The organism is Micromonospora sp. R311, from assembly GCF_056780015.1.
In genome coordinates, this window is record NZ_JBSWCE010000021.1 from 57672 (window position 1) to 114378 (window position 56707).

The 56707-nt window shown below is 71.8% G+C and carries 52 protein-coding genes, 1 tRNA gene and 3 pseudogenes (2 of these 56 only partly in view); 20 read left to right on the plus strand and 36 right to left on the minus strand.

What is annotated here, in order from left to right; translation table 11 throughout:
- Positions 1–690 carry the 5' portion of a zinc-binding dehydrogenase gene (locus tag AC1WTP_RS19010; RefSeq protein WP_481650665.1) on the minus strand. The gene continues 315 nt to the left of window position 1, outside the view, so 690 of the gene's 1005 nt are visible here — the first part of the coding sequence; the start codon lies at positions 688–690; the stop codon falls past the left edge of the window.
- A 155-nt stretch (positions 691–845) separates the two neighbouring features.
- On the opposite strand from AC1WTP_RS19010, the gene AC1WTP_RS19015 reads away from it, so the two are divergent.
- The 3 genes from AC1WTP_RS19015 (at position 846) to AC1WTP_RS19025 (ending at position 2957) form a co-directional block, all read left to right on the plus strand.
- Positions 846–1565, plus strand: a complete 720-nt coding sequence (locus tag AC1WTP_RS19015; RefSeq protein ID WP_481650603.1) for a polyamine aminopropyltransferase — start codon at positions 846–848, stop codon at positions 1563–1565.
- A 95-nt stretch (positions 1566–1660) separates the two neighbouring features.
- Complete coding sequence (locus AC1WTP_RS19020) at positions 1661–1837, plus strand: hypothetical protein (protein WP_481650604.1); 177 nt, start codon at positions 1661–1663, stop codon at positions 1835–1837.
- 115 nt (positions 1838–1952) lie between these two features.
- Entirely contained in the window at positions 1953–2957 is a 1005-nt protein-coding gene (locus AC1WTP_RS19025) for a hypothetical protein (RefSeq protein ID WP_481650605.1), read from the plus strand.
- 40 nt (positions 2958–2997) lie between these two features.
- On the opposite strand, the gene AC1WTP_RS19030 is transcribed toward AC1WTP_RS19025, so the two are convergent.
- The 5 genes from AC1WTP_RS19030 to AC1WTP_RS19050 form a co-directional block, all read right to left on the minus strand.
- Positions 2998–4818 carry an acyl-CoA dehydrogenase gene (locus AC1WTP_RS19030; protein WP_481650606.1) on the minus strand — a complete coding sequence of 607 codons (1821 nt, stop codon included), beginning with the start codon at positions 4816–4818 and terminating at the stop codon, positions 2998–3000.
- A gap of 196 nt (positions 4819–5014) precedes the next feature.
- Positions 5015–6529 (minus strand): ATP-binding protein, encoded by a 1515-nt coding sequence (locus AC1WTP_RS19035; protein ID WP_481650607.1) that lies wholly within the window; start codon positions 6527–6529, stop codon positions 5015–5017.
- 80 nt (positions 6530–6609) lie between these two features.
- On the minus strand, positions 6610–7779 hold the full coding sequence (locus AC1WTP_RS19040; RefSeq protein ID WP_481650608.1) for an alanine--tRNA ligase-related protein: 1170 nt from the start codon (positions 7777–7779) through the stop codon (positions 6610–6612).
- Positions 7780–8048: 269 nt separating this feature from the next.
- Entirely contained in the window at positions 8049–9200 is a 1152-nt protein-coding gene (locus AC1WTP_RS19045) for a fatty acid desaturase family protein (protein WP_481650609.1), read from the minus strand.
- Positions 9201–9214: 14 nt separating this feature from the next.
- On the minus strand, positions 9215–10303 hold the full coding sequence (locus AC1WTP_RS19050; protein WP_481650610.1) for a ferredoxin reductase: 1089 nt from the start codon (positions 10301–10303) through the stop codon (positions 9215–9217).
- An 85-nt stretch (positions 10304–10388) separates the two neighbouring features.
- Between AC1WTP_RS19050 and AC1WTP_RS19055 the strand changes: the two genes are divergently transcribed.
- The 3 genes from AC1WTP_RS19055 to AC1WTP_RS19065 all read left to right on the plus strand — a co-directional run bounded on the left by AC1WTP_RS19055 (position 10389) and on the right by AC1WTP_RS19065 (position 13562).
- Positions 10389–11627 carry a PucR family transcriptional regulator gene (locus tag AC1WTP_RS19055; RefSeq protein WP_481650611.1) on the plus strand — a complete coding sequence of 413 codons (1239 nt, stop codon included), beginning with the start codon at positions 10389–10391 and terminating at the stop codon, positions 11625–11627.
- Between the two features lie 142 nt (positions 11628–11769).
- Entirely contained in the window at positions 11770–12702 is a 933-nt protein-coding gene (locus AC1WTP_RS19060) for an SDR family oxidoreductase (protein WP_481650612.1), read from the plus strand.
- 26 nt (positions 12703–12728) lie between these two features.
- A complete protein-coding gene (locus tag AC1WTP_RS19065) occupies positions 12729–13562 on the plus strand; it encodes a helix-turn-helix transcriptional regulator (protein ID WP_481650613.1) in 834 nt (277 codons plus the stop codon).
- Positions 13563–13588: 26 nt separating this feature from the next.
- Here the strand turns inward: AC1WTP_RS19065 and AC1WTP_RS19070 are convergent, their stop codons facing one another.
- The 10 genes from AC1WTP_RS19070 to AC1WTP_RS19115 form a co-directional block, all read right to left on the minus strand.
- Positions 13589–14392: a sugar phosphate isomerase/epimerase family protein gene (locus AC1WTP_RS19070; RefSeq protein ID WP_481650614.1), complete on the minus strand. Its 804-nt coding sequence runs from the start codon at positions 14390–14392 to the stop codon at positions 13589–13591.
- Entirely contained in the window at positions 14389–15540 is a 1152-nt protein-coding gene (locus AC1WTP_RS19075) for a DUF993 family protein (RefSeq protein WP_481650615.1), read from the minus strand. The genes AC1WTP_RS19070 and AC1WTP_RS19075 overlap by 4 nt, the downstream gene beginning before the upstream one ends.
- Before the next feature lie 67 nt (positions 15541–15607).
- Positions 15608–16774, minus strand: coding sequence for a Gfo/Idh/MocA family protein (locus tag AC1WTP_RS19080; RefSeq protein ID WP_481650616.1), 1167 nt, complete (start codon positions 16772–16774; stop codon positions 15608–15610).
- Between the two features lie 121 nt (positions 16775–16895).
- Positions 16896–18986, minus strand: a complete 2091-nt coding sequence (locus AC1WTP_RS19085) for a PQQ-dependent sugar dehydrogenase (RefSeq protein WP_481650617.1) — start codon at positions 18984–18986, stop codon at positions 16896–16898.
- Between the two features lie 37 nt (positions 18987–19023).
- Positions 19024–19980: a LamG-like jellyroll fold domain-containing protein gene (locus tag AC1WTP_RS19090; RefSeq protein ID WP_481650618.1), complete on the minus strand. Its 957-nt coding sequence runs from the start codon at positions 19978–19980 to the stop codon at positions 19024–19026.
- 101 nt (positions 19981–20081) lie between these two features.
- Complete coding sequence (locus AC1WTP_RS19095; protein WP_481650619.1) at positions 20082–20831, minus strand: ABC transporter ATP-binding protein; 750 nt, start codon at positions 20829–20831, stop codon at positions 20082–20084.
- Positions 20821–21561: an ABC transporter ATP-binding protein gene (locus AC1WTP_RS19100; RefSeq protein WP_481650620.1), complete on the minus strand. Its 741-nt coding sequence runs from the start codon at positions 21559–21561 to the stop codon at positions 20821–20823. The genes AC1WTP_RS19095 and AC1WTP_RS19100 overlap by 11 nt, the downstream gene beginning before the upstream one ends.
- A 133-nt stretch (positions 21562–21694) precedes the next feature.
- On the minus strand, positions 21695–22876 hold the full coding sequence (locus AC1WTP_RS19105) for a branched-chain amino acid ABC transporter permease (protein WP_481650621.1): 1182 nt from the start codon (positions 22874–22876) through the stop codon (positions 21695–21697).
- Positions 22860–23747, minus strand: a complete 888-nt coding sequence (locus AC1WTP_RS19110) for a branched-chain amino acid ABC transporter permease (protein WP_481650622.1) — start codon at positions 23745–23747, stop codon at positions 22860–22862. The genes AC1WTP_RS19105 and AC1WTP_RS19110 overlap by 17 nt, the downstream gene beginning before the upstream one ends.
- A gap of 6 nt (positions 23748–23753) precedes the next feature.
- The gene (locus tag AC1WTP_RS19115; RefSeq protein ID WP_481650623.1) at positions 23754–24860 is read right to left on the minus strand and encodes an amino acid ABC transporter substrate-binding protein; all 1107 of its coding nucleotides are present in this window, start codon (positions 24858–24860) and stop codon (positions 23754–23756) included.
- Positions 24861–25097: 237 nt separating this feature from the next.
- On the opposite strand from AC1WTP_RS19115, the gene AC1WTP_RS19120 reads away from it, so the two are divergent.
- Positions 25098–26132: a LacI family DNA-binding transcriptional regulator gene (locus AC1WTP_RS19120; RefSeq protein WP_481650624.1), complete on the plus strand. Its 1035-nt coding sequence runs from the start codon at positions 25098–25100 to the stop codon at positions 26130–26132.
- A 159-nt stretch (positions 26133–26291) separates the two neighbouring features.
- Here the strand turns inward: AC1WTP_RS19120 and AC1WTP_RS19125 are convergent, their stop codons facing one another.
- Positions 26292–27248 carry a sulfite exporter TauE/SafE family protein gene (locus tag AC1WTP_RS19125; RefSeq protein ID WP_481650625.1) on the minus strand — a complete coding sequence of 319 codons (957 nt, stop codon included), beginning with the start codon at positions 27246–27248 and terminating at the stop codon, positions 26292–26294.
- 281 nt (positions 27249–27529) lie between these two features.
- On the opposite strand from AC1WTP_RS19125, the gene AC1WTP_RS19130 reads away from it, so the two are divergent.
- Complete coding sequence (locus tag AC1WTP_RS19130; protein WP_481650626.1) at positions 27530–28642, plus strand: DNA glycosylase AlkZ-like family protein; 1113 nt, start codon at positions 27530–27532, stop codon at positions 28640–28642.
- 66 nt (positions 28643–28708) lie between these two features.
- On the opposite strand, the gene AC1WTP_RS19135 is transcribed toward AC1WTP_RS19130, so the two are convergent.
- The 3 genes from AC1WTP_RS19135 to AC1WTP_RS19145 all read right to left on the minus strand — a co-directional run bounded on the left by AC1WTP_RS19135 (position 28709) and on the right by AC1WTP_RS19145 (position 30922).
- Entirely contained in the window at positions 28709–29644 is a 936-nt protein-coding gene (locus tag AC1WTP_RS19135) for a MerR family transcriptional regulator (RefSeq protein WP_481650627.1), read from the minus strand.
- Positions 29645–29835: 191 nt separating this feature from the next.
- Positions 29836–30255, minus strand: coding sequence for a hypothetical protein (locus AC1WTP_RS19140; protein ID WP_481650628.1), 420 nt, complete (start codon positions 30253–30255; stop codon positions 29836–29838).
- A 175-nt stretch (positions 30256–30430) separates the two neighbouring features.
- Positions 30431–30922 carry a hypothetical protein gene (locus AC1WTP_RS19145; protein ID WP_481650629.1) on the minus strand — a complete coding sequence of 164 codons (492 nt, stop codon included), beginning with the start codon at positions 30920–30922 and terminating at the stop codon, positions 30431–30433.
- Positions 30923–31531: 609 nt separating this feature from the next.
- Here AC1WTP_RS19145 and AC1WTP_RS19150 point away from each other — a divergent pair.
- From AC1WTP_RS19150 to AC1WTP_RS19170, 5 genes are all read left to right on the plus strand, one after another.
- Positions 31532–32527, plus strand: coding sequence for a glycoside hydrolase family 11 protein (locus tag AC1WTP_RS19150; RefSeq protein ID WP_481650630.1), 996 nt, complete (start codon positions 31532–31534; stop codon positions 32525–32527).
- 386 nt (positions 32528–32913) lie between these two features.
- The gene (locus tag AC1WTP_RS19155) at positions 32914–33273 is read left to right on the plus strand and encodes a hypothetical protein (RefSeq protein ID WP_481650631.1); all 360 of its coding nucleotides are present in this window, start codon (positions 32914–32916) and stop codon (positions 33271–33273) included.
- Between the two features lie 11 nt (positions 33274–33284).
- Entirely contained in the window at positions 33285–34379 is a 1095-nt protein-coding gene (locus AC1WTP_RS19160; protein WP_481650632.1) for a WXG100 family type VII secretion target, read from the plus strand.
- Between the two features lie 6 nt (positions 34380–34385).
- Entirely contained in the window at positions 34386–34652 is a 267-nt protein-coding gene (locus AC1WTP_RS19165) for a hypothetical protein (RefSeq protein WP_481650633.1), read from the plus strand.
- A gap of 308 nt (positions 34653–34960) precedes the next feature.
- Positions 34961–35629 (plus strand): TOPRIM nucleotidyl transferase/hydrolase domain-containing protein, encoded by a 669-nt coding sequence (locus AC1WTP_RS19170; protein ID WP_481650634.1) that lies wholly within the window; start codon positions 34961–34963, stop codon positions 35627–35629.
- A gap of 165 nt (positions 35630–35794) precedes the next feature.
- Here AC1WTP_RS19170 and AC1WTP_RS19175 read toward each other — a convergent pair.
- Positions 35795–36529, minus strand: a pseudogene (locus AC1WTP_RS19175) (class I SAM-dependent methyltransferase); the annotation flags it as partial.
- A 377-nt stretch (positions 36530–36906) separates the two neighbouring features.
- Between AC1WTP_RS19175 and AC1WTP_RS19180 the strand changes: the two are divergent.
- Positions 36907–37248, plus strand: a complete 342-nt coding sequence (locus AC1WTP_RS19180; protein WP_481650635.1) for a hypothetical protein — start codon at positions 36907–36909, stop codon at positions 37246–37248.
- Between the two features lie 40 nt (positions 37249–37288).
- On the opposite strand, the gene AC1WTP_RS19185 is transcribed toward AC1WTP_RS19180, so the two are convergent.
- The 3 genes from AC1WTP_RS19185 to AC1WTP_RS19195 all read right to left on the minus strand — a co-directional run bounded on the left by AC1WTP_RS19185 (position 37289) and on the right by AC1WTP_RS19195 (position 38928).
- A complete protein-coding gene (locus AC1WTP_RS19185; protein ID WP_481650636.1) occupies positions 37289–37789 on the minus strand; it encodes a pyridoxamine 5'-phosphate oxidase family protein in 501 nt (166 codons plus the stop codon).
- A gap of 38 nt (positions 37790–37827) precedes the next feature.
- Positions 37828–38265 carry a VOC family protein gene (locus tag AC1WTP_RS19190; RefSeq protein WP_481650637.1) on the minus strand — a complete coding sequence of 146 codons (438 nt, stop codon included), beginning with the start codon at positions 38263–38265 and terminating at the stop codon, positions 37828–37830.
- 123 nt (positions 38266–38388) lie between these two features.
- Positions 38389–38928, minus strand: coding sequence for a cysteine dioxygenase family protein (locus tag AC1WTP_RS19195; RefSeq protein WP_481650638.1), 540 nt, complete (start codon positions 38926–38928; stop codon positions 38389–38391).
- Between the two features lie 106 nt (positions 38929–39034).
- Between AC1WTP_RS19195 and AC1WTP_RS19200 the strand changes: the two genes are divergently transcribed.
- Complete coding sequence (locus AC1WTP_RS19200) at positions 39035–39982, plus strand: LysR family transcriptional regulator (protein ID WP_481650639.1); 948 nt, start codon at positions 39035–39037, stop codon at positions 39980–39982.
- A gap of 544 nt (positions 39983–40526) precedes the next feature.
- The gene (locus tag AC1WTP_RS19205; protein WP_481650640.1) at positions 40527–41123 is read left to right on the plus strand and encodes a hypothetical protein; all 597 of its coding nucleotides are present in this window, start codon (positions 40527–40529) and stop codon (positions 41121–41123) included.
- 935 nt (positions 41124–42058) lie between these two features.
- On the opposite strand, the gene AC1WTP_RS19210 is transcribed toward AC1WTP_RS19205, so the two are convergent.
- Positions 42059–42379, minus strand: a complete 321-nt coding sequence (locus AC1WTP_RS19210) for a hypothetical protein (protein ID WP_481650641.1) — start codon at positions 42377–42379, stop codon at positions 42059–42061.
- Between the two features lie 762 nt (positions 42380–43141).
- On the opposite strand from AC1WTP_RS19210, the gene AC1WTP_RS19215 reads away from it, so the two are divergent.
- The 3 genes and pseudogenes from AC1WTP_RS19215 to AC1WTP_RS19225 all read left to right on the plus strand — a co-directional run bounded on the left by AC1WTP_RS19215 (position 43142) and on the right by AC1WTP_RS19225 (position 46355).
- On the plus strand, positions 43142–44884 hold the full coding sequence (locus tag AC1WTP_RS19215; protein ID WP_481650642.1) for a hypothetical protein: 1743 nt from the start codon (positions 43142–43144) through the stop codon (positions 44882–44884).
- Positions 44885–45068: 184 nt separating this feature from the next.
- Positions 45069–45232, plus strand: a pseudogene (locus tag AC1WTP_RS19220) (helix-turn-helix domain-containing protein).
- A pseudogene (locus AC1WTP_RS19225) lies at positions 45229–46355 on the plus strand (site-specific integrase). Before AC1WTP_RS19220 ends, AC1WTP_RS19225 begins: the two co-directional pseudogenes overlap by 4 nt.
- A 69-nt stretch (positions 46356–46424) precedes the next feature.
- Here AC1WTP_RS19225 and AC1WTP_RS19230 read toward each other — a convergent pair.
- The 9 genes from AC1WTP_RS19230 to ald form a co-directional block, all read right to left on the minus strand.
- Positions 46425–46498 (minus strand) — tRNA-Pro (locus AC1WTP_RS19230).
- Between the two features lie 178 nt (positions 46499–46676).
- Positions 46677–48080, minus strand: coding sequence for a ribosome biogenesis GTPase Der (der, locus tag AC1WTP_RS19235; RefSeq protein WP_481650643.1), 1404 nt, complete (start codon positions 48078–48080; stop codon positions 46677–46679).
- Positions 48077–48757, minus strand: a complete 681-nt coding sequence (gene cmk, locus AC1WTP_RS19240; protein ID WP_481650644.1) for a (d)CMP kinase — start codon at positions 48755–48757, stop codon at positions 48077–48079. Before cmk ends, der begins: the two co-directional genes overlap by 4 nt.
- 210 nt (positions 48758–48967) lie before the next feature.
- The gene (locus tag AC1WTP_RS19245; RefSeq protein WP_481650645.1) at positions 48968–49738 is read right to left on the minus strand and encodes a pseudouridine synthase; all 771 of its coding nucleotides are present in this window, start codon (positions 49736–49738) and stop codon (positions 48968–48970) included.
- Positions 49728–50654 carry an SMC-Scp complex subunit ScpB gene (gene scpB, locus AC1WTP_RS19250; protein WP_481650646.1) on the minus strand — a complete coding sequence of 309 codons (927 nt, stop codon included), beginning with the start codon at positions 50652–50654 and terminating at the stop codon, positions 49728–49730. Before scpB ends, AC1WTP_RS19245 begins: the two co-directional genes overlap by 11 nt.
- The gene (locus tag AC1WTP_RS19255) at positions 50651–51772 is read right to left on the minus strand and encodes a segregation and condensation protein A (protein ID WP_481650647.1); all 1122 of its coding nucleotides are present in this window, start codon (positions 51770–51772) and stop codon (positions 50651–50653) included. Before AC1WTP_RS19255 ends, scpB begins: the two co-directional genes overlap by 4 nt.
- A gap of 56 nt (positions 51773–51828) precedes the next feature.
- Positions 51829–52752: a ParA family protein gene (locus AC1WTP_RS19260; RefSeq protein WP_447139926.1), complete on the minus strand. Its 924-nt coding sequence runs from the start codon at positions 52750–52752 to the stop codon at positions 51829–51831.
- Positions 52753–52956: 204 nt separating this feature from the next.
- Positions 52957–53949 (minus strand): site-specific tyrosine recombinase XerD, encoded by a 993-nt coding sequence (locus AC1WTP_RS19265; RefSeq protein ID WP_481650666.1) that lies wholly within the window; start codon positions 53947–53949, stop codon positions 52957–52959.
- An 11-nt stretch (positions 53950–53960) separates the two neighbouring features.
- Complete coding sequence (gene ald / locus AC1WTP_RS19270) at positions 53961–55076, minus strand: alanine dehydrogenase (protein ID WP_447139927.1); 1116 nt, start codon at positions 55074–55076, stop codon at positions 53961–53963.
- A gap of 292 nt (positions 55077–55368) precedes the next feature.
- Between ald and AC1WTP_RS19275 the strand changes: the two genes are divergently transcribed.
- Entirely contained in the window at positions 55369–55626 is a 258-nt protein-coding gene (locus AC1WTP_RS19275; RefSeq protein ID WP_481650648.1) for a TM2 domain-containing protein, read from the plus strand.
- 103 nt (positions 55627–55729) lie between these two features.
- Here AC1WTP_RS19275 and AC1WTP_RS19280 read toward each other — a convergent pair whose 3' ends face one another.
- On the minus strand, positions 55730–56335 hold the full coding sequence (locus AC1WTP_RS19280) for an NUDIX domain-containing protein (RefSeq protein WP_447139928.1): 606 nt from the start codon (positions 56333–56335) through the stop codon (positions 55730–55732).
- 232 nt (positions 56336–56567) lie between these two features.
- Positions 56568–56707, minus strand: partial view of a CTP synthase gene (locus AC1WTP_RS19285; protein WP_481650649.1) — the 3' end only. 1603 nt of this gene lie beyond the right edge of the window; only the last 140 of its 1743 coding nucleotides appear in the window; its start codon lies beyond the right edge, outside the window — the gene reads right to left on this strand; its stop codon occupies positions 56568–56570.

A 56707-nucleotide genomic window follows, 5' to 3' on the forward strand; every position in this document is an offset into this window, starting at 1 on the left:
GAAGTCGAACGCCACGTCCAGCCCCCGGCCGTCGGTCAGCCCCAGCACGGTGTCCCGGAACGCGCTGTCGCCCGGGTCGAGCGCCGCGTCCGCGCCGAGGGTCAGCGCCCGCTCGCGGGCCGCCGCCAGCGGCTCCACCGCGATCACCGGGGCGGCGCCGACCAGCCGCAGGAGCTGCACGGCGTGCGCGCCCAGCCCGCCGACGCCCCAGACCGCGACCGCCTCACCGGGCCGGGTCCGCCCGGTGTCGGTCACCGCCGCCCAGGGCGTGGAGACCGCGTCGGGAATGATGCAGGCCTGTTCGAACGGCAGGTCGTCCGGGATCGGCACCACGGTCTCCTGGCTGGCCACCGCGTACTCGGCCCAGCCGCCGTCGTAGTCCACGCCCCGGGTGAACACGGTGCCGCGCCGGTCCCGCTCCCCCGCCTGGAGCAGCACCCGCTGGCCGGGCTGCCAGCCCTCGACGCCGTCGCCGAGCGCGTCGACCACGCCGGCCACCTCGTGGCCGAGGGTGACCACGTCACCGGGCAGGTAGAGCGGGGTGAGCGTGCCGTCGATCAGGTGCACGTCCGACAGGCACACCCCGGCCGCCGCCACCCTGACCCGCACCTGTCCGGGCCCCGGCTCGGGCACCGGCACCGTCTCCAGGCGCAGCGCCCGCTCCGCCAGGTGCAACCGTCCGGCCAGCATCTCCGCCACCGCGTACTCCCCTGTCCGGCGCCCGTCCGGGCGCCTCGGCCAGCCCGCATACCCGCCGGTGGCGGATGGATGCCCCCGCCCGGCGCGCGGGCCCTCCGCACGCCGGCCACCGGCGCCGGGCGCACCGGCGGGTAGCATCCAGGCCCGTGGGCGCGCGATTCGAGGAACTGGCCTGGCGGGAGACCCCGATCGGCGCCATCAGCCTGCGCCGGCGCCGCGACCCCTTCCTCGACACCGAGGTGTACGAGGTCAAGCTCGACGACGAGTTCCTGATGTCCAGCCTCTTCCCGGTCGCCGAGATCGAGCTGGCCCGGCTGGGCCTTTCCGCGCTCGCCGACCCGGCCCTCGACGTGGTCGTCGGCGGCCTCGGCCTCGGCTACACCGCCCGCACCGCGCTGGCCGACGAACGCGTCCGCTCACTGGTCGTGGTGGAGGCGATCGAGGACGTCATCGACTGGCACCGGCGCGGGCTGCTGCCCTTCGCCGCCGGGTTGGCCACCGATCCGCGGACCCGGTTCGTGCAGGCGGACTTCTTCGCCACGGTCGCCGACGGCACCGGCTTCGACCCGGACGCCCCCGGGCGACGGTTCCACGCCGTGCTGCTGGACGTCGACCACTCCCCGCGCCAGGTGCTGCACCCGAGCCACGCCCCCTTCTACACCCCGGACGGGCTGCGCCGGCTCGCCGCGCACCTGCACCCGGACGGGGTGTTCGCGCTCTGGTCGGACGACCCGCCCGACGCCGACTTCGAGGCGGTCCTGGCCGAGGTGTTCAGCACCACGCGGGCGCACGTCGTGCCGTTTCCCAACCCGCTGACCGGCGGCGAGTCGGCCAACACCGTCTACGTCGCGCAGACGCCGGCCTGACCGCCCCGTTCCCCAGCTCAGGCATGGTGCGGACCGAACCGGGAAGGCCGCCGGCGGAACCGCCCGCGACGGGTGGTCGGCACGGGAGGTGGGACATGCGGGCCATGCTCTGGGTCGTCGGCGTCGTCGCCGGCGCGCTCGTCCTGCTCGGGCTGCTCCTCGAGGCGGTCCAGTGGCTGGCGATCATCGGGGTGATCGCGCTGGTCGTGGTCGTCGTCCTCGCCGTGGTCAAGGGCCGGCAGGCGGTGCACCGCTCCGGCGCCCGCCGCTGAGGGCGTAACCCAGCTACGGTCGCCGATCCGACAGCGCTGCAACCTCCCTACGCCGTCACGCGTCCTGCCGTGTGTCAACGCCCGGACATCCGGGCCACACACGGGGGAGGAACCCATGACCACCGTTTCCCGACGCCGGATCCTGGCCGGTGTCGCCGCCGGCCTGATGACCGCCTCGCTCGGCGTCGCCGCGACGCCCGGCGTGGCCACCGCGGCCGAGCAGAACATCCGCCTCTGCGCCATGCGGCCGCTGCCGTTCCCGGCCGACTCGTTCCGGGCGACGGCCGACGCGGTCGACCCGACCGGCCGGTTCATCGCCGGTTCCGGCGGGCGGCGCACCGCCGACGGCGGCAGCGAGCCGCTGCTGCTGGTCTGGGACGGGGGTCGGCTGACCACGGTCGGGGCGCCGCTCGCCGCGGAGGTCGCGGACGTCAACGCCGACGGCGTGGTGATCGGCAACGGCTGGGTGAACGGCGTGAGCCAGCCATGGCGGTACCGCGCCGGCCAGCTCGAGCCCCTGCCCGTCGGCACGTTCAGCTACGTCGGCGTCGCCGCGATCAACGGAGGCGGAGACCTGGTCGGCTCGGGCTACGACTCGAACGACGAGCAGGTGGCGCTGCTCTGGCCGGCCAGCCGACCGGGAACTGTCGAGGTGCTGGACGTGCCGGCCAACGCGATCGCGCAGGACATCACCGAGGACGGCACCATCGTCGGCTCGGCTGGCTCCTTCACCGAGCCCACCGGCTGGGTGCGCACTCCGGCCGGCGAGGTCCGGCCGCTGACCGTCCGGGGTGCGACCGGTTCGCAGGTCGACGCGGCCAGTGGCCGGTACGTGATCGGCCGGGTCGACCTCGGCGAGCCGAACCAGGGGAAGGTCCGGTGGGACCTGGTCAGCGGCAGCAGCGTGAGCCTCGACTCGCGGTTCACCTGGCTGAACGACGTCAACCGGCACGGTGTGGCCGTCGGCGGGGACCGGATCAGCCGGGGTGCCGGCTCGGTGGTGCTGCCGGGCGGCGGCACCGGCATCGCCATCGGGGCCCGCGCGATCGCCGACGACGGCACCGTCGTCGGGTTCCACAACGACACCCGGGTCAGCCCGGTCCGCTGGACCGGCTGCTGACCGGCCGCCGGTTCGGGCCGGGCCGCGGGCTGGGGCGAGGTCAGAACCACTCGTCGCGCATCTCCAGCGTGGTGCGGTCCAGGCTCTCCAGGAGATCGAACCGGGGGCCGGTGCGGGGCAGCTCGTAGCGGAAGAAGTACCGCGCCGCCTGCCGCTTGCCGGCGTAGAAGGCCATCTCGTCCCCGGAGTCGGCCGGGTCGGCCGCGGCCTCGACGGCGAGCAGCTGTTCGAGCCACATCCACGCGATCACGACATGGCCGACCGCCTCCAGGTAGACGCTGGCGTTGGCCAGCGCCAGCTCGGGGTCGTCCCGCTCCCACAACCGCCGGGTGACCAGGGTGACCCGGTCCAGCGCGCCGCCGAGGCGGGCGGCCAGCTCGGCCGCCTCGCCCTCGGCCTTCCAGGCCCGGCTCACCGTGGCGCGGATGGTCTCGACCAGCAGCGCCAGCCCCGCCCCGTCCCGCATGGTCACCTTGCGGCCGAGCAGGTCCAGCGCCTGGATGCCGTGGGTGCCCTCGTGGATCGGGTTGAGCCGGTTGTCCCGCCAGTGCTGTTCCACGTCGTAGTCGCGGGTGTAGCCGGAGCCGCCGTGCACCTGGATGGCCAGGTCGTTGGCGGCCAGGCACCACTGCGACGGCCAGCTCTTGGTGATCGGGGTGAGCACGTCCAGCAGCAGGCGGGCCCGGTCGCGGTCGGCCTCGGCCGGTGCGGTCTTCTGCTCGTCGAGCAGCCGGCCGCAGTAGAGCACCAGCGCGAGCGCGCCCTCCACGTAGCTCTTCTGCGCCAGCAGCATCCGCTTGACGTCGGCGTGGGCGACGATCGGCACCTGCGGCGTGGTCGGGTCCTTGTCGACCACCGGGCGGCCCTGCGGCCGCTGCCGGGCGTACGCCACGGACTTCAGGTAGCCGGTGTAGCCGAGCGCCGTGGCGCCGGCGCCCACCCCGATGCGCGCCTCGTTCATCATGTGGAACATCTGCGCCAGACCCTGGTGCGGCTCGCCGACCAGGTAGCCCACCGCACCGGGGCGCCCGCCCGGCCGGTGCACCCCCTCGCCGAAGTTGAGCAGCGTGTTGGTGGTGCCCCGGTAGCCCATCTTGTGGTTGAGGCCGACCAGCACCACGTCGTTGCGGGCACCCAGCGCCCCGTGGTCGTCGACGAGCACCTTGGGCACGATGAACAGCGAGATCCCCCTGACCCCGGGCGGACCGCCCGGGATCCGGGCCAGCACCAGGTGCACGATGTTCTCGGCGAGTTCGTGCTCCCCGCCGGAGATCCACATCTTGGTGCCCCGCAGCCGGTACGTCCCGTCGTCCTGCGGCTCTGCCCGGGTGGTGATGTCCGCCAGCGAGCTGCCGGCCTGCGGCTCGGACAGGCACATGGTGCCGAAGAACCGGCCCTGCACCATCGGCCGGACCCAGGTGTCGATCTGCGCCTGGCTGCCGTGCGCCAGCAGCAGGTTGGCGTTGCCGAGGGTGAGGAACGGGTACGCCGAGGTGGCCACGTTGGCGGCCTGGAACCAGGCGAAGCAGGCCGCCGAGACGGCGTGCGGCAGCTGCATGCCGCCGATCGAGGAGTCCAGGCTGGCGGCCAGCAGCCCGGTCTCGGCGAACACGTCCAGGGCCGCCTTGACCTGGGGGATCAGCCGCACCCGGTGCCCGTCGAAGGTGGGCTCGGTGAGATCGGCGGCGCGGTTGTGCGGCGCGAACCGTTCGGCGGCCACCTGCTCGGCGAGTTCCAGCACGGCGTCGAAGGTCTCCCGCGAGTGCTCGGCGTAGCGGGGCCGTTCGGTCAACCGCACCACGTCCAGCCACTCGTGCAGCAGGAAGCGCAGGTCACGGCGGGAGAGCAGGGTGGACGTCACGGGTCTCCTTCTTCCTCGGCGGGCCGGACGTGCGGCACCGCGACCCGGTCCCGGACGACCTCCCGCCGCTCATCCTGGCTGATCGGGCCGCCCGACGCACCAACCGCGCACCCCCGCCGCGGCGCGCCGCGGCGGAGCGTCGCTCGGCGGCGCCGAGCCGGAGGGGCCCGGCCGGTCGGCGGGGCCGGGCGGGCCGTCAGCCGCGGCGCAGGCCGGCGAGGCCCTCGCGCAGGTCGTGCTGGCTGATCGGGCCGACCGGCGCCGCGCCGGTGGCCTCGCGCATCGCCTTGGCCAGCTGCACCCGGCGCAGCACCTCGCGGAGGTCCGCGCCGGTGAGCCCCGGGCTGAGCGCGGCCAGCTCGGCCGGGTCGACGTCCTCGGCGAACATCCGGAAGTCCGGCCGCTCGTGCCGGGCGATCAGCTCGCGGACCATCTTGGCGATGATCTCGGCCCGGCCGGCCTCGTCGGGCGGCGGGATGGAGAGCTTCACGTCGAACCGGCCGGACCGGATCAGCGAGGCGTCCACGCGCTGCGGGAAGTTGGTGGTGGCCACCACGATGACGTTCGGATTCTCCTCGATCAGCGTGTTCATCTCCTGCTTGAAGATGCCCGCCACCGCGTTGACCGCCTGGCTCGCCGCGTCCCCGCCGGCGCGCGCGTAGCTGATGATGCTGTCGAACTCGTCGAACAGCAGCACGGTGGGCTCGCGGTAGCGGCGCGCCTCCCGGAAGATCTGCTTGATGTTGCGCTCGGAGCCGCCGAGCCACTTGTCCAGGATCTCCGGGGTGCGAATCTCCCGGAAGTCCGCGCCGATCTCGTTGGCCAGCGCCCGGGCCAGCATGGTCTTGCCGGTGCCGGGTGGCCCGTACATCAGGATGCCCTGCGGCCGGCGGGCGCCCCAGCGCGCCATGACCTGCGGATGGCGGAACGAGATCGCGATCTCCCGGAACTGCGCGACCACCTCGGCGAGCCCGCCGACCTGATCGAGGGTGACCGCCTCGCTGCGCGCCGCCGGCCGGGCCGGCGCCGGCGCCGCCGGCCGCCGCAGGACGTACGCCCGGCCGCGCAGCGCCCGCGGCTCGGGGCCGTCGCCGGCCAGTTCCCGGACCACCTGGAGCAGCAGCCCGACCAGAGCCCGCAGGTGCGCGGGCGTGACCGCGTCGGCGGGCACTCCGGCCCGAACGGTGACCGCCTGGCCGCCGGTCGCCGGCGCCGCGGCGATCTCCGGGCGCAGGCCGATCGCTTCGGCCTGCGCCAGCACCTCGGCGCCCGCCGGGTCGGCCGGGTGCGGCCGGTCGGCCACCGCGGTCGCGCGCGGGCCGTCGAGGCCGAGCCGGCGGGACGCCTCGGCCGCCACCCGGCCCGCCCGGGCGGCGAGCGGCCCGGCCGTGGGCCCGACAGCCGCCAACCGCCGGACCAGCAGCACCCCGGCCGGGCCGGCGACGCCGAGGGCGAGCCAGCGCAGCGGCCCCTCCACCAGCCGCTCGGCGGCGACCGTGCGGATCTCCGCTGTCATCAGACAGCTCCCGCCGTCGGGACGCAGGGTGAGCCGGACGTCGGTCACCGGGGCGGGCAACAGCCCCCGGAACCGCAGCTCGACGGGACCGGTGCGGGCCGAGGCCAGCAGCCCGGCCGGGTCGACGATGACGACCCGGGCGCCGAAGCGCTCGACGGTCTCCTCGTCCGGTCGGAGATGGTGCTCTTCCGGCATGCTCCCCGCCCCTCGGCGCGACGGCATCGACCAGGCAAAGTGTGACAGGCACCTCCCGGCCCCGCCACCGGCCGGCCCCGTCAGCCGACCTCGACCAGGTGGTCGACCAGGTCACGGGGCAGCCCGTGGGTGTCGTGCAGCCAGCGGTAGTCCTCACCGGTGAGCGGCCCGCGGGAGCGCCGCCGGGTGACCACCGGCCGCCCCCGGCGCAGCAGCCCGCGGAACCGGCGCTCCTCGTCGCCGAGCACGTCGCGCAGCTCGCCGACGTCCGTCCGCTGCCCGAACCGGTCGAGGGTGTGCCGCATCGGCTCGGTCGGCAGGTCCGACAGGCTGCGCGACGGGTCGTCCCGCCACAGGGTGGTGAGGACCCGGCGGATCAGCCGGCGCAGCACGTAGCCGCGGCCGGTGTTCGACGGGCGCACACCGTCGCCGACGACGACCACGCCGGAGCGGAGGTGGTCGCAGACCCGGCGCAGGGAAACCTCGTCCAGCCGCCACAGGTCGCCGACGCCGCGCACCCACGGCCGGAAGCCCTCGCCCTCGAAGACCGACCCGAGGCCGCCCAGCACCATCTCCAGCCGCTCCAGCCCCATCCCGGTGTCGACGTTGGGCTGCCGCAGCGGCTCCAGCCGGCCGTCGTCGCGCCGGTGGTAGCGCATCTGGACGTGGTTCCACACCTCCATCCACCGCTCGTCGGTGCCCGGGGTGCCCCGGGGCGGGCCGTCCCCGGTCCACACGAAGATCTCCGAGTCCGGTCCGCACGGCCCGGTCGGGCCGTTGGACCACCAGTTGTCCTCCCGGGTCAGCTCCACCGGTACGCCGAGCTCCGTCCAGGTCTCCAGCGAGATCCGGTCCGGCCCGAGCTGGTCGTCGCCGCCGAACACGGTCACGTGCAGCCGGTCGCGCTCCACGCCGAAGCCGTCGCGCAGCAGCTCGTACCCCCAGCGCAGGCTCTGCGAGACGTCGTAGTCGCCGAGCGACCACGAGCCGAGCATCTCGAACACGGTCAGGTGGGTACGGTCGCCGACCTCGTCCAGGTCGGTGGTGCGCAGGCAGCGCTGGACGTTCACCAGCCGGCGGCCGAGCGGGTGGGGCCGGCCCTGAAGATGGGGCGTCAGCGGGTGCATCCCGGAGGTGGTGAAGAGAACCGGGTCACCCGGCGGCGGGATGAGCGAGCTGTCGGGCACCGGCAGGTGGCCGCGCTCGCGGTAGAAGTCGAGGAAGGTCCGGACGATCTGGTCGCGGGTCATGGCGGTGGCCTTTCGGGTCGTTGGTGACCGGAAAGGGCCGCGGGCGCGGGACGGGTGCCCTGACACGAAGACGCCGGCGGACCGTTTCCGGTCGCCGGCGAAGGGGTCGGGAGATCAGGCGGCGGCGACCGACGAGCTGGCAGCTCGTGCGGCCGCGGCGATGCTTCGGCGCCTGGACTCCATGCCCCCGACTGTACCCGTCCCCGCCGCCGTCGCCCAGCGGGTTCGCCGGCGCCGCCGCCCGGCTGCGGACGGCGGCGCGGGGCCGGTCAGCCGCCCAGGGACGGGGCGAGGGTGCGGGTCGGCCGGTCGTCGGCCGGACGCGGGTCGGCCGGGGTCCGGTTGGGCAGCGAGAGCCGGAAGACCTTGTGCCAGGCGGAGAAGACCTGCCGGGGCAGCGACCCGGTGGTGTAGGTGAGCCCGTACCGGGCGAAGAGCGCCCGCACCTCGGGCGCGATCTCCTGGTAGCGGTTGCTCGGCAGGTCCGGGAAGAGGTGGTGCTCGATCTGGAAGGAGAGGTTGCCGGTCATCAGGTGCAGCAGCCGGCTGCCGCTGATGTTGGCCGACCCGAGCATCTGCCGCAGGTACCACTCGCCGCGGGTCTCCCCCTCGATGGACCGCTTCTCGAAGGTCTCCACGCCCTCCGGGAAGTGGCCGCACATGATCACCGAGTGGCTCCACAGGTTACGGATCAGGTTGGCGGTGAAGGTCGCGGCCAGGGTGCTGAGGAACGAGGGGCCGGAGAGCAGCGGGTGCAGCACGTAGTCCTTCAGCACCTGCCGGCGGATCTTGCGGAGCACCGCCTTGGCCCGGGCCCGGAACTGCGGGTCCCGGCGCCGCCCCCGCTGCAGGTTCTTGCCCAGTTCCAGGTCGTACGCGGCGATGCCGTATTCGAAGAAGCAGGCGTTGATGAAGTTCCACAGCGGCTGGCCGAGGTGCATCGGGTGCCACGGCTGGTCCTCGTCGACCCGCATGATGCCGTAGCCGAGGTCGTTGTCCTTGCCGACCACGTTCGTGTACCGGTGGTGCAGCTCGTTGTGCGAGTGCTTCCACTGGTCCGCCGGCGAGACGTGGTCCCACTCCCAGGTGGTCGAGTGGATCTTCGGGTCACGCATCCAGTCCCACTGGCCGTGCAGGACGTTGTGCCCGATCTCCATGTTCTCCAGGATCTTGGCCACCGCGAGACCGGCCGTGCCGACCACCCAGGCCGGCGGGAAGAGCGAGAACAGCAGCACCGCCCGGCTGCCCAGCTCCAGCCGGCGCTGGGTGCTGATGACCTTGCGGATGTACGCGGCGTCCCGCTCGCCCCGGCTGGCCACCACCCGGTCCCGGATCGCGTCCAGTTCCCGGCCGATGGCCTCGATGTCCTCGGCCGTCAGGTGCGCGATCGGGTTGTCGGGCTTCTTCTGGATCACGGTCACGTCGGGGTCTCCGATCAGAGGTCGAGGTCGCAGGCGCCGGCCGCGGCCGACACGCAGGTCTGCACGAGGACGCCGTCGCCGGGCACGGCGGTGGTGAGCTGGCCGTTGCGCAGGTCGCGCACCGCGCCCTGGCGCAGCGGGAGGACGCAGCCGAAGCAGATGCCCATCCGGCAACCCGAGGGCATCAGCACCCCGGCCCGCTCGCCGACGTCGAGGATGGGGGTGGCGCCGTCGGCCTCGACGGTCACCGCCGCCCGGGTGAAGGTGACCGTGCCGCCCTCGCCCGGTGTGACGACGGTCGGCCGGAACCGCTCGGTGTGCAGCCGGTCGGCGCGCCCGCGCGCCGACCAGTGCTCCTCGGCCGCGTCGAGCAGGCCGACCGGCCCGCAGGCCCAGGTCTCGCGGTCCAGGTGGTCGGGCACCAGGGCGTCGAGGTCGGCGACGTCCAGCAGGCCGTCGGTGTCGGTGTGCCGTTCCACCAACCGGATCGCCCCGTCGGCGGCGAGCCGGCGCAGCTCCGCGCCGAAGATCACGTCGGCCGCCCCGGGCGCGGAGTGCACCACGACCACGTCCGTGCCGGCGAGCCCGCCCGCGCGCAGCATCCCCATCACCGGGGTGATCCCGCTGCCGGCGGTCAGGAAGAGGACCCGGGCCGGGGTGGGGTCCGGAAGGACGAAGTCACCCTGGGCCTGGTCGAGCTGCACGATCGTGCCGGGCCGCAGCCGGCGGACCAGGTGGTTGCTGACCAGCCCGTCGGGGATGGCCTTGACGGTCACGGTGATCGGCTCGGCGCGCCGGCCCGGCGCCGAGGTGACCGAGTAGGCCCGCCACTGGCGTACGCCGTCGACGTCGACGCCGAGCCGGACGTACTGGCCGGGGAGGTGCCCGCGCCAGCCGCGGCCGGGCCGGATCACCAGCGTCGCCGCGTCCGGGGTCTCCGGGCGCACGGCGAGGATCCGGCCGCGCAGGTCGGCCGAGCGCAGCGGAGCGACGAGGTCGAGGTAGTCCTCGGGCAGCAGCGGGGTGGTGACCGCGGCGGCCAGCCGGCGCAGCCCGCCCCGGACGGACCGTTTCGCCCGGGGGGCGGGGAGAGTCGTGGTCATGCCTCGATGGTCGCGGCGTCCTGGCATAAAATCTTGGCCTGGGAAGGTGAAGCGGTCCGGCTATCTTGTGCGGGGAGAACAAAACGTGGCGGAGCGCAGCGGGGCGACCCACCGTGCGGCGCGGCTGGAACTCGACGAGCGGGTGGCCGGCGCGCTACGCGACCGGCTGCCGCTGCTCGCCGAGCGCACGGTGAGCGCGATCACCGCCGAGGTGCCCAGCTACTCCGGCACCCTCACCGGCCAGATGCGCGACAAGATCGCCAACGCGGTGCAGATCGCGCTCGGCACGTTCCTCCAGTTGATCGAGCGGCCGCAGGCCGGCGACCCGAGCACCCCGCTGGTCCCGGCGCTGGAGGCCGCGTACGCGCTGGGCAGTGGCGAGGCGCGCTCCGGCCGGAGCATGGACGCGCTGCTGGCCGCCTACCGGGTGGGCGCCCGGGTCTCCTGGCGGGAGATGTCCGCCACCACCGTCGAGGGCGGGCTCGCCGCCGCCACCGTGGCCGAGTTCGCCGAGCTGATGTTCGCCTACATCGACGAGCTCTCCGCCGCCAGCGTCGCCGGTCACGCCGACGAGCTGGCCAGCGTCGGGCGGGCCCGGCGGCGCAACCTGGAGCGGCTGACCCAGCAGCTGCTCACCGGCGAGGCGGAGGAGGTGCTGCTGCGCAGCGCCGAGCGGGCGGACTGGCCGCCGCCGCAGACCCTCACCGTCGTCCTGCTGCCGCGGGCCAACCTGCGCGCGGCGCTGGCGCTGCTCGACGAGCACACGCTGGAGGGCGGGGAGGACCTGCCCGCGGCGGAGCCGGGCGCGGAGATCGCCGTGCTGCTCGTCCCGGACGCGCACGGCGACCGGCGCCGGCAGCTCGCCCGGGTGCTGCACGGCCGGCGGGCGGTGCTCGGCCCGGCCCGCCCCTGGACCCGGGTGGCGTACGCCTACCAGCGGGCCCTGCGGGCGCTCGCGCTCGGCATCGCGCACCCGGCCGACGGCGCCCCGCTGGACACCGAGCGACACCTGGCCGAGCTGCTGCTCGGCACGGACCCGGAGGCGCTGGCCGACCTGCGGACCCGGGCGCTGGCGCCGCTGGCCGGGCTGCCGCCGGCCACCGCGGACCGGCTCGCCGAGACGCTGCGCTCCTGGCTGCTGCACCAGGGCCGGCGCGACGACGTGGCGGCCGACCTCTTCGTCCATCCGCAGACCGTGCGCTACCGGATGGGCAAGCTGCGGGAGTTGTACGGGGACCGGCTCACCGACCCGGCCAGCGTCCTCGACCTCACGGTGGCCCTGGCGTTCCGGCCGCCGGCCGGGCCCGGCGCGGACGCGCTTTGATCCCCGGATCGGGCTGCCGGGGCGACCTCGCCGCTCATCCTGGTACCGGCGATCCCTGGACCGGCCTTCTCTGGATGCCGCCCGCGGCGGACGCGATCGTTGGCCGCGGCCCAGAGGAACACCACCGACCAGGGAGTTTGTTGTGCGTGACGTGCAGGTACCCGATCTGACCGGAAGGCTCGCCGTGGTGACCGGCGCCAGCGACGGGCTCGGCCTCGGCCTGGCCGTACGCCTCGCCCGCGCCGGCGCCGACCTCGTGCTGCCGGTGCGCAACCCGGCCAAGGGCGCCGCGGCGGTCGACCGCATCCGCGCGGCGGCGCCGCGCGCCGTGGTCTCCACCCGGCAGCTCGACCTCGCCTCGCTCGACTCGGTCTCGGCGCTCGCCGACTCGCTGCACCGCGACGGCCGGCCGATCGAGTTCCTGATCAACAACGCCGGCGTGATGGCGCCCGCCACCCGGCACACCACCGCCGACGGCTTCGAGCTCCAGTTCGGCACCAACCACCTCGGCCACCTGGCGCTCACCGGGCGGCTGCTGCCCCTGCTGCGGGCCGGCCGGGCCCGGGTCACCACCATGTCCAGCAGCGCCGCCCGCTCCGGCCGGCTCGACTGGGACGACCTGCAGAGCGAACGGCGCTACTCGCCGGTGCGCGCGTACGGCGCCTCGAAGCTGGCCAACCTGCTGTTCAGCCTGGAACTGCACCGGCGCAGCACGGCGGGCGGCTGGGGCCTCACCAGCAACGTCGCCCACCCCGGCACCACCCTGACCAACCTCTACGCCGCCGGCCCGAACCTCGGGCGCGACCGGCGGTCCCCATACGAGTCGATCATGAAGCGCCTCGCCCGGTGGGGGCTGCTGGTGCAGTCGGTCGACGCCGGCCTGCTGCCCGCCCTGCACGCCGCCACCAGCCCGCAGGCACAGGGTGGCCGCTTCTACGGGCCGGACGGTCTCGGCCAGTTCACCGGCGGTCCGATCGAGCTGGCCGTCTACCGGGCGGCCCGCGACACCGAGGCGGCGGCCCGGCTCTGGGCCGTCTCGGAACGGCTCACCGGCGTCACGTTCCCCGCCCCGTGAGCCACGATCACCAGAAAGGAGCGCCGATGGACCGGGCGCAACTCGCCGGCTTCCTGCGCACCCGACGCGCGGCGCTGCAACCCGAGGACGTCGGGCTGCCCCGCGGGCCGCGGCGCCGCACCGGGGGGCTGCGCCGGGAGGAGGTGGCCGCGCTGAGCGACATGTCCACCGACTACTACACCCGGCTAGAGCAGCGACGCGGCCCCCACCCGTCGGAACAGATGCTGGCCGCGCTCGCCCGCGGCCTGCGCCTGACCCTGGCCGAACGCGACCACCTGTTCCGCCTCGCCGGCTACGCCACCCCGCACCGTGCCCTGCGCGCCGACCACGTCAACCCCGGGATGATGCGCATCCTCGACCGCCTGCAGGACACCCCGGCCCAGGTGGTGAACCAGGTCGGGGAGACCCTCGCGCAGACCGGGCCGGTGATCGCGCTGCTCGGCGACGCGAGCCGGCACACCGGGCTGGCCCGCAGCGCGCACTACCGCTGGTTCACCGATCCGGCGGCCCGGCTGGTCCACCCCGCCGAGGACCATGCCGCCCACAGCCGGCTGGTCGCGGCGCACCTGCACGGCGCGTACACCCGAGACGGCCGGGGTTCCCGGGCGGCCGCCGTCGTCGACGCGTTGCTGGCCGGCAGCGACGAGTTCGCCGAGCTGTGGCGGGAACATCCGGTGCAGGGCGCGTACTGCCCGCCGAAGCGGTTCCTGCACCCCGAGGTCGGCCCGCTCGAGCTGCACTGCCAGACCCTGGTGGACCCGGACCAGTCGCAGACCCTGCTGGTCTACACCGCCGAGCCGGGCAGCGACAGCGACGAGAAGCTGCGCCTGCTCTCGGTCCTCGGTGGCCAGCGCTTCTGACGGCGCCGCCGGTGGCCCGCGCCCGCTCAGGCCACGTGCTCCAGGTAACCGGCGATCGCCTCGTCCAGCACCGCCCGACCCGGCCGGGACCACACCTCCTCGGCGAAGACCTCCACCTCGATCGGGCCGGTGTAGCCGGCGGCGTCGACCGCCGCCCGGAAGCGGCGCAGCTCCACGCAGCCGGCGCCGGGCAGGCCCCGGCCGAGCAGCACCCCGGCCGGCAGCGGCGTCACCCAGTCGGCGACCTGGAAACAGGCGATCCGCTCCGCCCGCCCGGCCCGGGCGATCTGCGCCCACACCTGGTCGTCCCACCACAGGTGGTAGGTGTCCACCACCACGCCCACCGCCTCCGGCGGGTACGGCTCGGCCAGGTCCAGCGCCTGGCCGAGGCTGGCGACCACGCACCGGTCCGAGCAGAACATCGGGTGCAGCGGCTCGACCGCGAGCCGCACCCCCGCGGCCAGCGCGTGCGGCACCAGCGCGCCGATCGCCTCGCCGACGTGCGCCCGGGCGGCGTCGAGGTCCCGGCTGCCGGCCGGCAGCCCGCCGGAGACCAGCACCAGCACCGGCGCGCCGACCGCGGCCGCCTCGTCGATCGCCCGCCGGTTCTCGTCGAACCAGCCGGGCGCGTCGAAGAAGCCACCGCGGCACAGCGACGTGACGGCGAGACCGGCGTCCCGGACCAGGGCGGCGGTCGCCTCGACGCCGTGCGCGGCCAGGTCCTCGCGCCACAGCCCGACGCTCCCGACGCCGGCGTCCACGCAGCCGGCGACCAGGTCCGGCAGCGGCCAGCGGCGGGTGGTGGCCGAGTTCAGCGCGAACCGCTTCACTGCGCCACCCCCACGGTGGTCAGGAACGCCCGCGCGCGGTGGGCGGCCAGTTCCGCGTCGGGCAGCAGGCCGGCGGCGTCGGCGAGCCGGAGCAGCCGCGCCAGGTGCGCCGATGACCGGCCCGACTGCAGGCCGCCGACCATCGTGAAGTGGTCCTGGTGGCCGGCCAGCCAGGCGAGGAAGACGATGCCGGTCTTGTAGTAGAAGGTGGGCGCCCCGAACAGGTGCCGCGCCAGCGGCAGCGTCGGCGCGAGCAGCCGGTCGTACCGGGCCGGGTCGCCGCCGTCGAGGGCGCGCAGCGCGGCGGCGGCCGGCGGCGCGATGGCGGCCAGCACGCCGAGCAGCGCGTCGGAGTGGCCCTCGCCGTCGCCCCGGATCAGCGCCGGGTAGTTGAAGTCGTCGCCGGTGTAGAGCCGCACCCCGGCCGGCAGGCGGCGGCGCAGCGCCACCTCGAAGTCCTCGTCGAGCAGCGACAGCTTGATCCCGTCGACCCGGCCGGGGTGGCCGGCGATCAGCGCCACCACGGTGTCCGCGGCCCGCGCCGGGTCGGCGTCGCCCCAGTAGCCGGCCAGTGCCGGGTCGAACGCCGGGCCCAGCCAGTGCAGCACGACCGGGTCGTCCGCCTCGTCGATCAGCCGGCCGTAGACGTCGAGGTAGTCCGCCGCGGAGCGGGCCGCGACGGCGAGGTGCCGACTGCACATCAGCACCGGCCGGGCCCCGGCCTCCTGCACGTCGGCGAGCTGCTCGGCGTACGCCTTGCGGATCTCGTCGAGGGTGGCCGGCCCGGCCGGCAGCTGGTCGGTGGCCACCCCGGCGCAGATCGCGCCGCCCTCCGCCCGGGCCGCCGCCGCGGAGCGGCGCACCAGCTCGCGCGCCGTCGGGTAGTCCAGCCCCATGCCCCGCTGGGCGGTGTCCATCGCCTCGGCCACCCCGAAGCCGTACGACCAGAGGTGGCGGCGGAACGCCAGCGTCGCCTCCCAGTCGACGGCGGCGGGCGCGCCCGGCACGTTCTCGGCCCGCGGGTCGGCGACCACGTGCGCGGCGGCGTACGCCACCCGGCTGGTGAACGCCGCGCCCGGGTTGGCGTGCTCGCCCCCGGCGCCGGAGAGGGTGTACGCCCCGTCGGGCAGCCGCACCGTGGCGCTCATGCCGGCACTCCGCTTCGCTCCGCGCCGCCATGAGGCACCTTCGCGCTGAGCCCGATGATTCGCTCGCTCATGCCGGCTCCCCGCCGGTCAGCTCCGGGATCTCCACCCGCCGCCCCTCCCGCGCGGACAGCAGGCCCAGCTCGGCCAGCTGCACGCCGCGCGCGCCGGACCACAGGTCCCAGGTGTACGGGGCGTCCTCGGCGACGTGCCGCAGGAACATCTCCCACTGCGCCTTGAACCCGTTGTCGTACACCTCGTTGTCCGGCACCTCCTGCCACTGCGACCGGAAATCGTCGGTGGACGGCAGGTCCGGGTTCCAGACCGGCTTCGGGGTGCTGGCCCGGTGCTGCACCCGGCAGCGGCGCAGCCCGGCCACGGCGCTGCCCTCGGTGCCGTCGACCTGGAACTCGACCAGCTCGTCACGGTTGACCCGGACCGCCCAGGACGAGTTGATCTGCGCGACGACGCCGCCGTCGAGTTCGAGAATGGCGTACGCGGCGTCGTCGGCGGTGGCGTCGTAGGGCTGGCCGTCCTCGTCCCAGCGGCGCGGGATATGGGTGGTGACGTGCGCGGTGACCGCCCGCACCGACCCGAAGACCTGCTCCAGCACGTAGTGCCAGTGCGGGAACATGTCGACCACGATGCCGCCGCCGTCGGCGGCCCGGTAGTTCCAGCTCGGGCGCTGCGCGGCCTGCCAGTCGCCCTCGAAGACCCAGTAGCCGAACTCGCCGCGCACCGACAGGATCCGGCCGAAGAACCCGCCGCGCACCAGCCGGTCCAGCTTGCGCAGGCCGGGCAGGAAGAGCTTGTCCTGCACCACGCCGTGCCGCACGCCGGCCGCGTCGGCGGCCCGGGCCAGTTCGACGGCGCCGTGCAGGGTGGTGGCCAGCGGCTTCTCGGTGTAGATGTGCTTGCCGGCCTCGATGGCCAGGCCGATCGCCTTCTCCCGCTCGCTGGTCACCTGGGCGTCGAAGTAGATCGAGGTGTCCGGGCGGGCGAGCGCCGCGGCGAGGTCGGTGGTCCAGTCGGTCAGCCCGTGCCGGCCCGCGACGTCGCGCAGCTTGGCCTCGTTGCGGCCGACCAGCACGAGTTCCGGCCACAGCCGCCCGCCGCCGCGCAGCGGGACGCCGCCCTGCTCGCGGATCGCCAGCAGGGACCGCACCAGATGCTGCCGGTATCCCATCCGCCCGGTCACGCCGTTCATGACGATCCCTATCGGGATACGTGCCGTCATCGCCTCGCCCTCCAGGTAAGCGCGGTTCTCGCCGCACCCGGCCGGCTGGCCGGGTGCCGCACCTCGGGGTGCGTCGGCGGGGTACGGCGGCCACGTCGCCGCCGCACCCCGCCGGCGCGGGTCAGGCCGGCGTGCCGGTCACCGTGAGGTGACGCAGCCGGCCGACGTTGTCGAAGGAGCCGAAGCCGACCCGTCCGGAGCCGAACGTGGTGTCCTTCGCGGTCATCAGCGGGTCCCTGTGCCCGTCCACGTAGACCGCGATCTCCCCGGTGGCCGGCAGGTGCTTCACCCGCACCTTGTGCCACTCGGCGTCGGTGATCGCCGGGTTGGCGCCGCGGGACCGCCCGTTCCACTGGTGGTCGATCCGTTCCCGGTCGGCGTTGTTGACCTTGAAGATGCCGTTGTGCGGGTAGATCGTGTTGTCGGTGGAGAGGTGGGCGTAGTAGAACTCGGTGTCCGAGCGCCAGCCGAAGACGATGATGACGTCCCGGTTGGTCACCTCCACCGGCGTGTCGAGCCGTACCCGGGCCTCGACCTCGACCGACGACCAGGCCGGCCCGGCGGTCAGCACCGCGTACTCGAACGGCCGGCGCGGTCCGGGCCGGCTGACGCCCGCCTCGGCGAGGATCACCTCGTCCTTGGTGAACTGCCACTTCGACGGGGTCACCGGCGCCCAGTTCGCCGCGCCGGCGGTCTTCCGCAGCCGGGTGTCACCGACGTCGCCGCCGGCGAAGACCCGGGTGCCGGTGACCTTCCAGACCTTGCCGTTGGCCTTGGCCAGGATGTAGAGCTCGCCCGCGGCGTCGGTGCCGAAGCGCAGGTCGACCCGGTTGCGGTCACCCGGCGCACCGGGGCCGGAGAGGTCCTGCATCCGCACCGGGTTGCCGGCGGTGTCGAACAGCGCGAGCCGGTGGATCGGAGCGAGACCCTCACCGCGGCGCATCTGGTGCGCCTCGGTGTAGAGCACCCGGCCGTCGACCAGGTCGCCGAAGACGTACTTGCCACGCAGCGCGGGCAGCTCGCGGCCCCGGTAGACGAACCCGCCGGCCACCGCGACCCCGACGTCGGAGGTGCAGTTCCAGCCGGGCGCGGGGTCGTGGTCGTACGCCGCGACCGGGTACGTGTAGCCGTAGCTCGCGTCGTCGGCGGGCAGCGGCAGGAGCTTGTTGCACGGGTTGGTGGTCGTCTTGTCGAAGACGTAGGCCCCCTCGCGCTCGCTCCAGCCGAAGTTGTCCCCGGCGCGCACCTCGTAGATCGCCTCGACGGCGTGCTCGCCGATGTGCCCCAGGTACATCCGGCCGGTGGCCCGGTCCCAGCTGAACCGGTGCGGGTCGCGGAAGCCGACCGCGTAGATCTCGCCGAGCGCGCCGGCCCGGCCGACGAACGGGTTCTCCGCCGGGATGCCGTACTGGCCGTTGGCGGAGTCACCGCCCCGCGGGTCGATCCGCAGCAGCTTGCCGTGCGGCATGGCCAGGTTCTGCGGATCGGTGTTGCGCACGCCCAGGCCGCCGTCGCCGACGGCCAGGTACAGCAGCCCGTAGTCGCTGTCGCCCGGCTTCGCCGTGGGGTTGAAGTTGATCTCCTGGATGCCGTGGATCTGCCCGCCGAACCCGATCCGCAGGATTTCCCGCCGGCTGCCGGCGAAGGTGTCGGCGGCCGGGTCGGTCGCCGTCCACTCGGTGATGACCCCGTGGAACAGGGTGTTGGCCTGGGCGTGGTCCGGGACCTCGGTGGTGGCCGACGCCTGTTCGGTGTGGATGGTGTAGAACCGGCCGTTGCTGCCGAACTCCGGGTGGAAGGCGACGTACCCGAAGCCCTGGCCGAGGCCGCGGCCGGAGAAGAACTGCGGGGCGAACGTCCTGGCGACGTCGAGGTAGACGTGCGGCACGCCGTCCTCGACCAGGTAGAGCAGACCGTTGAGGTCGGGCACCGCGCGGCGGCCGGAGCCGTCGGGCAGTTCCATGATGGTGTTGATCCGCGCGGTCCGCATCAGCCGCTGGTCGGTCGGCGCGGGGGTGGGGAACGACTGCGGGAAGCTGGCGTACTCGGACAGGACCAGCCCGAGCCGGGACTGGGTGGGCATCTCGGGTACCGGATCGTGGACCGGGTCGGCCGCCCGGGCGGGCGCGGCGACCAGGGTGGACAGGACCAGGGCGGCGGCCGTGAGCCCGGCCGTCACTGTGGATCTGCGGATGCTGCCGATACTGCGCACGCGTATCTCCTTCTCGGTGGGGTCGTGCCGAGGGTGGTCAGCGGGCCAGGTAGCGGTACTGCTTCTCGACGTCGCGGGCGGAGACCGCGGTGTCGAGGAACATCAGGGCGTCCATGCGGCAGTCGCACGGGTTGCGCTCGAGGGTGTCCTGCGGGAAGCTCCCGCCGATCTTGATGCCCCGGGGGTCGGAGGCGGTGGTGAGGTGCGGGCCCGGTCCCGACACGAGCCACGGATCGTCGGTGCGGGTGTAGAAGCCGTCCAGCGGCTGGCCGTTGCGGTAGAGCGCCATCGTTCCGGTGCCGAAGTCGAAGGTGGCCGCGAGGTGCACCCACTCCCCCTTCGGCAGCAGGGTGCGCCAGTCCCCGCTGGCGGCGAACGTCTGCGAGTTGCCGCCGTCGAGGCGCCGGCCGAGGGCGACCAGCCGCAGTTCGCCGTTGACGTCGATGAGTTCCAGCAGCGCCCGGACGCCGTGGCCGTCGGAGTCGCCGGTCAGCACGCCGGCCAGGCCGATGGCGTTGAACCGGTCGTCCGGGTTCGGGGTGGTGGAGTTGGGCAGCGGGCTGTCCATCTCCAGCTTGAACCAGCCCATCACTGTGGTGCCGGCGACGGCGCTGAACGGGCGCAGGGTGCGTACGCCGCTGGCCGAGAAGATGCCGGCCTTCCAGTCGTCGTTGCCGGCCTGGGCGGGGTTGACCTGCCGGGTCTGCAGGGCTCTGCCGCTGCCGGGGTAGGCGCGGTCGGGCACCCGCATGGCGGCGCCGCCGTTGACCAGTTCGATCTCGGTGCCGGAGCGGCCCTGGTCGCGCTCCAGCGCGACGTCGCCGGTCACCGGGTGGTCGAAGTCGTAGTAGGCGACCAGGTGGTCGCGCAGGGTGGGGTGGACGTCGCGGGGGCGGTTCCGGTCCGCCTGGGCCGGCTCGGTCGCGGCGCCGGCCATGACACCGACCGCCAGCAGGGCGGCGGTGACAACGGCGGCGCGTCTGGCTCTGGTCATCGCGTACACCTCTTCTCGTGTCCGCGTGACACGCAACCGCTTTCGTAAGCGCTTACGTGTCGCGCCCGGATCATCTGGTCGTGCCGTCTGTCGCGGGTCGGTCAGCGTTTGGGCGAGGCCGCCGGCTCGGCGGGGCGCCCGCCGAGATACAGCTCGCCCAGTTGGGGGTCGGCCAGCAGCTGCGCCGCCGGCCCGGAGATGTGCACGCGCCCGAGGTCGAGCACGCAGCCGAGGTCGGCGGTCTCCAGCGCCCGCCGGGCGTTCTGCTCCACCAGCAGCACCGCCGTGCCGGCGTCGCGCATCCGGACCACCTGTTCGAACACGGTGCTGGTCGCCTTCGGGTCCAGCCCCATGGACGGCTCGTCGAGCAGCACCACCTTGGGGTCCACCATCAGCGAGCGGGCGAACTCCACCTGCTTCTGCTGGCCGCCGGAGAGCAGCCCGGCGAGCGCGTTCCAGCGCTGCGCCACCACCGGGAACAGCTCCTTGACGAACGCGGTCCGCTCGGCGATCTGCGCCTTGTCCCGCATCGTGTAGCCGCCGAGCAGCACGTTCTCCGCCACGGTCATCTCCCGGAACACGCTGTGCCCCTGCAGGACGTGCGCCACCCCGGAGGCCAGCATCCGCTGCGGACCCTGACCGGTCACGTCCACCCCGCCCACCAGGATCCGCCCGGAGCGCGGCTTGAGCAGGCCGCTGGCGACCTTGAGCACGGTGGACTTGCCGGCGCCGTTGGGGCCGACCAGGCAGACGATCGTGCCGGCGGGCACCGAGACGGTGAGGCCGCGCAGCACCGGCGCCGCGCGCCCGTACCCGGCGTGGACGTCGACGAGTTCGATTTCAGACGCCAAGGTAAGCCCCCAGGACACGTTCGTCGGAGCGGATCAGCGACGGCGGGCCCTCCGCGATCGGGCGCCCGCGGTCGAACACCACGATGTGGTCGCTGACGCTCATCACCAGGTCCATGTTGTGCTCGACGATCACGAAGGTCCGTCCCTCGGCGTTGAGCTCGCGCACCAGGGAACCGATCCGGTCCAGCAGCGCCGGGTTGACCCCGCCGGCCGGCTCGTCGAGCAGCACGGTCTCCGGGTCGCTCATCAGCACCCCGGCGAGCTCCAGCAGCTTCTGCTGGCCCCAGGACATGTTGCGCGCCTCGGAGTCGGCGAGGTGCTCGATGCCCAGCCGGGTGAGCCAGCCCCGGGCCCGGTCCACCTCCGCGCGGGTGTGCGCGCCGCGCAGCTGGCCGGCCAGGCCGGCCGGGCGCACCGCCGCGAGCACGTTGTCCAGCGCCGACATCCGGGGGAACACCCGGCACAGCTGGAAGGTGCGGCCGATGCCGGCGCGGGCGATGGCGTGCGGCGCCCGGCGGGTGATGTCCCGCCCCCGGTAGGTCGTCCGCCCGCCGTCCGGCCGGATCATCCCGGTGACACAGTTGAAGAACGTCGTCTTGCCCGACCCGTTCGGCCCGATCAGCGCGTTGACCTGGCCGTGCCGGAACGCGACCGTGGCGCCGTCGAGCGCCACCACGCCGCCGAACGCCTTGGTCAGACCCTCGGTCGCCAGGCTCGCCACCTCACTCATGCCAGCATGAGGCACCACCGCACTGCGCCGATGATTCGCTCGCTGACGCTCGCTCATGCCGGCACTCCGCTTCGCTGCGTGCCAGCATGAGGCACCACCGCACTGCGCCGATGATTCGCTCGCTGACGCTCGCTCATGCCCGTTCCTCCGTCGTCTGCGCACCACCGCCGGCGGGGACCGCGGCGGCGTCGACCGGTTCCCGCGCGCCCGCCGCCGGGCCGCCCGTCGTACGCTCGTCGCGCAGCTGGGCGGCGGTGACCTCGCGGATGGAACTCTGCGCCGTCCCGGACAGCCGGCTGGCCAGCGCGCCGATCGCCGGCAACACGCCGTCGGGCATGAAGAGCACGACCAGCGCGAGCAGCAGCCCGGTGGCGACCAGGTGCAGCGGCGTGTTGCCGAACTCCACCTTGAAATACTCCAGCGCGACGCCGACCACGAGGGCGCCGACCAGCGGGCCGAACAGGTGCCGGACCCCGCCGAGCAGCGCCATCAGCACCAGGTAGGAGCCGGTCAGGATGGAGAACTGGAAGACCGGGTCCAGGTCGCCGAACCAGAGCGCGTAGAGCCCGCCGGCCAGCGCGGTGAACCCGGCCGAGACGACGAACACCACGAGCTTGTAGGCGAACGTCGGGGTGCCCAGCGCCTCCGCCTTGTCCTCGTCCTCCCGGATCGCCTTGAGCCCCAGGCCGAACCGCGAGCGGTCGATCAGCCACCAGGCCAGCAGCGCGAGCCCGAGCAGGCCGGCGAAGAGGAAATAGAACACCCGGTGGTGCTCCGGGCGCAGCAACCCGGGGAACGGCCGCGGCACCACCAGGCCCCGCGAGCCGCCGGTGAGCGAGGCCCAGCTCTGGAAGACCAGCAGCAGGATCAGCACCAGGGCGATCGAGACGATGACGAACGAGGCGCCGCGCACCCGCAGCGCCGCGTAGCCGATCGGCACGGCGAGCGCGGCGACCAGCAGCGCCGCGACGACCAGCGCCACGAAGCTGGGCAGTCCGGCCTTGGTGACCAGCAGCGCCGTGCCGTAGCCGCCGAGGCCGGCCAGCGCGCCGTGGCCGAGGGAGATGTAGCCGGTGAACCCGCCGACGAAGTTCCACGACGTGGAGAGCACGGCGTAGTTCAGCACCACCACGCCCGCCGAGAGGATGTACGGGTTCGGTGCCAGCGACGGGAACGACAGCACCGCGGCGGCGAGCACCAGGATCGCGACCACCTGGGCGATCCGGCCGACCCGCCGGTGCGCCGGGGTGCTGGGCGGCGTGGTGGCGCCCGACGCGGCGGCCGGGGCGGCGGTCGGGTCAGAAGCGCTGGGCAAGGCGACCTCCGAAGAATCCCTGTGGCCGGAACGCCAGCGTGGCGAACAGGGCGAGGTAGAAGATCGTCTGCGCCCAGGTGGTGCCGAGCGGGATCTGCAGCAGGCTCTGCGCCATCCCGAGCACCATGGCGGCCATCGCGGCGCCGGGCACACTGCCGAGGCCGCCGACCACGATGATGGCCATCAACGGGCCGATCCAGTGCCAGTGCAGCGACGGATAGATGGTGGTGTCGAGGGCGAGGGCGGTGCCGCCGACGGCGGCGGTGGCCAGGCCGAGGCCGAAGCCGTACCCGGCCACCCGCTCGGTCTCGATGCCGACCAGCCGGGCCGCGTCGCGGTGCTGGATGGTGGCGCGCAAAGCCCAGCCGAACGTCGTCTTCTTCATCAGCAGGTAGAGGGTCAGCAGCGCCACGACGGCGAGCCCGAACGCGATCAGCTTCACCACCGCGATGCGGGCGCCGAAGAGGCCGAAGCTGGCCGAGCCGTAGCCGAGCTGGATGCGCCGCTGGGTGCCGGTGAAGGCGTAGCCGAGCAGCCCCTCGATGGTGACCGCGATGGCGAACGTCAGCAGCACCGACATCATGGTCAGCGTCGCCGCGCGCAGCCGGGCCAGCAGCAGCCGTTGCAGCAGCACGCCGGCGCCGAAGAAGAGCGGCACGGTGACGACCATGGACAGCAGCGGGTCGACCCCCAGCCGGGCGTGCGACCACCAGGCCAGGTACGCGGCCAGGATGAGGAACGCCGAGTGGGCGATCATCACCACCCGCATGATGCCGAAGTAGAGGGTCAGGCCGGCCGCCAGGAGGGCGTAGAGCCCTCCCAGCAGCAGACCCAGGATGACGCTCTGGAAGAGCAGCGCACCGGAGGGCATCGCCGCCTACCAGGCCGGCTTCGGGTAGACGAGGTCGGCCTCCTTGGCGTCGGCCGGGAGCACGATCTGGATCTCGCCGCCCACCCACTGCTGGATCATGTGGGCGCCCTTCGGCTTGCCGGTCTCGTCCCAGGACAGCGGCCCGACGACCGTCTCCACCGTGTTCCCGCGTACCCAGTCGACCAGCTTCTGCTGGCACTCGCCCTGCTCGGCGCAGCCCACCGCCGTCACCGCCGCCGCGACGACCTGACCGGTCGTGTACGCGTTGGCCTCGTCCTCCTCGGGCGGCGTGCCGAACTGCGCGGTGTACTTCTCGACGAACTCCTTGTTGCTCGGGTAGGGCGCCTTCTGGGTGTAGCCGGTGGGCGAGAGGATCCCCTCGGTCTTGTTGCCGATGGCCGCGGCGAACTCCGGGTTCGTCGGGGCGGTGGAGAACGCGGCCAGCTTCGGCTGGTACTTCAACTGTTGGAGGGCGACGATCAGGTTCACGCCGTCCTGGTACTGCGAGCCGCCCACCACGATGTCGGCCCGGGAGGCCGCGATCTTCGCGGCGATGCTGCCGAAGTCGGTGGTGTTCGGCGGGTAGACCTCGTCGACGACCGTCCGGATGCCGGCCGCCTCCAGCTTCGCCTTGAGCCCGTACGCCGTCCCCTGCGCGAACGGGTCGTCCATGGCCGCGTACGCCGCGGTCTTCGGCCGCTGGTCGGCCGGCAGTGCCAGCAGGTAGTCGGCCAGGTGGTTGTAGTGGTCGTTGGCCACCGCCGGGGCGGCGTAGAACAGGTTCTTGAAGCCCTGCTCGAAGACCTCCTTCGCCGCGCCGGCCGGCTCGACGAAGAGCATGCCGTACTCCTCGGCCACCCGGGCCGCGGGCACCACGAGGCGGGTCGAGAACGGTCCCACCACGAGGTCGACCTGGTCGGAACCGATGAGCTGCTCGTAGTCGGCGACCACCCGGTCGGCGTTGGACTGGTCGTCGAGGATCTTCAACTCGACCTTGCGGCCGAGCAGACCCCCCTTGTCGTTCGTGATCTTCGCCCAGGCCTCGTACCCGCGCTGCACGCCCTTGCCCGGCTCGGAGAAGTCTCCGGTCAGCGGGAGGGAGATGCCGACCACGATCGGATCGTCGCTTCCGGCGGATTCCCCGCCGCCGTCACCACTGCAAGCCGCCAGCGCGAGCGTCATCGTCGCGCCGATGGCCGTCATCCATCGGATTCGCCTGTATCGGTTCGTCATCCCGCAACGCTCCTTTGCCCGGGACGGAAGCGCTTACGAAAGCGCTTTCGTAGCCTAGGCTGTGTCCTACGCCACTGGCAATACCGTCATTGCATCGATGTTTCCGGGGAGTTGCGGATGCCCAAGCCTGGCCCGAGGCTGCGCCTCGTCGACGTCGCCGAACGCGCCGGCGTCTCGCTGGCCACCGCCTCCCGCGCCCTCTCCGGCCGGGAGGGCGTCAGCGAGGAGGTCGCCCGCCGGGTCCGGCAGGTCTCCCGCGAGCTCGGCTACGTCGCCAACCCGTACGCCCGCACGCTCGCCGGCGGCGCCAGCTCCACAGTGGGCCTGGTGGTGCACCAGGTGGACGACCCGTACTTCTCCGAGATCGCCGGCGGGGTCATCCAGGTCGCCGCCGAGGAGGGGCTGCTCGTGCAGATCTGCCACTCCGGCCGCGACCCCGACAACGAGCTGCAGCAGTTGCGCCACCTCATCGCCCAGCGCGTGGGCATCATCCTGGTCGCCGGCTCCGGCTACAACGACCCCCGGATCGAGGCCGAGGCGCGCGCCGAGCTGTCGGAGTTCCAGCACGGCGGCGGCCGGGTCGCCGTCATCGGCCGGCACGCCCTGGGCGTCGACGCCGTGCTGCCGGACAACTCCGCCGGCGGCCGGGCGCTCGCCGAGCACCTGCTGGAGCTCGGCCACCGGCGGATCGCGGTCGCCGCCGGCACCGCGGCGTTGACCACCGTCGCCGACCGGCTCGCCGGCGTCGCCGCCGCGCTGAGCCGGCACGGGCTCACCCTGGACGACCTGCCCGTCGTCCACTGCGACTTCACCCGCGACGGTGGCCGCTCGGCCGCCGAGCAGATCCTGCGCGACCACCCGGAGACCACCGCGATCATCGCGCTGAACGACGCGATGGCGATCGGCGTGCTGTCCACGCTGCGCGCGCACCGCGTCCCGGTGCCCGAGCGGATGTCGGTCGTCGGCTTCGACGACGTCTCGGTGGCCGCCGACCTCGCGCCCAGCCTCACCACCATCCGGCTGCCGATGACCGACATGGGCCGGATGGCGCTGGGCCTGGCGCTCAAGCCCCGCGCGGCCCGCCCGCGCCGCCGGTCCACCGGCCACTCCCTGGTGGTACGCGACTCCACCGGCCCCGCCCCCCGCGCCTGACCCCTCCGTCGATCATGAAGGTGTTGTCGGTGACGCCGGCGTGTCGCGCCAACACCTTCATGATCGACGGGAATGCCGGCGGTGGTTTGTCGGGGTGTGCCGATCGGCCCCGCCGGGGTGGGGCCGATCGGGTCGTGCGGGGTGTGGTCGCCGGTGGGGTCAGGCGGTCGGGGCGACGGCCTTCCCGTCCGGCTCGGTACTGCCGGCCACCGCGGCCGCCCCGGCTTCGGCGATGATGCGCCGTTCCTGCTCCCGGTTGGCCAGATACTGCCGGGCGGAGTAGACCATGGCCGCTGCCCAGACCAGGTAGATGACGGCGTAGACGGTGTAGCGGACGCCGTCGGACGCGTCGATCACGTCGCTGCGCAGCAGGGTTCGGGCGTTGGTCAGGATGATGATGCCGCCGACGGCCGAGCCGAGCACCCGCGGCGGGATGTGCCGGACCAGCCAGGCGGCGATCGGCGCGGCGACGATGCCGCCGGCGAGCAGGGCCCCGACCCAGGCGTAGTTCACGCCCTCGGAGCCGATGCCGATGATGAAGCCGATGCTCGCCGCGACGGCGACGAGGAACTCACTGGTGTCGATCGAGCCGATCGTCCTGCGCGGCTCCAGGCGGCCGCTGGCCAGGATGGCGGGCGTGCCGACCGGGCCCCAGCCTCCGCCGCCGGTGGAGTCGACGAACCCGGCGACCACGCCGAGCGGGGAGAGGAACCGCTTGCGCAGCGGCTTGCCCAGGTTGCCCTTGGGCAGACCCAGGGCGGTGAACCGGATGAGGATGTAGATGCCGAGCGCGAGCAGGATGAGCGACATCAGCGGCGCGGCGGTCCCGGTCGACAGGCCGGACAGGAACGTGGCGCCCGCGAAGGCGCCGATGGCGCCGGGTATGCCGATCCTCCAGACCACCCTCCAGTCGACGTTGCCGAACCGCCAGTGCGAGGCGCCGGAGACCAGCGTGGTGCCGATCTCGGCCAGGTGCACGGTGGCCGACGCGGCGGCCGGGTTGGTGCCGATGGCCAGCAGCAGCGTCGTGGAGGTGACGCCGTAGGCCATGCCGAGACTGCCGTCGACGAGCTGGGCGCCGAGGCCGACGAGCGCGAGCAGGATGAGTTTTCGCATGTCAACCGCCAGTGAGGGTGAGGTCGGGAGATGGCCGGTCGATCGAGCGGCGCGGCCGCCGCCGGCCGGATTCTCGATATTTCCTAGTGGTTAGGTGGAGAATAGGAGTCGGGATGGCCCGCGACAAGCCCGCTTCCCACGTGCTGGTCACCGCCGAACCGATCCGGGCCCCGCGCCGGCCGGCGCCGCGCTGGTCTCCCGTCGCAATCCGCTGCACAACGGGCTGAGGTTCACCGCGCACGGGGAGGCGCGGCTGCGGCCCCGTCGCCTAGCCTCGACCCGTGGCCGTCCACGAGCTGTCCCGCGGCGACGCGCGCCGCATCGCCGTGCGGGCGCAACTGCTGGACGGTCCGCGGCCGAGCGACCTGCTCGACGTGGTGCGTCACCTGACGCTCCTCCAGATCGACCCGACCGCCGCCGTCGCACCGAGCGCCGACCTCGTGGCGTGGAGCCGACTCGGGCCGTCGTACTCGCCGGCCCGGTTGCAGGCGGCCCTGGCCGACCGCACCCTGCTCGAACTTCGGGCGATGATCCGGCCCAGCGAAGACCTGGCCCTCTACCGCGCGGAGATGGCCGAGTGGCCCGGGCGCGGCGAGCTGCGCGACTGGCAGCGGCACAACCGCGACTGGGTACGGGCCAACGACGCGTGCCGGCGGGACATCCTCGAGCGGCTCGCCACCGAGGGCCCCCTGCCGTCGCGCGAGATCCCGGACACCTGCGCGGTGCCCTGGGCGTCGACCGGGTGGACCCACCATCGCAACGTCAGCCAGCTGCTGGAGTTCATGGTGCGGCGCGGCGAGGTCGCCATCGCCGGACGCCGGGGTCGGGACCGGCTGTGGGACCTCGCCACCCGGGTCTACCCCGCCGCCCCGGCGGTCCCGGTGGACGAGGCGCGTCGCGTGCGCGACCGACGACGGCTGCGCGCGCTCGGCATCGCCCGCGCCCAGGGGCCGGAGTGCCCGGTCGAGCCGATGGACGTGGGCGTGGCGGGCGAGCCGGCCGTGGTCGAGGGCGTCAACGGCCTGTGGCGGGTCGACCCCAGCTATCTGGGTCGACCGTTCTCGGGGCGGGCGGCCCTGTTGTCACCGTTCGACCGGCTGATCCATGACCGCAAGCGCACCGTCGAGCTCTTCGGGTTCGACTACCAGCTGGAGATGTACAAGCCGGTGGCCGGGCGCCGCCGGGGCTACTACGCGCTGCCGATCCTGTACGGCGACCGGCTGGTCGGCAAGCTCGCCGCCGCCGCCGACCGCAAGGCCGGCGTACTCCGGGTCGACGCGATCCACGAGGACGTTCCCTTCGACCAGGCCACGACCGCCGCGGTGCACGCCGAGATCAAGGATCTGGCCGACTGGCTTGAGCTGGACCTCACGCTGCCCGGCCGGCCGCGGTAGCCGCCGAGGCCGGTGTGCTGCGGCGGAACAGGTCAGCAGGGCCCGGACGCGCCGGTGCGGAACGGGTCAGCCGGGCATCCGGGCGCGCAGGGCCCGAACGCACCAGTCGAGCACCGGCACCAGGGTTTCGCCGGTCACCGGCCAGCCGTTGATCACCGACAGCAAGTGCAGGTACCGCTCCCGGCGCGGGTCGCTCGCGGACTCCAGCCGAGCCACCAACCGGCGCCGAAGCTCGACGTCGTCGGGACGACCGCAGAGCCGCGCATACTCACCCATCACCGCCGCGACGACGGGGTCGGCCCGGCGGGAAACCGGATCGACGCCCGCTGTCACCGCTGGCCCGGCCTGGTCACGCGCCACCGCGACCGCGTCCCGGCGTACGCCCGTCGCGTCGCCGCGGTCGGCGGCGTGCTGCTCCACCACGCGCCGCATGCTGGCGCGGAAGCCGGGGTCCTGGGACAGCTCGGCCAGCTCCACCCACGCCTCGACCTGCTCCGCCGCCGGGTTGTCGGGCAGCTCGGGGGTCATCGAGCGGATGATGCCGGCGAACGCCGGGTCGGCGTCCAGCCCGCCGAAGGCGGCGTCGAGGAACTCACCGATCAGGCGCCGCCGTTCGTCCGCCGAGAGCTTGGCCAGCTTGTGCATGAGGTCCAACTCCTCCGGGGTGGACCCGCGCTGGGCGACCACCGTCAGGACCGCACGCCGCAACCGCAGTGTCCGGATCTGCACCGCCAGCGCCTCGGCGTGCGCCGCGGCGACCTCGGGCAGCGAGACCTCCCGGTCCACGACCTTCCGGATCGTGGCAAGGTCCAGACCCAGCTCGCGCAGCGTGCGCACCAGGTCCAACCGGGCGACGGCGTCGGGGCCGTAGCGGCGGTAGCCCGTCGGGCCACGGTCGGTCGGCGGCACGATCCCCCGGTCGGAGTAGAACCGGATGGCCTTGACCGTCAGGCCCGTCCGCCGGGCCAGATCACCGATCGAGTAGCGCGTGTCGCCGTTCATGCCCTCACCCTCACGCCTCCCCTTGCGGGAGACTCAACCCACTCCCCGGCCGGCAGCCACTTTCCGGAGCGTCCCGGGCCTCAGGCCGCATGTGAGCCGATCCTGATCGCTCAGGGCCTGCGCATAGGCCACGGAGGGCAGCGCCGTAGCCATCGGCCAGGGCCACCAGCGCCGCGTCGGATGCGCCCCGATCAATCCCCGTCAGTGCCTCTGTCGGGCCGTCGTACGAACCGGGCCAACCGCTCCCCCGCCCTGAGGTCCTCCCGCCGGTAGCGGTAGACGAGCCCCGTCACGACCTCGACGGAGGCCGCCGCGACGACACAGGGAAGGGCTCCGCCACCCGCACCGGCTTCAACGTCGAACGCCACGACCAGCGGCGGTTCCGCTCCGACGTAACGACGCACGGTCTCGCACTCGTCAAAGGTCGGCGCGCGGAACCGCGGATGGGAGAACCGGGTCGGACAGGCCAGGTAGTCGACGTCGGTGAAGTCCAGTTCCAAGCCGTGGTGGTAGGTCAGGTCGTAGCCGGCGGCGATGCGCAGTTCCGACCCGTTCCACCGGTCCACCTCCCAGTCCCACCAGGAACCCTCGGGCAGCTGCACGACCGTCACGTCACGATGATCCCATCGACCGTGGCCCCGACCGTCCTCGTCGAGACACGGGACGTTCACCAGTCGTCGCGCTGCCACCGCCCGCGAAAGCCGATCGCCGCTGTCACCGGGGCCAGGAAGGTGGCATCCGCGGTGACAGCGGCGATGACGGCGAGTCGACGGCAGAACGGCGCCGTCAGAAGTTGACGTTGACTCCGGCGGTCTTGCAGGCGGCGGTGATGTCCGCGCCGGCCTTCTCGAAGACCGGGTTGTCGGCGGCGGTGGCCGGGTCCGCGGCCGCCGCCGCCTTGGAAGCCTCCGCGCCGAACTGCTTCAACGCGGCAGCCACCTTGCTGTCGCCCCCGTCGGAGGCCAACGAGGTCACCTTCTGGTCCAGATCGGTCAGGATCTGCTTGAACACTGCCGGCGACGGGTTGCCGGACTGCATGGCGGCGACGAGCTCCGCCTTCATCTCGTCCCCGACCTTCTTCGCGGACTCGCAGAGCTCCTTGTCGCTCTTGCCACCCGTCGCAGCCGACGAGGCCGGCGCAGAGGAGGTGGCGGTCGAGGAGGGTGCCGCGGAGGCGGACGGCGCGGCCGTGGTCGCGGTGTCCTCCCCGCCACACGCGGCGAGCGCCATCAGGGAGGCACAGATCAAGACAGTAGAGGTAGCACGAAAACGCTTCACGGGCGCGCACGCTAGCCGATGTCCATGTTTTGATCAACTCCGAACCCGTGGGTCCGGAGCTTGCGAGCGGCGTCCCACCCTCGCCCTGCCTCCTCGCCGTACCGGCCATCCGCACCGCCGACGGGGAGCGACGGAGCCAACAGCCGACAGCGGCCTGACCAGGCCGACGGTCAACGAAGCTCCCACGATCATCATCTTCATCCGGAAGACTTCCGGAATCTTCAGCGGATTTCCCAGGTCCCAGTCTTGCGCACCAGAGGTTCGACGGGTCATCTCTGGATGTTGATCGAGCGCGTGCGCACCTTTACATCCAGCTCAGGCGCATGCCCCAGGGAAATCTTCTCCGCAGGGCTGGTTCCAGAACTTTTCCGAAAGTTGTTGACAACGCCTTGACGCCCGACCAATACTGACGCCGTCGAGGCCGATCCATCATCGTCGATGCCATCGCCGCGATCCGCTCCTCCGGTCGTCGTTCCGGACGACCGGCCGACCACCACCGGTTGGTACGACGCCAACGCCCGGTGGCCGCCACCGGGCCACCGAGAGCCCTCGCCGGGTCGTACCGCGCTGCTGGCCTCCCGCCAGCCGTCACGAGGAGGAAGCACCCAGATGAACGACGCCCCCATCCGATCGAGGAGCCGCACCCGCGGACGCCTGAGGATGCTCATCGGCGGTGCCTGCGCCGTCGCCCTGGTCACGGTCGGCACCACTGCCGTCCTCTCCGGCCCTGCCCACGCCCAGACCGTGACGTCGAATTCGACCGGCACTCACAACGGCTACTTCTATTCCTTCTGGAAAGACAGTGGCAACGTCTCCATGACCATGGGTAGCGGCGGCCAGTACAGCACCCAATGGAGCAACGTCAACAACTTCGTCGCCGGCAAGGGCTGGAATCCCGGCGCACGTCGGACCGTGACCTACTCCGGCACCTTCAACCCGTCCGGCAACTCGTACCTGACCCTCTACGGGTGGACGAGGAACCCGCTCGTCGAGTACTACATCGTCGACAGCTGGGGCACCTACCGGCCCCCGGGCGGTCAGGGGTTCATGGGCACTGTCAGCAGCGACGGCGGCACGTACGACATCTACCGGACGCAGCGCGTCAACGCGCCCTCCATCGAGGGCACCAGGACCTTCTATCAGTACTGGAGCGTCCGGCAGTCGAAGAGGGTGGGCGGCACCATCACGGCTGGCAACCACTTCGACGCGTGGGCACGTTACGGGATGAACCTGGGCACCCACGACTATCAGATCATGGCTACCGAGGGCTACCAGAGCAGCGGGAGCTCCAACATCACGGTGGGCGGCACCGCCCCCGGGCCCACCACCCCGCCGCCCGGTGGCGGTTGCACGGTCAGCGTCAGCCGTGGCCAAGAGTGGAGCGACCGGTTCAACGTGAACTTCTCGGTCAGCGGCAGCAGCAACTGGGTCGTCACCATCCAGACGCAGGGCGGTCAGAGCCTGCAGAACAGCTGGAACGCCTCGATCAGCGGGACCAGCGGCACCCTCACGGCCCGCCCGAACGGCAACGGCAACAACTTCGGCATCACGCTCTACAAGAACGGCAACAACACCACACCCACCGCGAGCTGCGCGACCGGCTGACCCTGATGCGCGGGGTGGGGCGCCGGCGGTTCGATCGGCACCCCACCCCGCTCCGGGCAACCACCGATGCGGCGGGGCCATGCGAACGGAGAAGCTCCACCTCGCCGCCATCCTCATCCGCACGCGACGTGCCGGGCCCTGAGCCCGACCTTGCTGCCCCTCAGCATGCGAGCTTCCTATCCGAGCGGGCTGACCAGCTGCCCGGCGGGTGCGGCGGAAGGCGCAGGTCCCGAAAGCACCCCAAAGTGGTCGCTCGCCCACACCCCGTTCGACCGGTCCGGCGAACACCCGCCGGCGGTCCACCACGTCAAGGGTTGCGCCGTGCTGCCTCATCGTCTGTTACTCAGGGCAGTGATCTCACGACCGTCGTTGGTATGTTCGCGGGCATGAGTCGGGGGCGAAAGTCTGGCGGTCGCAACACCCGCCAGCGAGGGTCGGCGGAGGAGCGCGCCGAGGCGGTGGAGACCTACCGTGAGTCAGTAGAACGGCTCCAGCACTCGGCGTACCGCAATCTGCGGCAGATGGTCGCCAACGCGGCGATCTTCTTCGCCGCGGTCGCCACCTGGATGATCGTCATCGGTGAGGTCACGCCGGCCCGGTTGCCCTGGTACGCGGCCTCGATCGTGGGAGGGGCGCTCGGTCTGGGCACGTACGCGGTGCGTCAGCCGCGTCCCCGCCTGTACCTGCTCGTCGCCGCGGTCGTCCTCGCGGTTGTCGGCCTGGCCGGCGCCTTCGTCGTCGACTAGGGCGCGTCGGGATGAGTCTGGTCGTCGAGCCCGACGCGGTGACCGGTTTCGCGCGGCAGGTCGACCGTGCGGCCGGGGACGTGTGGGAGATCCGCAGCTACTTCAACCGCCACGCCGAAGCCGGCACCGGCGGTGAAGAGTTCAGCATCGCCAAGGCCGGTCACGAACACGCCGTCGACGTCATCAACGCCACCCTCAACCGGTTGGCTTGTCTCCTGGAAGCCTCCGCCCCCGAGCTACGAGCCGCCGCCGGCTACTACCGCACCACCGACCTCGCCGCCGCCGACAGCCTCGACCGCACCCTGCCCGCCGCCGTCGACCGTTGCATCACCCGACTCGAACTGGAGCTGGCGGACAACCCCTGCGCGCCGGCGAACTTCGTCGACCCACGGGACGTCGCCGGTCACCTCACCCCGCCACCCGAGCCGGAGAACCCGCCCAACGCCCTGGGCTTCATGGACTACCTGAGCCCATCGTCGTGGGCCAACAGCGCCTTCGACATCGTCTTCGGCTTCAACCCCATCGAGCAGATCCAGCACCGCGTCTTCGGCGACTGGGAAACCCTCGCCGCGATGGCCCCCGTCATCAGCAACATCGGGGGCGCACTGCACGACCTGGCCTACAACGTCCAGTCCGGCACCAGCACGCTCCGCCCTCAGTGGCAGGGAGTCGCCGGTGACGGAGCCTTCCGCTACTTCACCACCACCGCCAACGCCGTCGCCGACCTCCACGACCCGCTCGGCCGCATCGGCAAGGCCTACCAGGACATGGCCGACGCCGTCTGGTCCGCCGGCGAAGCACTCGGCGGCGTCATCAAGAGCCTCCTCGACGCCGCTATCATCGCCGGCATCGCCGCCGCCGCAGGAACCGCCACCAGCGGCACCGGCGTCGGCGCCGCAGTGGGCTACGGCCTCGCCGCCGCCGAGGTCGCCAACATGCTCCGCCTCTGGGGCCAAGCCACCAAACTCTGCCAACAACTCACCGCCGCCGTGCTCGCCTTCCGCGCCACCCTCAACCGGGAACTCAGCGACCTCGACACCGTCGTCCTCCCCGCCCTCCCCGACGGTGGCCGCTACGACCACCCCCTCGCCGGCGCGAGAGGCTAGCCGGCAGTGGACGACATCGACGACATCGCCGGCGGGGACGAGCAGCGAGCGCGAGCACTTCGAGCCGCCCTCGACCAGCTCCGCGGCAGCCCCAACCCCGTCCTCCGGGAGATGGCCGCTGCCATCCAGAAGGGTGAACTCGGCCTCCGTGAGGCCGCGGCAAGCAGTACCTACGGCGCCGAACTGAGCCAACCCTTCCAGACCTTCTGGACGGCCTACCAGGAGATGCCACCGCCGGAGGGCGAAGACCTCCCCCCGCACGGGGACGACTGACTCGCACCACGGGTCGGTCCGCAGGCGCTGGTCCGCTGCCCGGTATTCGTACTCGTGTTGCGCGCGTCCGTGTGCAGCCGACTGTCCTGCGTCGACTGATGACGGACATTCGTCCGCCCAACCGGGCTGGCGCGTTGGTCCGGCCAGGAGCGCGCACGGGTCCCGCGTGTTGATCGTGCTCCGCGGGCAGAGGCACGAGGATGGCGGGCGGCTGCGTAGCCCGCGCTGTCGGGTGCGGGGCTCGGCGACGAGCTGGCGCCGGTTAAATCCCTGGTCGGCCGATAGGCGTATCACCGATGATTGCGGCCATGGCCACGACCCGACGAGCTGACCTGTTCACCGCCGGGGCGCTCGACGGCCGCCTGGGTGGCAATGCCGCCTCGATCCGGGCGACGGCCCACGCTCTGGCGAAGGTCGACTCGGCCGTGGCCATGGTGCTCGTCGAGGGCATCAGCGACCAGATCGCACTGGAAACGGCCGCAGTGGGCCGCGGCCGGGATCTCGAGGCGGAGCGGGTCGTGATCGTGCCGATCGGCGGGGCGCACGCGATCGGCCGCTTCCTGACGAGCTTGGCCCCCCTGAGCACCCGGGTGCGACTCGCCGGTCTGTGCGACCTGCGTGAGGAGGAGATATTCCGGCGCGGGCTGGACGTGGCCCACGTTGGCTCACCGCGCACGCGCACCGACATGGAGCACCTCGGGTTCTACGTCTGCGTCAAGGATCTGGAGGACGAGTTGATCCGCGCGCTGGGTACCGCACGGGTCGAAGCGCTCTTCGACTCGCAGGGCGACCTCCGATCGTTCCGCTCGTTCCAGAGCCAGCCCGCCTGGCGAGGCCGGGAGCCCGAAGCGCAGATGTGGCGGTTCCTCCGCAGCAGCTCGCGCCGTAACCAGCGCTACGCACGCCTGCTCGTCGAGGCGGCAGTTGGCCGGGACACCTTGCCGCGGCCGCTCGACGCGCTGCTCGCCGCCGTTTGACCCACCGAAGGTCAAGCCCTCGACGGTAGGTCCGAAAGGTGCCGGCACCGACACCGCCATCGCCGCCCGATTGGTCGCCGCCAGGGTGACGCGCCACAGTTCCCGCCGGAAGCCCCGGGTTGTCACGGCACATGCGCACGGTGCCCTGCCAGTCTGCGGCGGGGTTCAGGTTACGAGCAGGCGAAGGCCGAGCTCTGCTGCGTCGAGAGCGACGAGGTCGCGGTTGCGTTCGGCCCACCGGCCTGAGACAAGGTCTGCCCGGAGGCTGCGCACTGCCCGCTGCTCGGCCTCCGGGCCGACTCTGGCCCATACCGATACTCCGCGGCGTACCCGATCGTCCAGGTATGCCTCGGGTCGGCGCCAGTAGGCCTCGAAGAGGCCGTCGGCGCAGTCCCACGGAATGAGCACCGGCTCCGTGCGGGCTCCGATCGCGCGGGCCTGCTCGGTCAGCGAAGGTCGGCCGGCGAGAAGGTCTGCGACCTCGGGCAGGTAGTCGCGGGTAAGCCAGAACCGGCGGCGCCATCCGGTGTCACTGGCGTCGTGCGTGAACACCACCACGCGGCGGGCCACGCGCCGCATCTCGCGCAGCCCGGCGATCGGGTCCGGCCAGTGGTGAACGGTGGAAACAGCCATCGCCGCGTCGAAGGACTGGTCCTCGAAGGGGAGGCTCTCCGCGGCGGCAGCCACGGACGGCGCTGCGCCTGCGGGGCGCTGCGCCCGCATGAGCGCCGACGGTTCCACCGCGGTGACGTCGCGGTCGGGGGGCTCGTAGGAGCCGGTGCCGGCCCCGACATTCAGTACCGTCCGCGCATCGCCGAGCGCGGCCCAGATCCGTGCGGCGATCCGCGGCTCGGTGCGCCGCGTCACGGTGTAGGTGGCTCCGATGGTGTCGTACAACCGGCCGCTGGACATGTCGCTGCCTCCCTGGCTGTCACCATCCCACGCCGCTGGCGTGGCCTGGCCTCGCCGCCCTCATATCGTTTGGATGTATCGCTCCGATATGTTGGCAAGGTACGTGTGGGGGCGTCGCGAGCGCAAGTACCCCTGCTGCCCGGTCCATTCCCGCTCTGCCCGCGCGGCGGCACCGCGACGCCAACCGCGCCCTCTGGCGCTTCACCCTGGTCCGCGTGCGATGCCATCGACCCGCCAAGGAATACGTCACCCGCCGCACGCCGAGGGCAGACCAAGACGGAGATGGCGCTGCCTCAGGCGCGCCACCTCGCCCGCGACGCCTTCACCCACCTCGTCAGCGAGCCGGCGATGTTTCAATCGTCGCCGTGACCGACAGTTTGCCCACGGCGCTGCGTACCGCGCTCCGGCGCGGGCAACTGGTCGTCGCGGAGGTACCCGCCTCCCGGCCCGACCGTCGCGCGTGGATCGCGATCTACCCCCTACAGACCCCGGCCGCTGCCAACACCGACCTGCGGTTCAACCTCTTCCACCGTGAGTTCGAGGCCAGCTACCTCAACAACGGCTGGTGCGTGGGGCCGGGTGACGGCATGACCGACGTGCGGACCGCGCACGCTCATGACGAGCTGAGGCTCAACCAGGTGCTCACAGCCTGGGGCATCGATCCGAGCCAGCTCACCTACGCCCATCGGACTGACTATCCCGTCTGACACCGGGGGATTCACCCCGATGCAGGCGGCCGGGCTGCGCTCAGGCGCGTTGACGCTGGTCGCGCTGCCGGATGAGTTCCTCGACCGCGCTGGGCAGGGTCGTCTCGAAGTCGATCAGCTTGGCCCATGTCGGGGTCACGACGATCCGGACCATGCCGTCGTGGTAGAGCGAACGCACCTCCGCCTCCCACTCGACCCGTTGCTCGGGCGTCATTTCGTAGGTGCTGGTCGCCTTCAGATACTCGTCCGGGATGCCATCGACGAAGTCCAGCTCGGCCCGACCCCGGATGAGCAAGATCTTGGGCGGGTGCACCTCGGTGTCGATCGTCAGGGCGACCATCGGGTTCACGCCCAAGGCCCGAAGCTTCGGAGCGTTCCTCGTAGTGCACATGACGATCTCCGAACCGTTCCAGGTGAACCCGATCGGAACGTTCCGCGGTGTGCCGTCCTTGGCGACGTAGGCCAGGCGGGTCACGTCGCGGGCCAACAGTTCCTGACTGATCGGTCGGTTCAGAACCTCGGTGATCTCGTTCGGTTGCACGGTCACCCCTCCTGTCGTTCGTTGTCCGGACGGACCCGTCAGCTGAGCTGCTCGGCCAGGGCAACGATGATCCCCTCGGGGCCACGGACGCAACAGAGCCGATAGCTGTCCTCGTACTGGACCAGCTCGCCGACGAGTTCGGCGCCGTGGGTGCGTAGGCGGGCGACGACGTTCTCGATGTCGTCGACGGCGAACATGATGCGCCGTATGCCCAGCGTGTTGACCGGAGCATCCTTCGGCTCGGCGCTGATCGCCTTCGGCGTGTGGAACTTCGTCAGCTCGACCCGGCCGTGGCCGTCGGGCGTCCGCAGGACGGCGATGTCCGCTCGGACGCCGTCCAGCCCAACGAGCCGGTCCACCGATTCACCCTCGACTGTCGTCTGGCCCTCCAGCTCCATACCGAGTTCGACGAAGAACGCGATTGCAGCCGCGACGTCGTCGACAACGATGAGGACGTTGTCCATCCGCTTGATCATGGTGGTACTCCTTCTTGGTCACACGGCAGGTCATGGCCGCTGGTGCTTCCGGGGACGCAGCCAGGGCCACATTTTCGACATCGCACGTGTGGTGAGTCCCAGGAGCTGCTGGCGGCGTGCGGCTCAGTTGTAGTAGCGGCGGGCGCTGGACCCGGTCCGGGTGATGTCGGTGCCGTAGATGTGCAGGCTGATGGCGGTGCGGGTGCCAGTGTTGCGAATGCGGTGGATGTCACCCGGCGGGGCGAAGCCGCTGACGTCGCCCACGTGGTTCTCCCTGGTGCCGATGAGGTTGAGTTCGTCGTCATAGAGATCTTCGTGCTCGACGCCCTGCAGGACACCCACGACGCACCAGGTGATGTGGTCGTGAATCCTGGTGCTCTGACCGGGTCGCCAGACCAGGCCGAGGATGGAGAAGGTGCCGTCCAGCTCGGCGTGCAGAACGTGACCGGCCGGTCGGTCGCGGTGACCGTGCTGCTGGTCGCGGGTCAGGATGTCAGGGTCGGGCAGATACGCGCGGAGCTGATCGGCGACGAGTTCCGCGGTCTGCGCCCAGTCGGCCCGCATGCCGATCACGTGGCGCACCGCGGCGATGAGATCGTCGGTGGGGCCGGCGATGAAGCCGCCCGGGGGCGTGATCACGTGCTCGAGAACCGTGCCCGCCATGTCGTCCTCCTCGTCCGCACGCGGGATCGTCCTGTTCAGCGTCTACCGAGCAAGACTCATTCGTCCAATGCCAACTTCTGTCGCTATCCATAACTATCATCGATGAATGCTGGACATCGTGCGGCTACGCATCCTCGCGGCGGTCGCCGCGCACGGCTCGGTCACCAAGGCCGCCAAGCACCTGAAGTACTCCCAGCCAGCGGTCAGCCACCATCTGGCCCGGCTGGAAGCCGAGACCGGCGCCCGGCTCGTCCAGCGCATCGGGCGGGGCATCCGACTCACGCCGGAGGGTGAGCACCTCGCCCGCCGCGCCGCCGAGATCGTCGGACGGGTCGACACCGCCGCCGCGGAACTGTCCGCGATGGTGGGCCTGCGAACCGGCCGGGTCCGGGTCGCCGGCTTCCAATCAGCACTCGCCGCCCTGATACCGCACGCCGCCACCACCCTGCGCCGCGACCACCCCGGCATCGAACTGCACCTGGCCGACGCCCACCCGCAGGTGGCACTGAACCTGCTGCGCGAGGGGCAGGTCGACGCCGCCGTCATCTTCCGCTACGACGACACCACGCCGGACGACATCCGCGCCACGCACCTGTTCGACGACCCGATGCACCTGCTCAGCCTGCAACCCGGCCAGACGCTGCGCGACCACCGCAACTCGGCCTGGATCGCCGGCTGCGAAAACTGCCGCCGCGAGTTCATCGACGCATGCGAGCGAGCCGGCTTCACCCCGCAGGTCGTCTACACCAGCGACGACGTGATCGTCAAACAGGCCCTCGTCGCCGCCGGCATGGGCGTAACCACCATGCCCGGCCTGGCCTTACGCACCCACCGGGCACCCGGAATCGAAGCCACCCCGCTGCCCGACTTCCGCCGACGCGTCTACCTCACCACCTACGGCGACCCACCGGATCCCCCCGCCACCACGGCCTTTATCACCGCGCTGCACCACGCCGTCCAGCAGTCCCGTCCCGGCGAGTCAACACCACCCGACGAGGCCCCTGACCGGCGATCATCAAAGAAGAGCAGAAGATCCACCGAATCCGCCAGCTAACCCGGACATCCGCCAAGCGAGCATCCAGACCGACATGGTCGAACCCCAACTCAGCGGGTCGACCAATCGTCAACTTTCGGGTGACTCCCGGGCGCGGATTCCAGCAGTAAGGCGTACGGGATGAATTGTGAGGAGAAGCAGAAGGACTCCGACTCACCGAAGTGAATCAAAGCCCCTACCTGCTGAAACTCTGTCGGGAGGGCCGGATTCGAACCGTCGCCCCCTTGACCCCCAGAGATCGGCAATGCAGTCCGGTTCGGTTCGCGCGGCTGGTCGAGGGTCCGATGGCGGCCACCATGGCGCCGCTCGGCGTGGTCGGTTGCTGTACTCCGCTGCTGTACCGCTCAGCCTCGCCGGCCGCCAGCCTTCCGTTACTCAACGGTCTGCATGGCTCGGCGCGGCAGGCGGGTGGCTACATGAAGACGTTAATGATCCCGGTCACGGTACCGACGACGCCACTGACTGTCGCCAGGACGGGCGTTTGCCCTCATGCGGCCCGTTCGGCGGGCAGCGCGGCGATCGTCCGTTTCGTACGTTGGTCGCCATGGCAGACATCCAGTGGCCCGACGTCGTCGGCGCGATCGGTGGCGTCGTGGGCGTCGTCGCGGCGGTCGCGGTGGGCATCCCGGCGGTGGTGATGGCCCGTCGTTCCGCTCGTGCAGGTGAGGAATCCGCGCAGGCGGCGAAGGACGCAGCGCGAGACGCGGGCGATGTGGCGCGGATCGAACGAGCGCGAGAGCATGCACGTCTGGCCCCACCCGCTCCGCCGGGGATCAAGGCCGACATCGAGGATCACCCGCGCCTGGGCGCGGACGGCGCTGGCCTGTTCGGGTCCATCACCGTGCCACGGGACTACAGGGTGAAGGCCGAGGCCGTGAACGGCAACGGCAGGTCGCCCATCAGTCTCCCGCTCCTCCTGCGGGCTGGAACCCACTCGTTTGAGATTGAGAAGTGGCCGAGAGGCCGTGAGGAACCGCAGACCGAATTCGTGCTGGTGCGGTTCTGGCCCCCGGCCGACGTGGACAAGGTTGAACACTGGACGTGCCCGTGCGACCGGCCGAACGCCGACGGGGACGGGCCGGGGCACTGGGAATGGCGGGTGCCGCTGGACTACTACAACCCGATTGCCAGCATCTACTAGCCGTACCGGCCGATGCCCGGATCCGCATCGATCGCCGCCGCCGCCGCGGCCCGTCTAGGAGAGGGAACGCTCATGCCAGCGTGTCTGAAACGCATTCGAGAGAGCATGAAGGTGGCACCGACGGCCCGCAACAAGGGCCTGAAACGGGCCGCACGCGCCGCCGCCAGGGCGCGCGTCCGACGCTCCGCTGGCGCTCCACGCCGGCCACGCAACACGCCCGGCGGCTGGCGCGGAGGGCGGAAAGCCCGGGCCGCCGCAGACGGTAGCGCCAAGAGGGATTGAGGTTCATGGGCCGGCAGCCGGCCGGGCGCGGCGGCCGTCGCACCGCCGCGCCGTAGGGCGAGTCACCGCCGGCCGTGGTGGGGATGCGGCGCGGAGTTTGCGGGGCCGCCCCTCCAAGGTCAAGGGCGCTTCGCGTCGCTGCGCGACGGCCCTGCGGGCCGCCCTTGACCCCGGAGCCTCTGCGACCCCTCGGGCCGGCGTGGCCGGCAGGCGGGGCCTGCCCGGGTTACTCGCGCCGCATCCCCACCCCGGCCTCGTCGCACGGGTCGCTGCGTTCGTCTCGCGTCAAGGATGACTTGACGCCACATCGGCTGCTGGATGTCACCGGCACCCTCTACTGGGCCGCCTCACTGCTGGATCTGGCCACCCTGACCGACTCCAGCTACGAAGGAGCCAGAGTCGGTCACGGCATTCACAACCCGTACAAGCAACGCGCCGACGGCCGCCGCATCGCCGTCTGCAGCCGCACTTACAACGCCGCTCTTCGATCCATGCGATGCCTCGGAGAACGCGGCTTCGCGATCCTGATCGCCAGCTGGCGCACTCTGCGACACACCGTTGCCAGTCCCCGACACCTCCGCGACATCGTCCGAGCGCGCTTCACCTCACCACTTCGAATACCAGATACCTACCGGATTCTCGTTGAGGTCAACTCACCGCGTTTGACGCCCGTAACTGTGGCGGATGGGGAACGACACGTTGCACTTCGCCGTGGAGTAGTTTCCGATCGACACCCAGGTGCCATAGTACGTCGAGAAATGGCCGTAATCGTCCCCACATTTGACCCAGACCCGGTACTCGCCCGTGCCGCCGTCGCAACGAGTCGTGGCACCGGGCCAGCTGGAATATGGATAGTCCAGAGTGGAGAGAATGCAGCTCGTCGGCGCGGCGGAGGCCGCGACAGGAGTAAGGGTGACGGCCGCAACCGCCGCGGCCACAGTAAAAGCCAGTTTCCCTACCGTGATTTTGATCATGGCCTGGGACCCTAGCACTCGACCGAGGGTTCGTCCACATCGGAGGAAGGGCAAACGTCGTCCACCACCTTCGACGGCTGGGCATCGTCACCCAACGCACCGCAACCCGCCTTGGAGGTGGGACGAGGTAGTTCTGGCCTGCGCCCTCGTTCGTGACAATGGCGAGCGCTCAGGTCTACACCGCTCACCCGATCGAAGAGCGAGAGGCTCGGAGTTCCGCAACCCCAACGGCGTAGCCCGCAAGACCGCCGACATTGCCACCCAGCACCCGAACTACACCAGTTCACAACCACAGGTAGAGAGTGCCCGGCCGGCCTGGTAACCGAGCCGACCACGCCTTGTCACCTGGGTAGACGTCGTCACCGGTGGTCGTCGTTGGTCGCTCACGATCGGCCTCCGACGGCCTGGTGACGGCCGGGACCTGGTCCTTGTCGACCCGCCGTAGCCGACACGCCCCGCGCTCCGATCCCTCGTTTGTAAGTTCTAGGCACCTCGTCCGGCGGGGTCCATCCGCGTCTGCGACCTCCGGCGACTGTCCGCGCCCGGCCTCCGCCGGCTGTTCCCGCCCCGGCTGGTTGCTGCCGCCGTTGCCGTCGACGGGAGTGTCTATATCAGTCGTCGATGGTTAACCGCCCCTGCCCGACACCGGTAGGGGTGGAGGGCGAGGACTACCTTGGCGAGATGGGCTTCAGTGGAAGTGTTCGTCGCCTGAAGGGGTGGCTACTCTCTCGGCTAGGGCAGAAGCCGACTACCCCGTCGGCCTTGCCTGAGGCGGCCGCCCCAGAGACCACGCTGGTACCGGCCCAGGCCTCAGAGGAGAATCCGCTTCCCGTCAGCGCTACTCCTGCCGGTGGTGCCGAGACCATAGATACTCAGGATGAGATTGCCGCTGCGCAGAGGACGACGCGAGGCGGGCTGGTACGGGCCTTCTTCAAGCCATCAGAAGACATAAGCAGCGCGGCAGCGTGGTTGAGACTATCAAAAACCAGAGGGCTTCCCTCGCCACTGCGTGCAATTGCCAAGAAACAGTTCAACCGTCGGTGGGCGGAAGGAATTTTCGCACAGATGGAAGGCGAGGATGCCACCCATCTGATGCCTCCTCCTGAAGAGCATATCTACGTCCCCACCGTCTGGTTGACAGAGCTGTACACTCCTACCACAATCGATGAGTTACGTCGGGGAATGTTGCGTCTATTAAGTCGAGCGCGCCAAAATGTGGACGAAGACGCAATTATGAATCGCATTTCCGCCGGCAGGCAGGCTGGTCGAGGATGGATGAACCTACCGACCGTACTTTCCCCGGGAAGTAGAGTTTTCGCGCCAAACTCAGTAGAGGACGACCTCCCAGATGGTGTAGACCATATAGAACTTCAACTCATTACTGTAACGTCATCAATAACAGCTCTCGTGGCGGGGTTCTTTCTCACCGAGGAACGATCGGAACAGCTGAACAATATTCTTACCGAGGGGCCGGCGTCTAAACTTCACCGAACCTCCTACGGGTCGGGATTCAGCATCGTCTACGCGGAGACTGCGAGAGAACAGGATATCGAGGAGTGGCGCTTCAGCCTTCAATGCTCGCTCTCTGAGTGGTTGCAATCTCGACTGCCTGGCACTCTGTCCAAGCTGTCTGAGTCACCGCTGCCGGCTGTCGAGCTAGTCGTTCCCGAGGTTGCAGATCCTTGGGTGACCGACCTAGGGCACAGGCGCGGCTATCTCCATGTCCTGGGTCTGGATGGCCCACGGCGGGTGTACTGGGAGAACATCCGATTTCCCGGTCTACGCCTTCAGGAGCGTCGACCGCTCCTAGATCGGACAAAGAGGAGGTCCGCCCTCACAGTTTCCGCACGCCGAAGCACTTTAGCTGAAGTTCACGAGTCAACCGGCGACCACCACCGATCCGCATACTCAGAGCTTCAGGAAGCTGCTGGAGTTTTGGACACTTACTACTTGGGCGGTTTATGCACGAGGTGGGCCCTGACGGTGTTCTTGCGGGAGCTCGCCAATGACCTCAGTGAGCTACGCGACCTAATCCAAGGGAACGCTCGAAACAAGTCCAGCAAATGGCTGGAGAACTTGCGGGTACGCCTTCTGAAGACGTCATTGGATGGTCGGATTGTCGTCGCTGACATCATCGCCTCGTCGCAATCTAGCCAGAAAATAATGGATGATACCGAATTTCGAGAGGAGGGCGAGAAGGGAGATCAACGGTTGCTTACGGAAGTAATGAGGGAGAGTCGCTTAAGTCTTGGCAGTCAATTGATGGCGTCCGAAGCCGATCTCCGCGCTCTCCTTTCAACCAACGCCGAACTCACAATTGCCTCTCAAAACTTGAAACTTTCGCGTCGACTCTTTTGGCTAACAGTCATTTCCGTAGTAGCGGCGCTGGTAGCGGCCTGGGCAGCGGTAATAGCGATACGACCCGAGGCGTCGTCTTCACCGGTCAAGCCGAAACCAGGTCCAAGCATCACCACCTCGGCCTCGCCAAGCGGCAGAAATAACTGAGCCGCATCACTACTTGGCATCCTGTCTGCCGTCGACAAGAAGTGCTTGCCGCCGCCTGACCTAGCCACCGATCCACCGTCAAGACAGCCTTGACGGTCAACCTGTCCCCACACGTAAGGAGCACCGTTTGACCGCACCCGCCCTCGACGCCCCGCCAAGGGCGCTCTACCGCATCCCTGAGGCGATGCGACTGCTCAGCCTGTCCCGGTCCGTGATCTACGAACAGATCCGCGCCGGTCGACTGCGCACTGTCCGGCAGGGCCGCACCCGCCTCGTCCCCGCCGCCGCCATCGCCGCTTACGTCGACCTGCTCCAGCAGAGGAAGCCGAGGAAGGAGGAACCGCATGACGAAACGCCGTGCCCGAGGAGAAGGCGGCCTGCACTGGGACGAGTCCCGGCAACGCTGGATCGCCACCGTCACCGTCGGCTACACCCCGGCCGGCAAGCGCATCGTGCGCAAAGGCAGCGGCAAGACCAAGACCGAAGCCCGCACCAAGCTGCGGGAAAAGATCCGCGACTACGAAGACGGCCTCGCCCTGGTCCAAGACGGGCACACCGTGGCCGACGCACTCACCGACTGGCTCACCTACGGCCTGAGCAACCAGTCCGAGAGCACCAAGTCGAACTACGCCATCCTCGTGCGCTCCCACATCCTCGGCGAACTGGGCGCGAGGAAGCTGCGGGACCTGACCGCCAGCGACGTTGACCGGTGGTTGCTTGGCAAGTCCCGGCACCTGAGCACCCCCACTCGTACTGCACTCCTTGCTCAACCGCGCGGTCAATCGCGCCATGGCCCGGGACAAGGTCAAGCGCAACGTCGTAGCGCTCTGTGCTGTACCCGCCGGTCGCGTCGGCCGGCCGTCCAAGTCACTCACTCTCGACGACGCGCGAACGCTTCTCGCCGCCGCCGAGGGCAGCTCTCTGCACGCCTACATCGTGCTCTCGCTGTTGACCGGCGCGCGTACCGAGGAGTTACGTGCGCTCACCTGGCACACGTCGACCTGACCGGCACGCCAAACAACGATCCACCGGTGCCACATCGATCCAGATCTGGCGCTCAGTACGCGCCGACGGCGATACCAAGACCAAGAAATCGCGTCGCACCCTGACCCTACCGGCCCGGTGCGTCACCGCGCTCACCACTCACCACGAGCGCCAGGCCGAACCTCCTGCCGACCGCCTCGTCTTCACCTCCGCCGCCGGCACGGCCCTCGACCGGCACAACGTGCTTCGGGCCTTCCGCCTGGTCGTCGCCAAAGCGGGCCTCGACCCGCGCGACTGGACTCCCCGCGAGCTGCGGCACAGCTTCGTGTCCCTGCTGTCGGACAGCGGCGTGAGCATCGAGCAGATCGCCGACCTCTGCGGCCACTCCGGCACGACCGTCACCGAGAACGTCTACCGGCACCAACTGCGGCCGGTGCTCCTCAGCGGTGCCGTCGCCATGGACCGGATCTTCGACGCCGAGGCGTAGCCACTCAGATAGTCACCCAGCTACGACAAGAGGGCACGTCCGTCGATCGGATGTGCCCTCTGAGCTGCGTCGGGACGGCCGGATTCGAACCGACGACCCCTTGACCCCCAGTCAAGTGCGCTACCAAGCTGCGCCACGTCCCGATGCCCCCGCGCGGTTTCCCCCGCGACAGCCGGTACAGCTTAGCGCAGATCTTCCCGGAGCCCGCACACGCCCCTCCCGGCCCACGCGTGCGGCGGCCCACCTCACCATCGCTAAAGCATCCTAGGAGGGTAGGTGGCGGGGGCGGGGAAGTAACTCCCGCCCCCGCGATGTGGATCGTCAGCCGTGCGCCTTGCCGCGGCCGCCGGGGCCGAGCTTCTTGCGCGGGCGTACCGAAATCTCGATCGGGCTGCCCTCGAAGCCGAACTCCTCGCGGAGCTTGCGCTCAACGAAGCGCTGGTAGCCGGCGTCCAGCGGGCCGGTGGTGAAGAGCACGAAGCGCGGCGGGGCCACGCCGGCCTGGGTGGCGAAGAGGATCTTCGGCGCCCGCCCGCCCCGCACCGGGTGCGGGGTGGCCTGCACCAGGGCGGTCAGCCACGAGTTGAGCTGCGCGGTCGGGATCCGGGTCTCCCAGCTGGCCAGGGCCGTGCGCAGCGCCGGGGCGAGCTTGTCGACCGCCCGGCCGGTCTTCGCCGACAGGTTGAGCCGGATCGCCCACGGGATCCGGCGCAGCTCGCGCTCGATCTCCTTGTCCAGGTAGTAGCGGCGGTCGGCGTCGACCATGTCCCACTTGTTGAAGGCGATGACCAGCGCCCGGCCGGCCTCGGTGACCATGGTCAGGATCCGCTGGTCCTGCTCACTGATGACCTCACTGGCGTCGAGCAGCACCACCGCCACCTCGGCGGCCTCGATCGCCGACGCGGTGCGCAGGCTGGCGTAGTACTCGGTGCCGCTGGCCTTGCCGACCCGCTTGCGCAGCCCGGCGGTGTCCACCAGCTGCCAGGTCTCCCCGCCGATCTCGACCAGGCTGTCCACCGGGTCCACCGTCGTCCCGGCGACCGCGTCGACCACCGCCCGCTCCTCGCCCGAGAAGCGGTTGAGCAGGCTGGACTTGCCCACGTTCGGCCGGCCGACCAGCGCCACCCGGCGCGGGCCGCGGGGCCGGTGCTCCACGATCTTCGGGGCCTCGGGCAGGGCGTCCATGATCGCGTCCAGCAGCTCGCCGGAGCCGCGGCCGTGCAGTGCCGACACCGCGTACGGCTCGCCCAGGCCGAGCGACCACAGCGAGGTGGCCTCCATCTCGATGGCGGTGTTGTCGGCCTTGTTCGCCACCAGGATCACCGGCTTGGCGCTGCGGCGCAGCATCCGCACCGCCGCCTCGTCGACGTCGGTGGAGCCCACCACGGCGTCGACCACGAAGAGCACCACGTCGGCGGTGGCCACGGCGGCCTCGGCCTGCGCGGCGATGGCGGCGGCCCGGTCCCGGGCGTCCGGCTCCCAGCCGCCGGTGTCCACCACGGTGAACTGCCGGCCGGCCCACTGCGCGTCGTACGGGACCCGGTCGCGGGTCACCCCGGGCACGTCCTCGACGACCGCCTGCCGGCGGCCGATGATCCGGTTCACCAGGGTCGACTTGCCCACGTTGGGGCGGCCGACCACGGCCACCACCGGCTGCGGGCCGGGCTGTTCCTCGGTGTCGAGATCCGGTTCCCGCAGTTCGACCCAACCCTCGCTCTCGGTCACGCCACTCCCCGCTCGGTCAGCAGGTCGCGCAGGCGCGCCACGACCTCGTCGATGCCCAGTTCGGTGGTGTCCAGCACGACCGCGTCCGGGGCCTGCTGCAACGGGTTCACCTTCCGGGTGGAGTCGAGCCGGTCCCGGCGGGCCAGGTCGGCGGCGGTGGCGGCCACGTCGGCGGCGTCCTCGGCGCTGCGCCGGGCCGCCCGGGCCGCCTCGGAGGCGGTCAGGTAGACCTTCAGGTGGGCCTCCGGCGCCACCACCGAGCCGATGTCCCGGCCCTCGACCACGATCCGGCCGTGGTTGGCGATCATCTCCCGCTGCCGGGCGACGAGCAGCGCCCGCACCGCCGGCACGGCCGCGACGGCGGAGACCGCGGCGGTCACCTCGGGGCCGCGGATCTCGGCGTCCACGTTCACCCCGTCGGCGGTCACGCCGTACCCCTCGGGGTCGGTGCCGATGCGCAGGTCCACCTCGCCGGCGACCTTGGCCACCGACTCGGCGTCGGTCAGGTCGACCCCGGAGCGCAGCACCGCCCAGGTGATCGCGCGGTACATCGCCCCGGTGTCGAGGTAGCGGGCACCGAGGCCGGCGGCGAGCCGCCGGGAGACGGTGGACTTACCCGAACCGGACGGCCCGTCCACAGCGACCACGCAGCGCCCGGTCCGTACGTTTTCCGCCACCGTTGTCCTCCTCAGCCCGTACCCCACGGGTCGCCGGTTCGGCGCCGTGAGCGGTCGTCCATCGTCAATCATGCCCGCGGCCCGGCACCGGGACACGCGCCCCGCCGCCCGGCCACGCACCCAGCCGCCGCGGCGCGTGTCCGGGCTCCGCGCCGGGCGCGCCGGCGGCCGTCACGGAGCCTACCGGCTGCCGTACCCCGAACGACGGGGTCAGTCACCCACCGCCTTGAACAGCGCGGCCACCTCGGCGTTGGTGAGCCGGCGGGTCCGCCCGGCGCGCAGGTCGCCCAGCCGGATCGGCCCGATCGAGGTACGCACCAGCCGGGACACCGGGTGGCCGACCTCGGCCAGCAGCCGCCGGACGATGTGCTTGCGCCCTTCGTGCAGGGTCAGCTCCACCTGGGCGGTGCGTCCCAGGGTGTCCACCACCCGGAACGAGTCGACCCGGACCGGGCCGTCCTCCAGCTCCACCCCGGCCATCAGCCGCTTGCCCAGGTTCCGCGGGATCGGCCCGGCCACCTCGCAGAGGTAGGTCTTGGGCACCCCGTAGGAGGGGTGCATCAGCCGGTGCGCGAGCGTGCCGTCGTTGGTGAGCAGCAGCAGACCCTCGCTGTCCGCGTCCAGCCGCCCGACGTGGTAGACCCGCTGCTCGACCCGGTTGCCGAGGAAGTCCGCCAGCGCGGTCCGGCCCTTCTCGTCGGCCATGGTAGAAACCACCCCGCGCGGCTTGTTCATCGCCAGGTAGACCAGCCGGGTGTCGGCGACCAGCCGTTGGCCGTCGACGTGGATCACCGCGGTCGCCGGGTCGACCTTGTCGCCGAGCTGCGCGACCTTGCCGTCCACCGTCACCCGGCCCCGGAAGATCAGGTCCTCGCAGGCGCGGCGGGACCCCACACCGGCGGCGGCGAGCACCTTCTGCAGGCGCTCGGCGCCGGTGAACGCGGGCGCGTCGGGTCGGGGGGCACGGTCATCACGTGGCATCGGCAAGCTCTTCTACGTCGTCGGGAAGGAACGGGGCCAGCGGCGGCAGCTCGTCGAGGCTGTTCAACCCGAGCTTCTCCAGGAACACCGTGGTCGTCCGGTAGAGGAAGGCCCCGCTGTCCGGTTCAATGCCACACTCCTCGACCAGCCCGCGGGATACCAGGGTACGGATCACGCCGTCGCAGTTCACACCGCGGATGGCGGAGATCCGCGACCGGGTGACCGGCTGCTTGTAGGCGACCACGGCCAGGGTCTCCAGCGCGGCCTGGGTCAGCCGGACCGACTGCCCGTCCAGCACGAACCGCTCGACGTAGCCGGCGTATTCCGGGCGGGTGTAGAGCCGCCAGCCGCCGGCGGCCCGGCGCAGCTCGAAGCCGTACCCGGCGGCGGTGTAGCCGGCGGCGATCTCCGCCAGCATCGGACCGATGCGCTCGGCGGGCTGCTCCAGCACGCCGGCCAGGGTCAGCTCGCTGACCGGCTCGTCGACCACCAGCAGGATCGCCTCCAGCGCCCCGCGCAGCTCGGCGTCGGAGAGCTCCACCGGCGCCGGCTCGGGCGTCGCCCGCCGCCGCCCGCCCGCGCCCTTCTTCGGTACGCCCCCGGCGCCGCTCTCCCCCGCCGGCACCCCGCCGCTCGGCTCCGGCTCCGGCTCCGGCTCCGGCTCCGGCTCCGGCTCCGGCTCCGGCTCCGGCGAGATCTTGAAGGATTCCGGCCCCTCCAGGGGCCGTTTTCTTCCAAGATCTCCAGGCGGGGTCGGGTCGGACTGCTCGGGGCCGGGCGGGGTCGGGTCGAGCTGCTCGGAGACCGGCGGGGTCGGGTCGGACTGCTCGGCGGCGGGCGGGGTCGGGCGCTGCCAGGGCGGGACCCAGGCGGCGGCCTGGTCGGCCAGGGAGTCGCGGCGCTCCTCGTTGCTCATCGCGGTCCCTCCTCGGTGTGTGCCGGCTCGTCGGCACCGGCGGCGGCCGCGTCCTCGGCCGGGCTGCCGGCGTACTCGTCGATGTGCAGGTCGGGGCCGCCCTCGGCGGGACCGGTCCAGCGTACGGTCAGCTCCGCCAGGGCCTGCTCCTGGACGAACGCGACCAGGCCCTCCCGGTAGAGCTCCAGCAGCGCCAGGAACCGGGCGACCACCTCCAGGGTGGCGTCGCAGTCGGCGCAGAGCACCGAGAAGCTGGCGGTGCCGGCGCGGCGCAGCCGGTCGGTGAGGATCGCCGCGTGCTCCCGGACGCTGACCCGCACCATGTGCACGTGGGCGATGGAGACCTCGGGCGCCGGCTTCGGGGTCATTGCCTTGACCGCCAGCTTGAGCAGCCGCTGCGGGCCGATGCCGAGCACCAGGTCGGGCAGCGCCTCGGCGTAACGGGGCTCCAGGGTGACCGCCCGCGGGTAGCGCCGGCCGCCGACCTCCTCCAGCGCGGCGATGTGCGCCGCCGCCTCCTTGTACGCCTTGTACTGCAGCAGCCGGGCGAAGAGCAGGTCCCGGGCCTCCAGCAGGGCCAGGTCCTCCTCGTCCTCGACCTCGGCGGCGGGCAGCAGCCGGGCCGCCTTCAGGTCGAGCAGGGTGGCCGCGACGAGCAGGAACTCGCTGGCCTCGTCCAGGTCCCACTGGTCACCCATGGCCCGGATGTACGCGATGAACTCGTCGGTGACCCGGTGCAGCGCCACCTCGGTGACGTCGAGCTTGTGCTTGCCGATCAGTTGCAGCAGCAGGTCGAACGGGCCGGTGAAGTTCGCCAGCCGGACGGTGAACCCGCCGCCCTCGGCCGCGCCCTCCGACGCCGCGCCCTCCGACGCCGCGCCCTCCGACGCCACAGCCCCAGACGCCACACCCCCAGACGCAACAGCCCCAGATGCCGAGCCCTCGGACGCCGCGCCCGCCTCGCCGCCGGCGGTCACCGGGTCGGCGTCGGCGGTGCCCGCCGTGTCGTCGACGGTGGGGCTGGTGGGGGCACCGGCCACGGCGGCGCCCGGGCCGGGCGGGGCCGCGGCTGGCGGCTGCTCCGGCGCGGCGGGCGGGTCGAGGGGCGGCGCGGTCACCGGACGACCGTAGTCCACGGCCGGGGCGACCCGGCTCTCTGGTGCCGCACTCCGGGCTACCGCTCCGCCTGGGCGGCGATCACCTCACGGGCCAGCTGCCGGTAGTTGCGGGCGCCGGACGAGGCCGGGTCGAGGGTGGTGATCGGGGCGCCGGCGACGGTCGACTCGGGGAACTTGACCGTCTTGGTGATGACCGTCTGGTAGACCTTGTCGCCGAACGCCTCCACCACCCGCTGGAGCACCTGGCGGCAGTGGGTGGTGCGGCTGTCGTACATGGTGGCCAGGATGCCCTCGAGCTCCAGGTCGAAGTTGAGCCGCTCGCGGACCTTGTCGATGGTGTCCAGCAGCAGCGCGACGCCGCGCAGGCTGAAGAACTCGCACTCCAGCGGGATGAGCACGCCGTGCGCGACGGTCAACGCGTTGATCGCCAGCAGGCCCAGCGAGGGCTGGCAGTCGATCAGGATGAAGTCGTACTCCTTGCGGACCGACCGCAGCACCCGGGCCAGGGCCATCTCCCGGGCGACCTCGTTGACCAGCTGGATCTCGGCCGCGGAGAGGTCGATGTTGGCCGGCAGCAGGTGCAGCCCGGCCACGTCCGTCTTGATCAGGACGTCCTCGGCCGTGACGTCGTCCTGCATGAGCAGGTTGTAGACCGACAGGTCGAGGTTGTGCGGGTTGACCCCCAGGCCGACCGAGAGCGCGCCCTGCGGGTCGAAGTCGACCAGCAGCACCTTGCGGCCGTACTCGGCCAGGGCGGCGCCCAGGTTGATGGTCGTGGTGGTCTTGCCGACCCCGCCCTTCTGGTTGGCCATCGCGATGATCCGGGCCGGCCCGTGCCGGTCGGTCGGCATCGGCTCGGGGATCGGCTTGCGCATCGTGTAGGCGGCCGGATCCGCCGGGCCCAGGTCGTTGCCGAGCGCGGCCTGCTGCTCGCGGAGCTCCGACGTCCACGTCTCGGCACGGTCACCGTTGCCAGCCATGTCCTCGTTGCCCCCTCCCGACGACCACCCGGCGTCGGAGCCGACCGACGTCCTTCGCGGCGCCGCTGCGCACCCCGGTCGCATCTCCCCGCCAGGTCCGCGCCGATGCCGACTGTACGCCACCGGCCAGCAGGGCGTTCGGCACCCGCTCGGCGTGTCGGCCGGCGCCCTTTCCGGCCGGCCCGGGTGGCCCGCGGCCACCGGTCAGCCGCGGGCGCGCGGATGCGCGGTGGCGTACACCTCGCGCAGCCGCTCCACGGTCACCAGGGTGTAGACCTGGGTGGTGGTGACCGAGGCGTGGCCGAGCAGTTCCTGCACCACCCGCACGTCCGCGCCGCCGTCGAGCAGGTGGGTGGCGTACGAGTGGCGCAGCGTGTGCGGGGAGACCGCCTGCGGCCCGTCGACCGGCAGGCCCGCCCGCTGCGCCGCCCGGCGCAGGATGGTCCAAGCGCCCTGCCGGGACAGCGCGCCGCCGCGCGCGTTGAGGAAGACCGCCGGGGTGCCCCGGCCGGCGGCGGCCAGGGCGGGCCGGGCGCGCACCAGGTAGGCGCGCAGCGCCTCCACCGCGTACCCGCCGATCGGGACCAGCCGGGTGCGCCCGCCCTTGCCGCGCAGCAGGGCCGTCCCGTCGGCCGGGTCGAGGTCGTCCACCGCGGCGCCGACCGCCTCGGAGATCCGCGCCCCGGTGCCGTACAGGAATTCCAGCAGCGCCCGGTCGCGCAGCGCGAGCGGCGCGCCGTCGCCGGCGGCGGCCACCGGGCCGGCGGTCTCCAGCAGCCGCACCACGTCGTCGACCGGCAGCGCGCGGGGCAGCCGGCGCGGCGGGGTGGGCGGGCGCACGTCACGGCTCGGGTCGGCCCCGGCCAGCCCCTCGCGCACGGCGAACCGGTGCAGGCCGCGCACCGCGCTGGCGGCCCGGGCCGCGGAGGAGGCGGCCAGCGGCGGGTGCCCGTCGTCGCCGGCGCGCAGCCGGGCCAGGTGCGACTCCACCGTGGCGGGGTCGACGGCGGCGAGGTCGGCGAGGCCCGCCGCGGCCAGCGTCGCGACGTAGCGGTCGAGGTCCCGGCGGTACGACGCCAGGGTGTTCGCGGACAGTCCACGCTCGACGGTGAGGTGGTCGAGGTAGCCGCGCACGGCACGGAGCAGGGCCGGCGCGGGCTGCGTGCCCGCGCCGGCCCCGTCCGGTGCCCCGGTCAGCCCGCCGCCGCTCAGGCCAGCACGTCCGCCAGCGGCAGGACGCGCATGCCGTGCGCCTCGGCGACCGGGCCGTAGGTGACCTGGCCGTCGTGGGTGTTCAGGCCCAGCGCCAGCGCCGGGTCGCGGCGCAGCGCCTCGCGCCAGCCGTGGTTGGCCAGCTCCAGGGCGTACGGCAGGGTGACGTTGGTGAGCGCGTAGGTGCTGGTGTTGGGGACCGCACCGGGCATGTTCGCCACGCAGTAGAAGATCGAGTCGTGCACCTTGTAGACCGGGTCGGCGTGCGTGGTGGGGCGCGAGTCCTCGAAGCAGCCGCCCTGGTCGATCGCGATGTCGACCAGCACGCTGCCCGGCTTCATCCGGGACACCAACTCGTTGGAGACCAGCGTCGGGGCCTTCGCGCCGGGCACCAGCACCGCGCCGATGACCAGGTCCGCGTCGAGCACGGCCCGCTCGATCTCGTACGCGTTGGAGGCGACCGTCTGCAGGTGGCCCCGGTAGATCGCGTCGGCCTGACGCAGCCGGGCGACGTTCTTGTCGAGCAGGAGCACCTCGGACTGCAGGCCCAGGGCGATCGCCGCGGCGTTCATGCCGGAGACACCGGCGCCGATGACCACGGTCTTCGCCGCGTACACGCCGGAGACGCCACCGGGCAGCACGCCGCGGCCGCCGCCGGTGCGCATCAGGTAGAAGGCGCCCACCTGCGGGGCGAGCCGGCCGGCCACCTCGGACATCGGGGCGAGCAGCGGCAGCGACCGGTCGGGCAGCTCGACCGTCTCGTACGCGATGCCGGTGACCTTGCGGTCGATGAGCGCGTCGGTGCACTCCTTCGAGGCGGCCAGGTGCAGGTAGGTGAAGAGCACCTGCCCCTCGCGCATCCGGTGGTACTCCTCGGCGATCGGCTCCTTGACCTTGAGCACCAGCTCCGCGGTGTCCCACACCTCGTCGGCGGTGGCCAGGATCTTGGCGCCGGCCGCGGCGAACTCGTCGTCGCTGATGCTGGACCCGGCACCGGCGCCGGACTCGACGAAGACCTGGTGACCGCTGCGGGTGAACTCGTTGACGCCCGCCGGCGTGATCGCCACGCGGTACTCGTGGTTCTTGACCTCGCGTGGGATTCCGACCTTCACGATGCAGACACCTCTCTTCGGGGGGCCGCTCTCCCCCGACTGCTCGGTGCCACGGCGGCCCCTTTGCCACCGCGGTCCACCGGTCCCGCCGGCGGCAGTCTAGGCGTGCCGGCGCCCGCGGGGGGCCAGCACAGTGACATCCGGTGGCCGCCGACGCTGACGAAGTGTCAGGCATCGGCCCGGCCGGCGGTGGACGTCACCTCAGCCGTCAGGACAGTTTTCGTCCATTATCGTCCCACTCAGCGGGTCCCGCTGCGGACAGGACACGAGTGGATCTATATGGTGTCGCCTCATGACCACTCCTCCTTACCAGCCCGGGCATCCCCAGGGCGTTTCCGACAAGAGCAAGGTCGTCGCCGGCATCCTGGGCATCCTGCTCGGGTGGCTCGGCGCCGGCCGGTTCTACATGGGCCACACCAAGATCGGTGTCCTGCAGCTGGTCGTCAGCGTCTGCACGCTCGGCGCCGGCGGCATCTGGGGCTTCATCGACGGGATCCTGATCCTGGTCAACGGTGGCGTCGACGGGCAGGGCCGCCCGCTGCGCGACTGACCCGACCGGAACGACGAAGGGGCCGTGCGGCGTACCGCACGGCCCCTTACCAGGTTCTCCGCCCGATCCCCGGGCGGTCCGGCTCAGCCGGACGCGCCCGGGCTCAGCCCGGCACCGGCGCGTCCGCCCGGCGCAGCACCGACCAGCCGGCGTCCCGGGCCCGGGCGGCGGCGAGCAGCCCGGCCACGCAGGACGCGTTGGTGATCTCCCCCGCCAGGACCATGCCGACCGCCTCGTCCAGGTCCAGCCGGACCACCTGGAGGTCGGCCTCCTCGTCGCGGCGCTCGTGCCGCCGCTCGGCCGGCACGTCGGTCAGCTCCCGGGCCAGGAATACCCGGACCAGCTCGTTGGTGAAGCCCGGCGAGCTGTGCAGGTCGACCAGCACGTCCAGCCGGCCGGCCACCAGGTCGACCTCCTCGGCCAGCTCCCGGGCCGCCGCGGCGGCCAGGTCCTCGCCGGTGACGTCGGTCAGCCCGGCGGGCAGCTCCCACAGGTGCCGCCCGACCGGATGCCGGTACTGGCGGATCAGCACCACCTGGCCGGCGGCGTCGAGCGCCACCACGGCCACCGCCCCGACGTGCCGGACGTAGTCGCGCACCGCGGTGCCGCCGCCGGGCATGGTCACCTCCTCGCTGACCACGTCGAAGATCCGGCCGCGGTAGCGCTCCTCCCGGGAGCGCACCTCGTAGCGGTGCTCCACCGCGCTCACGGCGTCACCTCGGTTCGCGACCGCGGGGCTCGCAGACCCGGCTCACTCCTCGCGCTCACTGTGCCACCTTCGTTCGCGACTGCGGGGCTCGCAGACCCGGCTCACTCCTCGCGCTCACTGTGCCACCTTCGTTCGCGACTGCGGGGCTCGCAGACCCGGCTCACTCCTCGCGCTCACTGTGCCACCTTCGTTCGCGACTGCGGGGCTCGCAGACCCGGCTCACTGCTCGCGCTCACGAGGCGGACGCCGCCTTCGCGGCGGCGGAGCCGCCGTTGCGGGCCGCCGCGCCCGCCGCGGCCTCCAGGTCGACCGGAAGCTGGTCGGCCTCGGAGTACGTCACCGCCGCCTTGACGAACGCGGCGAAGAGCGGGT

Bases quoted from the DNA above. Each gene is read 5' to 3' on its own strand.
- AC1WTP_RS19020 (WP_481650604.1), top strand. From the start codon at position 1,661: ATGCGGGCCATGCTCTGGGTCGTCGGCGTCGTCGCCGGCGCGCTCGTC.
- AC1WTP_RS19080 (WP_481650616.1), bottom strand. From the start codon at position 16,774: ATGACGGCACGTATCCCGATAGGGATCGTCATGAACGGCGTGACCGGG.
- AC1WTP_RS19245 (WP_481650645.1), bottom strand. From the start codon at position 49,738: ATGCCACGTGATGACCGTGCCCCCCGACCCGACGCGCCCGCGTTCACC.
- AC1WTP_RS19155 (WP_481650631.1), top strand. From the start codon at position 32,914: ATGAGTCGGGGGCGAAAGTCTGGCGGTCGCAACACCCGCCAGCGAGGG.
- AC1WTP_RS19110 (WP_481650622.1), bottom strand. From the start codon at position 23,747: ATGCCCTCCGGTGCGCTGCTCTTCCAGAGCGTCATCCTGGGTCTGCTG.
- AC1WTP_RS19040 (WP_481650608.1), bottom strand. From the start codon at position 7,779: ATGACCCGCGACCAGATCGTCCGGACCTTCCTCGACTTCTACCGCGAG.
- AC1WTP_RS19035 (WP_481650607.1), bottom strand. From the start codon at position 6,529: ATGCCGGAAGAGCACCATCTCCGACCGGACGAGGAGACCGTCGAGCGC.
- AC1WTP_RS19205 (WP_481650640.1), top strand. From the start codon at position 40,527: ATGGCAGACATCCAGTGGCCCGACGTCGTCGGCGCGATCGGTGGCGTC.
- AC1WTP_RS19210 (WP_481650641.1), bottom strand. From the start codon at position 42,379: ATGATCAAAATCACGGTAGGGAAACTGGCTTTTACTGTGGCCGCGGCG.
- AC1WTP_RS19090 (WP_481650618.1), bottom strand. From the start codon at position 19,980: ATGACCAGAGCCAGACGCGCCGCCGTTGTCACCGCCGCCCTGCTGGCG.
- AC1WTP_RS19025 (WP_481650605.1), top strand. From the start codon at position 1,953: ATGACCACCGTTTCCCGACGCCGGATCCTGGCCGGTGTCGCCGCCGGC.
- AC1WTP_RS19075 (WP_481650615.1), bottom strand. From the start codon at position 15,540: ATGAGCGCCACGGTGCGGCTGCCCGACGGGGCGTACACCCTCTCCGGC.
- AC1WTP_RS19150 (WP_481650630.1), top strand. From the start codon at position 31,532: ATGAACGACGCCCCCATCCGATCGAGGAGCCGCACCCGCGGACGCCTG.
- AC1WTP_RS19160 (WP_481650632.1), top strand. From the start codon at position 33,285: ATGAGTCTGGTCGTCGAGCCCGACGCGGTGACCGGTTTCGCGCGGCAG.
- scpB (WP_481650646.1), bottom strand. From the start codon at position 50,654: ATGAGCAACGAGGAGCGCCGCGACTCCCTGGCCGACCAGGCCGCCGCC.
- AC1WTP_RS19135 (WP_481650627.1), bottom strand. From the start codon at position 29,644: ATGAACGGCGACACGCGCTACTCGATCGGTGATCTGGCCCGGCGGACG.
- AC1WTP_RS19065 (WP_481650613.1), top strand. From the start codon at position 12,729: ATGGACCGGGCGCAACTCGCCGGCTTCCTGCGCACCCGACGCGCGGCG.
- AC1WTP_RS19170 (WP_481650634.1), top strand. From the start codon at position 34,961: ATGGCCACGACCCGACGAGCTGACCTGTTCACCGCCGGGGCGCTCGAC.
- AC1WTP_RS19100 (WP_481650620.1), bottom strand. From the start codon at position 21,561: ATGAGTGAGGTGGCGAGCCTGGCGACCGAGGGTCTGACCAAGGCGTTC.
- AC1WTP_RS19200 (WP_481650639.1), top strand. From the start codon at position 39,035: ATGCTGGACATCGTGCGGCTACGCATCCTCGCGGCGGTCGCCGCGCAC.
- AC1WTP_RS19050 (WP_481650610.1), bottom strand. From the start codon at position 10,303: ATGACCACGACTCTCCCCGCCCCCCGGGCGAAACGGTCCGTCCGGGGC.
- AC1WTP_RS19195 (WP_481650638.1), bottom strand. From the start codon at position 38,928: ATGGCGGGCACGGTTCTCGAGCACGTGATCACGCCCCCGGGCGGCTTC.
- AC1WTP_RS19120 (WP_481650624.1), top strand. From the start codon at position 25,098: ATGCCCAAGCCTGGCCCGAGGCTGCGCCTCGTCGACGTCGCCGAACGC.
- AC1WTP_RS19275 (WP_481650648.1), top strand. From the start codon at position 55,369: ATGACCACTCCTCCTTACCAGCCCGGGCATCCCCAGGGCGTTTCCGAC.
- AC1WTP_RS19260 (WP_447139926.1), bottom strand. From the start codon at position 52,752: ATGGCTGGCAACGGTGACCGTGCCGAGACGTGGACGTCGGAGCTCCGC.
- AC1WTP_RS19190 (WP_481650637.1), bottom strand. From the start codon at position 38,265: ATGATCAAGCGGATGGACAACGTCCTCATCGTTGTCGACGACGTCGCG.
- AC1WTP_RS19125 (WP_481650625.1), bottom strand. From the start codon at position 27,248: ATGCGAAAACTCATCCTGCTCGCGCTCGTCGGCCTCGGCGCCCAGCTC.